The sequence below is a fragment of the Campylobacter concisus genome (assembly GCF_902460675.1).
GTDB classification, from domain to species: domain Bacteria; phylum Campylobacterota; class Campylobacteria; order Campylobacterales; family Campylobacteraceae; genus Campylobacter_A; species Campylobacter_A concisus_AJ.
On sequence record NZ_CABPUQ010000001.1, the window covers coordinates 625,429 to 666,871 of the forward strand.

The following is a 41,443-nucleotide window of genomic DNA, read 5'->3' on the forward strand; positions in this document are numbered from 1 at the left end:
ACATATCAGGCTTGAAGTCATATCCAGCACTACTAACCCACATATAAGGGATAGTATGCTCAGTTGTCATCACTTCTGGAGAAAAGTCAAGGAAATTTCCATTGACTTCTACATTTATATCGCTTAGATCATCCCACAGCCTATGTGCATCGTCTGCATCTTGTGTTGTCCTGAAGACATGAGTTATCTTTTCATTGCTTCTATCGGTTAGCCCATCTATCTCGTCACTTGTCATCCTACCCATTAGGTATTCAAAATGATCCATTTTTTTATCTTTTGAAAAGTAGCCCTTTGGCATCTTTGCTAGATCTTCATTTGAGTAAAATTCTTTACCCTTACTAATAACTCCAGCTGAAATTTGATCAAAAATTTTATAGTATTGCTTTATGGTATTTGCTAGATCGATATTTGCAAAACTATCCTCTCCAAAGAGTTGGTTATCTTTTTTTGTTTCCATTGAAAAATTTATACTATTTGGGTGCTTTTGATTGTGTAGCACTATCGCATCAAGCGTGCTTTTGTGGATTTTAAATTCTTGTGGCAAGCCTGCAGCCTTGTTAAAGTCAGCTCCCATAAATCCTTTAGCATCTACACTATATCCATAGCCCTCTTGTGAAGTAAATTTAGCCTGATAAAGAGAGTCGATAGCACTAGATGAAACAAAATCATTTTTAGGAATAGTGGCTTGGCTGATTGAATTTATATTTGTAGTGTTAGGTAAGAAGCTTGCAAAGCCTTCGCTTTTTGTATGTTTTTGGTAGTGTTGTTTTGTTAAGATGGAGTTATAAGAGATTTTCATAGCTTACTCCTTGAATTTAGCTTCAAAGAGTAAGCAAAAGTTGTGCCGAAAATTTAAGCGAGATAAATTTATGTTTGCTCGCTTTGAAATAAAATTTTACCTATGGGCAAAAATAAAAGCAAATTTATAGAAAGCATCTTGTAAAATAAATCAATCCTGAAAAAATGTACCGCTTTTTATAAAAACTGTACCATACTTTTAGGAAATTTTAAAGAAAGGGAAACTGCAAAAAGGGCAGTTAAAGTATCGATAAGTAGGACATCTATGGTGTCACGGGGGAGACTTGAACTCCCGACCTCCGGCTTATGAGACCAGCGCTCTAACCAGCTGAGCTACCGTGACAACTTAAAATAAGTTTTGGATTATACAACCTAAGAACTTATTTTTAGCTAAAATTTATCTCACTCAAATTTTATAGATAAAAAAGCAAATTTGACTGCAAAAGCAGCCAAATTTATTAAGCTTTTTTAGTGAAAAATCCAACGTAAATAGCGTATATGAAACCGATAGCCACGGCATACGGGGCAAAAGGTGTGATGCCAGCTCCTGAGCTTGCTAAGATAAAGTTATGACTTATCGCAGCTCCAGCTCCCATGCCTAAAACAAATACGGCTGAGCTTAAATTTCCAGCTCCCATCTGCACTAGGTGTTTTCCAGGGCAGCCGTAGCTTAGGCTAAAGCAAAGACCAGCGAGCGTCATACCTAAGAAGTTCCAAAGCATATCATTGTGAGCGATAGGTTGCCCTTCAAAGCCAAATTTGTATTGATTTAGCACTAAATTTGTGATGCTTGCAAAAAGAACGATAGAGACTATGCCATAAAACATCGAAAAGTCACGCTCAAAAATTTTGCTGATAGCTCCCACTGAGCAAAATTTACTTCTTTGCATAAATGCGCCGATGATGATGGCACAAATAAGAGAGATAAATAAATTTGCATGCTGTGAGCCTGGGCCTTTTTCTGAGCTAAATAATGCGCCATTTTCGCCAAGTTTTAGACCAAAGATAAGTGCTAGTAAAAGCAAAATAGCGATGATCAGTGGCAAAAACCCAATAGCCTTTGCAGTGGTTTCATTTTCAGGCAAAACGTAGCCATTTTTCTTAAAAGCTCGTCCCACAAAGACGCCAGCAAACAAGCCAACAAGCCCTGCAATAGCGGTCATATCTCCGCCTCCAAGACGCAAAAACGCTCTCCAAGGGCAGCCTAAAAATATGAGGCAGCCTATCATCGCAAACACGCCTAAGAAAAACCTAGGAAATGCCGCGCTACCAGATACTGGAGTGAAATTTTTGCTCCAAAGCATGCTAGCTAGAAAGCCTCCGATGATAAGCCCTAAAATTTCAGGCCTTAGATACTGCACGACTTTGGCCTGGTGAAAGCCAAGCGCACCCATGCTATCTCGTAAAAAGCAAGCCGCACAAACGCCCATATTTGCTGGGTTGCCAAAATGAACGAGCACCGGACCAAGTATGCCAAGGCTCGCACCTGCGATGATGTAAAGTAGTGTTTTGTTCATGTAAATTCCTGTGTAAGGGTAAAACCAGACTGGTTTCTTAAACGACATTTTAATAATCATTAAATAAAACAAAGATTAATTTTTTGTAAAACAGAAGTGGCTAAAATATGCAAAAATTTCATAAAAAGGACAAAAAATGAAAGATTTTATGAGCTATGCAGATAGCCTGAAAATTCTAAAAGATACGATAAGTGCGTGGGAAAAGGTCGAAAAAGTGGCTATCACGGATGCGCTTGATAGAAATATCGCCTACGATGTGAAAGCTACTGAGAACTACCCAGCAAAGCCAGTTTCAGCGATGGATGGCTACGCTTTTGCCTTTAAAGAGGGCTTAAACGAGCTTGAGCTCATCACCGATCTGCCAGCAGGTAGTGACAAAGGGCTGCATGTAGAGGGCAGCAAATGCGTCAAAACCTTCACCGGCTCGCTAATGAGCGAAGGTACCGACACTCTTGTACCAGTTGAAAATGTCGAAGTAAGTGGCTCAAAAATAATCATCAAAAAGAGCGTGCCAAAGGGCTTTGCTGTGCGAGCAGTGGGTGAGAGCTACAAAAAAGGCGAAATTTTAATAAAAAAAGGCACACGTCTAACATACTCTGAGATCGCGCTTCTTGCCGAGCTTGGCGTATTTCACGTAAGCGTCTTCATCCGCCCAAGGGTGGCGATACTTGCAACTGGTAGCGAGATAAAAGACCTTGGCGAGCCTCTTGATAGTCCAGCGCAAATTCACAGCTCAAATCACGTAGGCATCGCTATGCAGATACGCAAAATGGGCGCGGAGCCGATCCTTTGTGAGATCGTAAGAGATAAGGCTGAGCTTGTCGAAAAAGCGATCATAAATGCGCTAAAATCAGCCGATATCTTGGTGACGACTGGCGGTATCAGCATGGGAGACTATGACTTTGTAAAGGGCGCTTTAAATGAAAATTTCAAACTCATCATCGAAGGCGCTGCGATAAAACCAGGCCGCCACATCAGAGTGGCAAAATCAGGCGATAAATATATCTTTGCGCTGCCGGGATTCCCTTACTCGGCGATGGTTATGTGCGTGCTTTATGTAAGAGTGCTTATAAACACTTGGTTTAGCCAAGAAGAGCCAAAGATCACGGCGATAATGGACGAAGACTACAAAAAACGCTCGCCATTTTTGGAATTTACAGCGGTAAATTTAGAAAACAGAGATGGCATGATCTTTGTAAATTTAAACGGCAAAAAGCTTGGTAGCTCAGCGATCGTAAATAACCTAACAAACGAAGCTGCACTGCTTATCATCCCAAAAGAGACAGAATTTATCGCAAAAGGTGAAGTGGTAGAAGTTTTAAAGATGCCTTGCTAAGGGTAAATTTATAGCCCTTGAAGCACTACGACGTCGGTTATCTCGGCGTCTTTTTCTATCTTAGCGTCTAGCCCTTTAGCTATTTTTATAGTGATATCTTTTGTTTGATTTGGCGTTAGAAAGATCAAATTTCTAACGTCGTTTTCGTATTCGGTAAGTCTTTCGTAGTAGCCGTTTATGCCGTGCTTGCTCTTATACTCTGGCTTTATGAAATTTAGCCTGAAAACATCTGCGCCATACTTTAGCGAGTACTCTTTAAATTCATATTTTCTTTGGCTGGTAGTCTTAAAATTTTCATTAAATAGCTTTAAAAGCGCCTTGTCGCTAACATCTTTTGCGTCGCTCTCTTTTAGCACGATCTCGTCAGCTCCGTTTGGCTCTTTGTACTCGGTGCCGTTTATGGAGTATATGGCGACGTGCATGTTATCTCTTTGCGATGCAGCACTCTTCATGAAAAACCTTAGCCTTGGATCTTGCTTGATCTGTGCCTCTTTTGGAGCTACTTCGTTGCCGTTTGCATCAAGATATTTTACTCCCTCAAATGTAAGCAAATTTGGCTTTTTGGCTATGGATAGCGCGCAGTTTCTATCGCTTAAACAGTGATGGACTAGATCTTGCATAAGGGCGTAGTCTTCATTTACTCTTTTGGCACTTAGGGCGCTCTTTGGCACGTGGGCTACGCAGGTGCATGGCGAATTTGCCGAGCAGCCAACTATCGGCGAGCCAAGGAAGTCTCGACCTAGTATGAGCGGTACGTCCTGAGATTTGATACTCCTGCCAGCTTTGCTTTTTAGCACCACTCTACCACCATGCGGGCAAGTGATGATGTCGTCTTCTATGACTGGGTGAGCGGTGAAATTTGTAGCTACTGCGCCAGAAGGCATGCTTTGATGATTTACCGCTTCTCTATCTTGTGCTTGCTTCTCTTTTTTCTCATCATTATTAGCTCTTTTTAGCTTTACATCCAAGCTACCCCTATCTATATCATAGCCAAGCACTCTTATACTTGTATTTTTGTTTGTGATATCAAGCGAGCCTTTAGAGCTTTCATCATCTCTTGGGCTAAAGTAGTAAAATGGCTTTTGATCTTCTTTGTTCTCAAAGAGATCGTGCTCTTTTTCATCTTTGAAATTTGTAAAGCCAAATTTATAGTCTTTAGCTTCATTTGCACCTTTTAGAAGTGTGGCGTTTAAGAAGAGATCGACCTTGTAGTTTTCTGGGTTTTCCATGCCAAATTTATCTCTTATCTTCTCATATAGTCTCTCAATATCCACTATGTCTTTATCTTTTGTAAATATGGCTAAACTCTCTTTATCTTTATCCACATATACGCTAGAGCTAGCTGATAAAAAGCCAAATTTTATCTCGCCTCTATCTTTTACGTCGTATAAATTTATAGAGCCACTGCCTGTGCTATTATCAAATAAAAGAGAGTAGGTTTGCTCTGATTTTTTCATAAAGTATGTCTTCTCATCTTGTGATGAAAGCGACCTTGTGAAATTTGACGTATAGGTGTAGAGCTTGCTAGCATCAGCCTTGGTGGTAGTGACATCACTAGAGCTCTCATCTACCACCTTGTACGTCCTACACTTGTGCATAGCTCTTTTATCTTCTATCTTTTCACATCCACCTTCTTTAAATTTCTCTACTTCCTCTTTGCTTATTATATTTGTATATCGCTTCTCATCACTAAGCTTAAATATATCTTCTATTATCAAGGCTTCTTGCTCGTCTTCTAAATTGTGATTAAATATCTTAAAGTCGTGTTTTATATTATTTAATAGTATAAGCAACATCCAGTTTTTGTTTTTGTTATATAAAAGAGGTGGAAGTGTAGCTTTGTTATCTATATAGGATGTCTCATTTTTATATGCTAAAGATAAATTTGTATCAAGATCAAATATAAGCTTATAGTTTTGCTCCATAAAGTCATTTAGATATAAAAGCGTGCCTTTTAGGCTAACATTTTTTGTCTTTTCGTCATTATTTTTTTCTTCTAAAAGATATGAGAAAAAGTATAGTGTAGCAGCTGTATAGGTAAGAAAGTGCGAGCTCATACTTACATTTGTTTTTAGTATCGCATCTACGTTGCCTATATTTATTAGCACTTCATTGCCATTTATATCAACCCCAAGGTCTTGTATAGCGTTTTCATAGAGTTTATTGTTAAAGGCTAAGCTATCATTGTCTGTTTTCATGTGGTATATGTTGTTAAAATTTAAAGGTGCTGGTAGGTAGGTGTGGTCTTGGTTTGCTAGGATTAAATTTGCATATAATCTCTTTTTACAAGAGAGCATACTTTGCATATTAGGAGTTAGTTTTCTTTTAGTGAATATATTTTTATTGCTTAGTATCCTATCTATTTGATCTATCTTGTGTGCAAGATCAATTCTAGTAGCATAATCACTAAGCAATCCAGGTGAGTTAAATGTATAAATTTCATCTATATACTCAGCAAAAGTAAAAGCACATACCTGAGTTAGATATCCACCAAGGCTATGACCGCAGATGTTTATCTTTTCGCCTTCTTTTAAGATAGGTATAACATTATCTAAAAAGAAATTTATTAAAGAATTTACTTGTGCTGGTATGTTACTAGTGGTTAGATCTATATCAGCTTTTAAATCTCCTAGAGTGATCTCAGTCCCCCTAAAGGTTAGTATCTTTTTGTTGTTATCCTTTGTATCTTCAAAGAGTGTAGTGCTAAAACCTTGCTTGTCATTTTTTTGATGTTTTAGAAGTTTAAATCTTGATGTGAAATTTTTGGTACGTTTGGAGATTTGGTGGTAGCCTTTTTCGTTTATGAAAAGTCTTTGTGGCTCTCCTTTTGGAGTAGTTATAAAATTTCTTATTTCATTTGATATTTTAACTTTCTTTATAGTGCCGTCATCATTTTTTTCAGGTTTTTCTATTGTTAAATCTTGCATAAATCTAGCTTCTACGCAAAGAGCATAAGCGGTTGGACTTCCAGCTAATTTTATTGTATTTCCATTTTCATCTTTAATGTCAAATTCTAAAGTATGACCATAGTTTACATTATCTGCATAATCCCATCTAGGCTTTGGCGTCTTTAAAATTTTCTCATTGTAAAATTTATCCGAAAAACTCCAAATTTCATTCTCATCTATATACTCAAAAAAAGCATAACTTACATCAGCAATATCAGCATAGTCTTTTATCTTATTTACCATATCTTTGTTTGTTAAATTTTTAAGAGTATTCATTTATTTGTCCTTGTCTTTATTGCTGATTTTTTGAAATTTACTATCTATAAAATAAAAATAATTATCGCCACTTATATTTATGCTAGTTTCTTTGTATAAACGTATTCCACTTGCTTCATCTCCATATAAGCCAAAAATTTTATATCCTTTGTAATAATTTACACCTGTTTTTATAGGGATAATATTTTTATTATCATCAAGATAAAAATAGCTCATACTAATGAAAGGTTGCCATTTATAAAATATGTCATTTCCTATAAAGTCTATTATTTTATTTAAGTAAATTTCTGGCACTTCTGCCTTTTTCTTAAATTCATCTCCGTAATCTCTTGTGGTTACATAATATTTTTTCCCATTAGATAGCACTCTAGGCAATTTTTCATTAACTGGTGTCATATCAACTGTATAACGATTTTCGGCTATTTTTTTACCATTTAATCCTTTTGTCATTATTCGTCTTTCTTCTTCCCTCTTATCTATCTCTTTCTCTAGCTTCTCATCAAATACATAAACACCACCATATTTTTTAGCAATGCTCTCTTGCTCGCTAGTTAGATCAGAAATTCTTATAAAGCCATTAAAATAAGCAAGTGGTAGAAGTATAAACAAGCAGATAAAAACTATAAATTTTACTTTTTTCATCATAAATCCTTTTAAACTTAAAACTATACAAGATAGAAAATTTCTTTTAATTTTATTGTGATTATATTTATAATATTATTAATTTATTATGCTTAGTTGAGGTTTATTAATTACAAAATTTATCCGAAAAACTCCAAATTTCATTCTCGTCTATGTATTCAAAAAACGCATAAGCAACCTCAGCTATATCAGCATAGTCCTTTATCTTATTTACCATATCTTTGTTGGTTAAATTTTTAATAGTATTCATCTATTTATCCTTATCTGAAGTGCTGACTTTTTCAAATTTATTGTTTATAAATTCAAATCTATTTCCGCCTTTAGCTAGCCCTATACCATCTTTTATAAATTTAATTCCACTTGCTTCATCGCCATATAATGTAAAGGTTTTAATTCGATATAAGTAACTTGCAGATGTTCTTATAGGCACGACTTTATCGCCATCTATATAAAAATATGACATAGATAAATTTGGTGTATATTTTTCTAAATTTTCTTTTCCTATGTAATTTATAATTTTCTCAACATAATCATTAGGAATTTTTACTTCTTTGCCAGTTTCGTTTTCATAATCAATCCATCTGAGGTAGTATCTTTTGCCATTAGATAAAACTCTAGGCAATTTTTCATTAACTGGTGTCATATCAACTGCATAACGATTTTCAGCTAATTTTTTACCACTTAAGCCTTTTGTCATTATTCGTCTCTCTTCTTCCCTCTTATCTATCTCTTTCTCTAGCTTCTCATCAAATACATAAACACCACCATATTTCTTAGCAATGCTCTCTTGTTCGCTAGTTAGATCAGAAATTCTTATAAAGCCATTAAAATAAGCAAGTGGAAGTAGTATAAATAAGCAGATAAAAACTATAAATTTGACTTTTTTCATCATAAATCCTTTTAAATTTAAACTATACAAGATATAAAATTTCTTTTAATTTTATTGTGATTATATTTATAATATTATTAATTTATTATGCTTGGTTGAAGTTTATTAATTATGAAATTTATCCGAAATACCCCAAATTTCATTCTCGTCTATATACTCAAAAAACGCATAAGCAACATCAGCTATATCAGCATAAACCCTTATTTTATCTACCATTTCTTTATTTGTTAAATTTTTTAGAGTATTCATTTATTTTTCCTATTTATTTATCTTTTTAAATTTATTGTCTATCAAATAAAAATAGTTATCTCCAGCTACGTTTATATATCTGTTTTTGGTAAATTTTATCCCACTTGCTTCATCACCTGAAAGTGTATATGTTGTTTCGACAACGTAGTAGTCTAAACTTAGATCAATTACTCTTACTTCATCATTATCATCTATATAAAAATAGCCCAAGTCATAAGATGGTTTAAATTTTTCATAATCTTCACTGCCTATAAATTCTTTTATTTTATCTTTGTAAATTTGTGGAGTTTTTATTTTTTTTCTTGTCTCATTTTCATAATCGATCCATCTGAGGTAGTATCTCTTTCCGTTAGACAACCTATCATAAACATGATACGTTTTATCTACTATTTCATCTATAAATTTACCCATAGCTCTTTCATTTATATTTATGCAAGCATGCTCCATTTTCATTATGTCTTTACCAGCAGCTACAAATTCATCATATTTTTGCTTGCAAAATTTATCGTTAAAGATATCTTGCATAACCATATCTATATAATTGCTCTTGTTGTTGTTAAATTCTTGAAAATATTTGCTTTGATTGTTATCTAGCTCTTGTTTTATCTCTTGATATAGGCTTGATCTTTTTGCTCTTATACCTTTGTTTAGCTCTTCAAGCTTATCTATCTCCTTCTCCAGCTTCTCATCAAATACATAAACACCACCATACTTTTTAGCTATGCTCTCTTGTTCGCTAGTTAGAAGATCAGAAATTCTTATAAAGCCATTAAAATAAGCAAGTGGTAGCAGTATAAACAAGCAGATAAAAACTATAAATTTGACTTTTTTCATTATAAATCCTTTTAAATTTTCACTATTGTCTTATCTTTTGCTTTAAAGTCTTATTGTGATTAGTTTTTGTGGTGGTTTTAAATTTTAAAAAGCAGGGAGAGCTCCCTGCTGTGGTTATTTCTCTTCGTTTGTTTTGATATAAGCGTAGTCAGAAATTTTAGTCCACTCTCTTGCTTTTTTAAGGAAAGCTCTTTGAGACTCGACGATCTCTTTAAATAGTGGATCTTTTGCGCTCTCTTCATCAAGTAGCTCATTTGTAGCCTTTTTAAGAGCTGCGATGACCTCTGGTGGGAAAGATTTTACTTGGATGTCTGGGTACTCAGCTTTCATCTTGTCCCAGTACTCTACGTTTGCGTAAAATACCTTAGTATTCACATCTCTTGCCACTTCAGCAGCAGCCGCTTCAAAGATCGCTTTTAGATCATCTGGAAGTTTTTCATACGCATTTTTGTTGAAGAAAAACTGAGTTTCGCCATCTGGCTCTTGCCAGCCTGTGTAGTAGTATTTTGCCACTTTGTGAAAGCCAAGCGCCATGTCGTAAGCTGGGCTAACCCACTCGACTGCATCGATAGTGCCCATCTCAAGCGCCATATAAAGCTCGCCTGTTGGGATAGTGTTGATGTTTGCGCCAAGTTTAGCGTAAATTTCACCGCCAAAGCCTGGAATTCTGATCTTTAAGCCTTTGATATCATCAACTGACTTGATCTCTTTTTTAAACCAGCCGCCCATTTGCATGCCAGTGTTACCAGCTCTAAAAATTTTGATGTTATATGGGTCAAAAACTTTCGCCTCTAGCTCTTTGCCGCCGCCAAATTCATACCAAGCTGTTTGCTCGTCGGTATTCATCATAAATGGTGTCGCTGTAAAGAACATTGTCTTAGGGTCTTTACCCTTGTAGTAGTAGCTAGCTGTGTAGCCGATGTCGTATTGACCGCTCTTTGCAAAGTCAAGCATCGCAAAAGGTGACTTGTGCTTTGACGGGTAGTCGATCCTGATCTCGATGCGGCCGTTACTCATCTTTTCGACCTTATCTTTTAGCTCTTTTGGCACTTCACCAAGCACTGGCATAGTGCTCTCCCATGAGCTTGCAAGCTTGAGCTTATAGACTTTGTCATCTCCCATGGCAGCGCAAGCAAGAGCTGCTAGGCCAAGAGATGCTAATAAAAATTTATTCATACTCTCTCCTTTAAAAATTTTGCATATTATACAAAAAATTTACATTATTAAAATGTGTTATAATCGCAAAAATCAAATTACAGGGCATAAAAATGATAAAAAAGACGAAAATTGTAGCGACTTTAGGGCCAGCAAGTGACAACGAAGAGACGATGGAAGCGATGGTTAAAGCAGGGGTTAATGTCTTTCGTTTAAATTTTAGCCACGGAACACACGAATACCACAAATCAAACATCGACAAGATAAGAAACATCGAAAAAAGACTAAACAAACGCATAGGCATCTTGCAAGATATCTGCGGTCCAAAGATCAGAGTTGGCAAGCTTAGCGAGCCATTTTACTTAAAAGCTGGCGACGAGCTTAGCATCTACGCAGAGGATATCGTGGGCGAGAAGATCGAAAAGGGCGTTTATAGAGTGAGCCTAAATCAGCCTCAAATTTTACCTATGCTAAAGGCTGGCGAGTACGTCTATCTCTACGATGGCTCGATCAGAGCAAGAGTTGTAGGCGAGGGCAAAGATGTGGTAAAAACCATCATCGAAAATGACGGAATTTTAAACTCAAACAAAGGGGTAAATTTCCCAAATACTACCCTTGGTATCGAGATCATCACGCCAAAAGATAAAGAAGATATGGAATTTGGCGCAAAGCAGGGCGTAAATTTCGTCGCCATTAGCTTCGTGCAAGACGCAAATGACGTGATAAAAGCGAGAAATATCTTAAAAGAATTTGGCTCCAAAGCGGCTATCTTATCTAAGATAGAGAAATTTGACGCGGTTGAAAACATAGACGACATCATCGCAAAGAGCGATGGTATCATGGTAGCTCGTGGCGATCTTGGCATAGAAGTGCCATTTTACAATGTGCCAACCATACAAAAGCTCATTATCAAAAAGGCAAATGCAGCCAGCAAGCCAGTCATCACAGCAACGCAGATGATGCTAAGCATGGCAGAGCATGAAACTGCTACAAGAGCGGAGATTAGTGACGTGGCAAACGCCGTGCTAGACGGCACTGACGCGGTTATGCTAAGCGAGGAGAGCGCGATCGGCAAAAACCCAGTCGCAGTCGTAGAGGCGATGAGCAAAACGATCATACAAACGCAAAGCATCTATCCATACAATAAATTTGACGAATTCGACTTTTTGGACGAGACTGACATGGTCGCAAATAGCGCAGCTTCGCTAGCCGTGCGTATCAAGGCAAATGCGATACTCTCTATCACAGGCTCTGGCAAATCAGCCATAAAGCTAGCTAGAAACCGCACAAACATCGACATCATCGCTATCGCACACGACGAGCAGACAGCTCATATGCTTACCCTCGCTTGGGGCGTGACGCCAGCGCTCGTGCTTGAAAAGACAAAGCTAAATGTCCTACTTGCAAATGTCATCAAAAAGGCTTACGACGCTGGATACGTCGAGCATGACAAGACCTATCTCGTTACAGCTGGCCACCCAACAGGCGTAGAGGGCAGCACAAACCTCATACGTATCATCAGACGCGACCAGCTTGATTATTACCTAGATCTTGCAACGGAGTAAATTTGTAAAATTTGGTGCTCGGATAGCTTCTGGGCACTGAAATTTGCTTTTAAATTTGCAAATTTGATCAAGACTATTGCTGCAAATTTTAAAACTTTCATTCACTCGCAAGAATTGACTACTAAAATTTGACTTCGCTTACAGCTTATCACAAATTTTAGAGCCGAAATTACTAGTTCATGAAATTTTAAATTTTGTGTGAAATTTACTTGTAAAAATATAGGATATATAAAATTTATTTTGAAAGAATTTGTGACGCCAAATTTAACGTCACAAATTTAAATTTATTTTTTCTTTTTGCCTTTTGGCTCGTCGCCTTTAAACCAGCTTTTTATCTTGTCAAAGACGCTCTCATCGGTGCTTGACTTGCCTGAAACTATGCCAAAGCTAGCTTGAAGCTTGTTTAAAAGCTCTTTTTGCTCGTCGCTTAGTTTATCAGGCGTTTGGATAGAAATTTGAGCTACAAGTCTGCCTTTTTTGCGTGAATTTACACCCTTGATGCCCTCATTTTCAAAGATAAATTGCTGCTTATCTTTCGCGCCAACTGGTAGTTTTAGCTCTGTTTCACCGCGAAGAGTTGGGATTTTTATACTCTCGCCAAGAATAGCTTGGGTGAAAAAGACTGGAATTTCTATATAAACATCGTCATTGTGGCGAATGAAGTGCTTGTCCTCTTTTACATTTATGCTCACGTAAAGATCGCCTTGAACGCCGTTTGCACCGATGTTGCCTTTGCCAGCGACCCTCATCCTCATGCCACTATCAACGCCCTCTGGGATCGTGATCTTGACGCTTTGTTGCTGGATTTTATAGGCTTTTGCGTTGCAGTCAGGACATGGCTCGCTTATCACTTCGCCAGATCCGTGGCAGTATGGGCACTCTTGAACGATATTCATAAAGCCATTTCCACGTGTGATCCTGCCGCTTCCGCCGCAGTGTTGGCAAGTTTTGTTTTTGCCATCTTTACTGCCTGTTGCGTTGCATGTTGGGCAAGGCACTTTTTGATCAAATTTGATCTCTTTTTCGCAGCCAAAAACAGCTTCGTTAAACTCTAAATTTATAGGAATTTCAAGGTCGGCTGAGTATTTTTCAGTTCTTCTTTTTCTCTGTCTAGAACCACCGCCAAAACCGCCTCCAAAAAACGAGTCAAAAATGTCTGAGAGGTCAAAATCAGCGCTAAAGCCACCGCCACTGCCAAATCTACCCTCAAGCCCTTCTTTGCCGTATCTGTCGTATATTGAGCGCTTTTGCTCATCGCTTAAGACCTGATAGGCTTCGTTTATCTGTTTAAATTTCTGCTCAGCCTCTTTGTCGCCAGCATTTCTGTCTGGGTGGTATTTTAAAGCGAGCTTTCTAAAGGCTTTTTTTATCTCGTCGCCACTTGCATTTCTTGAAATTTCAAGGATCTCGTAATAATCAAACTCCACATTTTTCCTTGTTTATTAAGCTTATTTTAAATGTGAGATTTTATCCAAAAAAGTTTAAATTTAAAAAAAAATTTACATTTTTGCCGTATAATCTCTACTATTTTTCAATGAAAAGGATGATTTATGATTAACGTTTTAATGATAGAAGACGATCCAGAATTTGCACAAATTTTATCTGAATATCTTGATAGTTTTAATATAAAAGTGACTAACTTTGAAGATCCATATCTAGGGCTAAGTGCAGGGATAAAAAACTATGACCTGCTTATACTTGACCTTACATTACCTGGCATTGATGGTCTTGAAGTTTGTAAAGAAATTCGCCAAAAATACGACATCCCTATCATCATAAGCTCAGCTCGCAGTGACATCAGCGACAAGGTCGTTGGACTTCAGCTTGGAGCAGATGATTATTTGCCAAAACCATACGATCCAAAAGAGATGTATGCTCGTATCACAAGTCTTATTAGAAGATATAAAAAGACAAACGAAGTTCAAGAAGAGGTCGTTGATAGCGCATTTAGGATAGACGACAAGCGCCATGAAATTTACTTTAATAATGAAGCCCTTGCGCTTACACCAGCTGAGTATGAAATTTTAACCTATCTCATCAAACAGCATAGCTTTTCAGTATCTCGCGAGCAGCTAGTTTATAACTGCAAGAGCCTAAAAGACAAGGACTCAAAGAGCTTAGATGTCATCATCGGACGCCTTAGAACAAAGATCGGCGACAGCTCAAAAGCGCCAAAACATATTTTTTCAGTTAGAGGCATAGGATATAAGCTTATCGGATGAAATACTCCATAACCACCAAGATAACTATCATCTTTGCCATCGCTTTCTCGCTGATGTGCTTGCTCTTTGTGACATTTGCAAACATTCAGCAAGAAAGTGCGCTTGAGAAGCTAAAAGACAAGCAAATAAGCGCTATGAACTACCTTGTGGCGCTTTACGAGCGTGGCAATCCTCCAAGAGATTTGGAGCACTACTTTAAAAATTTCAACCTAGAATATGTCGGCAACAAAAATTTAGCCACCTCAGTTACTACAAGCGGAAACGCCATTTTTACGCAGCACACGCCTCTTGGCATGATGCAGTCTGTTAATTACAAAGGCGATTTGTATCTACTTATCAAAAATCCATCTTTTCAGTTGCTACTTGAGAGCAACGATGCAAGACACGTAAATGACCCACTTTGGGTGGCATTTTTGATCATCTCGGCTCTGCTTATCTCTCTTTATGTCTCGGTGCTTAGAAGCCTTTTGCCACTTAGAAGACTTAGCAAAGATATCAGAAAATTTGCCAGCGGAAACATGGAGATGGCGATGACTGCTAGGCTAAATGAAAACGAGCAAGACGAGATCGGGCAAGTCGCGGTCGAGTTTGACAACGCCGTTTGCAAGATCAGAGAGCTCATCCGCTCAAGGCAGCTATTTTTACGTGCGATCATGCATGAGCTAAAGACGCCTATAGGCAAGGGTAGGATCGTCTCTGAAATGGTCGCAAACGACACACAAAAGATGAGGCTCATAAACGTTTTTGAGCGCCTTGAGATGCTGATAAATGAATTTAGTAAGGTCGAGCAGCTTCTTTCAAAAAGCTATGCACTAAACTACCAAGAGTGCCATTTCTCGCTCATTTTGGAGCAGGTGCAAGATATGCTCATGCTTGATAAATTTGAAGAGCGAGTGAGCTGTGACATCAGAGATGACGTTATACTAAGAGTTGATTTTCAGCTTTTTAGTTTGGCGATTAAAAATTTGATAGACAATGCCTTAAAATACGCAGAGGATAAAAAGGCTATTTTGATCTGCGATAGCGAATTTATAGCAGTTAAAAATTTAGGCAAAAAGCTAAATCATCCGATTGACTACTACAAACAAGCCTTCGTGCGTGGCGATAAGGTGAGTGCTGGAAGCGGCATGGGGCTTGGACTTTATATCATCGAGCAAATTTGCCAGATGCAAAAATTTGAGCTTGCTTATGACTACGAGGACGGCTATCACGTCTTTAAAATTTTACTTCGAGCAAAGGCAAAACGCGCATGAAAAGGGGCTTAGAGAAATTTAACGAGCTAACTGAGTCTTTTGCCAAGCTACCAGGTGTCGGTAAAAAATCAGCCGCGAGATTTGCCTACTTTGTCTGTATGCAAGATAGCTTTGCAGGGCTAAGGCTCGCGCAAAATATCGAAGATGCGGTAAGGTTTATCAAGCGCTGTGAGCGTTGCGGTGGGCTAAGCGAAAATGAAATTTGCGACATTTGCAGCGACGAGAGCAGGGATAGCGAGGTCATCTTGCTAGTTGAGAGCCCAAAAGATATCTTGGTTTTTGAGCAAAATGGCATTTATAACGGCCTTTACTTCGTGCTTGACGAGATCGACGAGGACGCCATAGATAGGCTGCGAAATGCTATCAAGCAAAATGGCTCAAAAGAGGTCGTTTTCGCCTTTACTCCGGGGCTAAATTCAGACGCACTCATGCTTTACGTCGAGGATAAGCTTGGCATGAGTGAAATTTCATTTAGCAAGATCGCTCAAGGCGTACCAACTGGCGTAAATTTAGAAAACGTCGATATGCTCTCACTTTTAAAGGCCTACGAGAGCCGCACAAAAGCCTAATTAAAATTTCTTTTAGTTATAATCTCACCTAAATTTATAATATTTAGCCACTCCGCCGCTAAATTTAAAAGGATAGAGATTGATTTTACTTATAGATAACTACGATAGTTTTGTCTTCAACGTCGAGCAGTACGTAAAAGAGCTCACAAATGAAGAGGTTAGATGCGTTAGAAACGACAAGATAACGCTTGAAGAGATCAAAAAGCTAAACCCAAGTAAGATAATCCTAAGCCCAGGACCAAAGCACCCAAAAGATAGTGGAGTTTGCTTAGAAATTTTGCAGGCAGACCTTGGCGTGCCAGTACTTGGAATTTGCCTTGGACACCAAGCCATAGGGCTTAGTTTCGGCGCAAAGATAAAAAGGCTAGATGACCCACTTCACGGCAAGACCTCGTTTATAGACGTGAAAAACAAAGAGCCGCTTTTTGCAGGGCTGCCTGAGCGCTTTGAGGTTATGCGCTACCACTCGCTCTATGTCGATGAGCTCCCAGCAAACTTAAGCGCTGATGCGGTGAGCGATGATAGCGTAGTCATGGCGCTTAGCGTAAAAGATAAGCCGATCTTTGGCATCCAGTTTCACCCTGAGAGCTACTTCACGCAATACGGCAAAAAAATAGTTGAAAATTTTGTAAATTACAAAGCAAAAGATGAGGTAAAAGAGCCTAAAATCCGCTCATTTAAGCCATATCTTATAAAGCTTCAAGAAAACAGCCCACTTGATGATAGCGACTTTGAGCAAATTTGCGAGATAATAGCCAGCAAAGAGTACGAGATCGTGCAGCTTTCAGCCCTTTTGGTGCTCATTAGCGAAAAGAGCCTCTATCCAAAAAGCCTCGCTGCACTTGCAAAAAATATCCTAAAATACTCACAAACTTACCGCGATGATACGCCTATGATCGATCTTTGCGGCACTGGAGGCGATGGCTTTAAGACGATAAATATCTCAACTTCGGTTGCATTTATCCTTGCAAGTCTTGGCATAAAGGTCGCAAAACACGGCAACAAGGCAGTTTCAAGCAAGTCAGGTAGCTCTGATGTGCTTGAAATTTTAGGCGTAAAAAGTGAAAAATCACTGGCAAAACAGCGCGAAAATTTAGCTAGTAAAAATTTAGCCTTTTTCCATGCGCCATTTTTCCACCCTCTAGTTGGCGAGGTGAGAGAAGTGCGCCAAAGACTTGGTATAAGAACCGTCTTTAACGTGCTTGGACCGCTTTTAAATCCAAATTTAAACCTTACAAATCAGCTAGTTGGCGTCTATCATAAGCCTGTTCTAAAACTCTACGCCCAAACGCTTAAGATACTTGGCAGAAAGCACGCTTTGGTCGTTCGCGGTGATGACGGACTAGACGAGATCACGCTTTGCAGTGAAACAAGCGTTGTGGAGCTAAAAAATGGCGAAATTTTTGAATACAGCATCACGCCAGAGCAGTTTGGCTTTAAAAGGGCGCTTCACAGCGACATAGAAGGCGGCACACCTGAAGAAAACGCCAAAACCTTGATCCGCACGCTAAAAGGTGAGGAGCAGGGGGCGAAATTTGACATAGTAGTCTTTAACGCGATGTTTGCGCTCTACGCAGCTGATGGCGCAAAGAGCCCAGACGAGGCCAAAAAAATGGTGCTTGAGGCGATAAATTCAGGCAAGGCGTATAAATTTTATGAAGAGTTTATAAGGGATGTCATTTGAAAAATTCTGAAAACCCTGCTTTTTTAAAGGAACAATTGATTAGTTATCTTGGGAATAAACGTTCAATAATAAATGAAATTTTAAAAGTCATTTGTGAAATAAAAAACGAACTCAAAAGGGATAAAATAAGCTTTGTAGATGTTTTTAGCGGTTCAGGTGTGGTTGCAAGAGCAGCCAAAGCACATTCAAATTTAGTTATTGCAAATGACCTAGAGTCTTACTCTCGTATTATAAATTTATGTTATCTATCGAATTTTTCAGATGAACTTAGGGATCAAATAGATCAAAATTTTAAGAAGATTTTATCTAATTTTAATCCATGCGAAAGCTTTATTAGTGAGCTTTATGCTCCAAAAAATGATGAGAATATTGGTAAAGGAGAAAGAGTTTTTTTTACCCGCAAAAATGCACTTATAATTGGTGGTTTACGCAAATCTATAGAAAAAATAGACCTAAAATTTCAACATTTTTTTATAGCACCACTTCTTAGTGAGGCAAGTATTCATTCAAATACCGGAGGCGTTTTTAAAGGTTTTTATAAGGATAAAAATGGAATTGGTAAATTTGGTGGAAACGGAGAAAATGCTCTGACTAGAATTTTAGGTGAAATTTCACTAAAAAAACCTATTTTTTCAAAATTTAAAAGTGATTTTGAGGTATATCAGGAAGATGCTTTAAAATTAGCTAGTCATCTGTCTGTAACAGATATAGCATATTTTGATCCGCCATATAATCAACATCCTTATGGATCAAACTATTTTATGTTAAATTTAATAGCAAATTTTAAAGCACCAAAAATTGAAACTATTAGTGAAGTATCTGGTATACCAAATGATTGGAATCGTTCAAATTTTAATAAAAAATCAAAGGCTGCAGAGGAATTTTTTACATTACTAACAAACTTTCCATCTAAATATTTGATTATTTCTTTTAATTCGGAAGGATTTATTAGTGAAAATGAATTTTTGTTAAATTTGTCTAAAATAGGTAAAGTTATAAAACATGAAATTAAGTATCCAACCTATCGTGCTAGTAGAAATTTAAGTAAACGCTCCTTATATGTAACAGAATATCTTTATATTGTAAAAAAGGTTTAATATGGCAAATAGTAATGACCTAAGAAAAAACAAAAATCAGCACAAACCAAAAAATACTAAGTCTAAACTTGATGATAAAAATATAGCCCAGTCTATGAAAAAAACGATTAGCTATATAGAAGAAAGATTTAGCGATATAACTAATTTCAATGGGTTCTATATAGAATTTAGCTCAAAACTATCTCTTGATGAAATGATGGCTAATATAAAAAATGGAGGTATCAGAAAGCAATTCGATACATCTTGGAAAAGTAATGCAATTAAGCCAGATGGTGGTTTTTTAATATTAAAAAAACGAGATGATGATAATTATCAGAAACTTATTTTGGCAGCTGAGGTTAAACGACAAGGAACAAATGATAAGAGAGAAGAAGAAGGTCTTAAAAGACAAGCAAGAGGCAATGCTATAGAACGTTTAGGAAAAAATTTGATTGGCATAAGGGCTATGATGAATCACGAAGACATAACTCCTTTTGTTTGTTTCGGAAGTGGTGATGATTTTAACGAGAAAGATATTAGTACTAAAAATATGTTTTCAAAATTAAGCACTATGAATGAATTTTATTACCTTAATAAAACATATATTTTTAAATTAGATGGTAACAGCGAACATAATAAATTTTCTCCAGTTAGCATGTATTTTAGAAAACATGAATGGAGTATAGATGAAATGTTCGAAATAATGAAAGAAATCGCCGAAACAAGTTTGCGATATTATATTTTTTAGGTCAAAAATGAAATCTCTAGTTAAAATTTGTGGTATCAAAACGCTAGATGAGGCGAGTGCGGTTTGCGCTTTGGATGTTGATTTTATCGGGCTGATATTTGCCAAAAGTAAAAGAAGGGTTGAGCTAAATTTAGCTAGGCAGATAGCGAAATTTGCTCACAGCAAGGGCAAAAAAGTGGTTGGTGTTTTTGCTTTGCAAAGTGATTGCGAGATAATGGAAATTTGCCAGTTTGCTGGTCTTGACGTGGCTCAGGTGCATGGAGCGATCAGTGAAAATTTAGGTGCAAATTTAAAAGATATGGGGCTTGAGATCTGGCAGGTTTTTAGCGTGAAAGATAGCTTGCCAGAGGTTGATTTTAAGCATTTTGACATTGCGCTTTTTGACTGCAAGGGCGAAAATGCTGGCGGAAACGGCACTAGCTTTGAATGGGAAATTTTAAAAGAGGTTAAATTTAAATTTGGCATGGCTGGGGGCATAGGCGAGCACAACATAAGAGAGGCGCTCAAATTTAGGCCATATCTAGTCGATATCAACTCAAAAGTCGAGGACGAAAACGGCATAAAAGATGCGCAAAAGATAGAGAGAATTTTAAAGATCATAGGTGAGGTAGAAGATGAATAGTAAGGCGTATTTTGGAAAATTTGGCGGGCAGTTCGTGCCTGAGACGGTGATGTTTGCCCTTGATGAGCTAGAAAATGCTTATGAGAGCATCGCAAAGACAAAAGAGTTTAAAGACGAGCTTAATGATCTTTTGAAAAACTATGTTGGCAGGCCTAGCCCGCTCTTTTTTGCAAAGCGCCTGAGCGAGTATTACGGACATGAAATTTACCTAAAAAGAGAGGATCTAAACCACACGGGCGCGCATAAGATAAATAACGCCCTAGCTCAAGCTCTGCTTGCTAAAAAGATGGGTAAAAAGAAAATTTTAGCTGAGACTGGAGCTGGCCAGCACGGCGTGGCAACAGCTACTGCAGCGGCACTTTTGGGCTTAGAGTGTGATGTCTATATGGGAGCTACAGACGTGGCTAGACAGCAGCTAAATGCCTTTCGTATGCAGCTTCTTGGCGCAAAAGTGGTGAGCGTAGAAGATGGCTTAAAAACGCTAAAAGAGGCGACTACAGCGGCAATACAAGCGTGGGTAAATGAGATAGAAAGCGCATTTTATGTCATCGGCTCAGCCGTTGGCCCGCACCCATATCCAAAGATCGTGCGTGACTTTCAAAGCGTGATTGGCACAGAGGCAAAAGCCCAGCTTGCAGACTACGGCAAAAAGGCCGACTACGTCATCGCCTGCGTTGGTGGTGGCAGTAATGCTATTGGCATTTTTAGTGCGTTTTTGGACGATAAGAGCGTAAATTTAGTAGGTATAGAAGCTGGCGGCCTTGGCATAGATACCCCTTATCACGCAGCTACGCTTAGCAAAGGCAAAACCGGCATCATCCACGGCATGAAAACGACCGTCTTGCAAGATGAGTACGGCATGATCTCGCCAGTTCATAGCATCTCAGCAGGTCTTGACTACCCAGGCATCGGCCCAGAGCACGCCCACCTAAACGACATCAAAAGGGTAAGATACGAAGCCGTGACCGACGATGAGTGCATAAATGCCTTGTATTTTCTAAGTAAGATGGAGGGCATCATCCCAGCCATCGAGAGCGCGCATGCGGTGGCGTATCTAGAGAAGCTTTGCCCAAAACTTGATAAAAAAAGCGTCATCGTCGTAAATATCTCAGGCAGGGGCGATAAGGACATAAACACAGTTATCGGCTACGAAAAAGGAAAAATTTATGGATAAGGTAAGAAACGCATTTAACGGCAAAAAGGCAAACATCGGCTACATCGTGGCTGGTTATCCAAGCTTAGAAAAAACTAAGGAATTTTTAGAAACTTTAGATGAGAGCACGCTTGATCTGCTTGAGATCGGCATCCCGTACTCTGACCCGCTGGCTGATGGCAAACTCATCGCGCAAGCTAGCTTTGAGACAGCTCAAAGTGGCGTAAATACCGACGTTGTCTTTGACATGCTTGAGGGCTGCAAGGCAAAAGTGACAAAGCCACTTGTTTTTCTAGTTTATTACAACATCATCTTTGCTTATGGCGTTGATAAATTTCTAAAAAGATCACGTGAAGCTGGAGTTAGCGGCTTTATCGTGCCAGATCTGCCTTGTGAGGAGTGCGAGGAGTTTGCTCTAAAATGCAAGGAGTTAAATTTATGCCTTGTGCCACTTATTAGCGTCACCTCTGGGGGTAGGGCGGATGAGATATTAAAATTTGGCTCAGGATTTATCTACGTGCTAGGTGCTATCGGCGTTAGCGGCTCAAAAAGAGCTGATGAAGATAGGATAAAAAATTTAGTCCTAGAGCTTAAGAAAAAGAGCGATCTACCAGTGGCTGTGGGCTTTGGCATCAAAAATAAAGATGATGTTAGCGAAGTGAAAAAATATGCTGACGCTGCGATCATAGGCACACAAATAGTCAAGCTTTGCGCCAAATTTAGCGCGAAAGAGCTAGTTAAAGAGGTCGATAAACTCTTTTGAAATGCTTAATAAATTTATAGCTAATTTAGTAAAGCCAAAGTATAATTAACGCGCATTTCAAGTCTTAAGGAAGAGATATGAGAAAAGTTATAGATGAAGCCACAAGCTATCTTTGCAAGGATACTTTGGGGCTCGATTTAGAGTTTGGCAAGAGCCTTGGTAAAGGATTTTACGGGGCTAGCATACCAGTTTATAAGGGTAAAAGCGAGTATCAGTTTTATCTATTTTTTAAAAAAGATACTTTGAAAATTTTTATGAATGCCTTTTTTGGTCACGAAGATGTCGATGGTGGCGATCTGGACGATCTTTGTAAAGAGATAGCCAATCAGATCATTGGCAAGGCTAAAAACCTGCTAAATGAAAAAGAGCCAAATGCTTATAAACTTGGAACGCCTGAGTTTTTGGGCGAGGTTGAGAATTTTGGCATAAAGCTAAAAGAGAAATTTATATATAAGATAAAAAATAGAACATTTCAAATAGGCTACAAGATACAATGAACGACGAAGGTGCGATAGAGACACTAGAACAGCTAGGGCTTTTTAAGAGCTATGACGAGCTTATGGATATAAGTGTTGATTTTATAGCTGAGCTAGGAACTACCACAGTTAGCATAAATGAGCTTTTGAAATTTGAAGCTGGCTCGGTCATAGACCTCGAAAAACCAGCTGGCGAGAGCGTGGAGCTATATATAAATAATAGAATTTTTGGAAAAGGCGAAGTAATGGTTTATGAGAAAAATTTAGCCATCAGGATAAATGAAATTTTGGACTCAAAGTCAGTTATTCAGTACTTCAAAAAAGAACTTTTATGAAATTTATACTATTTTTTGTGCTTTTTGCTACGCAGATCTTTGCCTCAAACTTGCTAACATACAACATCTATGAGCGCACCGACAGGGTCGACATCATGCTTAGCTTTGATGCGCCGTATGAGGGCAACATCTTTCAAAAGCGTGAAAAAGATACGACCTCTTTGATACTAAATTCTCTAAGCTACGATCAAAGCACAAGCAAGGATATAAACTCAAAGATCATTCAAGAGCTAGATATTGAGCCAAAGCAAAACTCTCTGGTCTTAAATTTACGCTCAAATGACGCCATCATCGTCAATGCTTCAAAGACAACAGATAGCTTCGGGCTTCGCATCCGCGTAACACTAAAAAACACAAAAACGCAAGTGCAAAATATGCCACAAGCTAGCGCAAAGATAGAAACTGCTAGCACGCCAAAGACAGAAAATGAACCTATGGTTAATATTGATTCGAGATACTTCATCGTCCTAAGTGTGCTCATCGCGCTTCTTATATTTTTATATGTTTTTAAAAGATATATCACTTCAAAAAGTAGTGATTTTAGCGGGTTCAAAACGCCACAAAATCAACCACAAAACGACACAAAGTCGATGAACTGGCTGCTTAAAAACCAAAATAGCGGCGTCAATATCATCTATGAAAAATATCTTGACCGCACAAACAAGCTAATGCTTCTAAGCTACGAAAATAGACGCTATTTAGTGATAGTTGGCAACTCAAACGTCATGCTTGATAGCTTTGGCGAGGAGAAGATCCAAAATGAGCAGGACTTTGCGGTATTTTTTGAAGAAAATAAGAAAAAACTTGGCTCATTTTTGCAAGAGCGCCAAAATAGCCTAAATAACTACAAAGATAAAATGAGCGGGGAATTTTAACTTCGCTTTGTTGTGATACTAAAATTTTTTAAACTCTTCTTGTAAATTTTAAAAACAGTTTCATGCTTTGACAAGCAGTTAATCGCTTGCGAAAAAAGTTCAAGCCCCTCCTTTTTTTGTCTCACTCTTGATAAATTTATATAGTGAGCAAAATTTTAAAATTCCATTCACTCCCAAGAATTGACTACTAAAATTTGACTTCGCTTATCGCTTAGCTCAAATTTTAGAGCCGAAATTACTTGTTCATGAAATTTTAAAATTTATCGTATTTTTTTAACCGCATGCAGTGCTTCAGCACTGACGCATGCACTTTGAACGTGCGAGGGGATTGGGGGATTTAAAAAGGGGGATAAGGGGACGGCTTCGTAATTCAAGTCCCCTTGTCTCCCTTTTGAATAAAAAGAAATTTACAAATTTAATAAAGCTTTTTGCAAATTTTAAAATTTCACTCACCCCTATGAATTGACTACTAAAATTTGACTTCGCTTACCGCTTAGCTCAAATTTTAGAGCCGAAATTACTTGTTCATGAAATTTTAAAATTTGTTTCACACTAAGAACATGGCACTTTGGCACTATTGCATACTTTGAACGTGTGCTGAAGGATAAAAAGAGTGGGGGGGGGACTTCGTATCTGACTTGCATTGCGAGCCTACAAAGTAAAATAGAAGCCTTTACCCCCCCCCTTTTTTTTTTATTTTTAGAAAATAAATTTATAAATTTGATCGCTAGCTTTTTGATTTACACAAACGAAATGGCAAAAATTTCAGGTTTTGCGATCTTTTTTATCTCTTCTTTTGCCATAGCAAATTCTTTTGCACCCTCTATTTTTAGTGTGTGGCCGCTAAACTCAAAGCTTAAATTTAGCTTCTCACAGGTTATATCAAGTGCCTTGGCTAGCGCAAGGATGAAACTTAGCCACCTTACACACTCAGCCTTTGGTAGTAAATTTTTATACTTTTCAAACTCATAAATATTTTTCTTGCCATTTGTGCCAACTACCGTGGCTATTAGTGCCTTCTGCTCGTGTGAGAAGCCGTAGTTTAGGGCATTTAGTATGATATAAGCCGAGTTTTTGTGATCGCCGTAAAAGCCTATCTCTTGACCGACGTTGTAAAGCTTTGCAGCAATTAGCAGCGTCTCAAGATAGCTCTCATTTAGCCCATGAAGCTTTTTAAGCGCCACAAAAATATCCTTTGCGTATCTTGCCACGGCTTTGTTGCAAGAGAGGATGAAGCGATCTTGTAGGCTTTTGACGCTTGGGTTAAAATTTTCTGGGAATTTAATGCTTGGACGCAAAAAGTCTTTTAAAAAGACGCCCTCTCTTACGCCAACGCCACTTGTGATGACGTTTTTGGCATTTAGCGCCTTGGCAAGGGCTAAAAATATATGTGCGCCCTCTCTAATGGTGTCGTATCTATCTTTTTTTATAGGGAATTTATTTAGTTCAAGCACGCTAACGTTTGCGATGCTCTCGATGTAGGCTTGCTCGTCGCTAAGCTTGTAGCAAAAGCCATGCAGCGATGAGAGCGGATATAAATTTTTGCTCATTATGGCCGATGAGATCGCTCTTAAAGAGCCGCCGATGGCTATTAAATTTGGACACTTAAATCGCTCATCTATCTGCGCCGTGATCTGCGATAGAAATTTTGGTAGTTTGTTTAAATTTTTCTTATCAAAAAATAGCTCTTTTAGCCTCACTGTGCCTATATCAAGTGAGAGGACATCGACTATCTTGCCGTTGCTTATCCTAGCAAGCTCGGTCGAGCCTCCGCCGATGTCGATAGTGACGCACTCGGCTAGATTATGAAGCAAATTTTTAGCCGCTATCGCTCCAAAAGTAGCCTCTTCTTTGCCGTCAATTACTTTTAAATTTATGCCAAGTTTTTTTCTTAAAAGAGAGATCAAAACGCCTGAGTTTGGAGCATCTCTAAGCGCTGAAGTGCCGACACATAGGACTTTGGAGCATTTGTAGCTTTTTATGATGTTGTCAAATTCGCCAAAAGCTTTGATCGCTTTTTGCATTGAAGTTTCTGAAATTTCGTTGTTTGAGCCGTATCCACCTTCACCTAGTCGCACTTTGGTTTTGTATTCAGCTAGTATAAAAAATGCTAAGCGTGACGTGCGCTCAAATATCGCCATACGCATAGAATTTGAGCCAAGATCGATCACTGCGGTTCTCTTTGCCATTTTTTATCCTTTTAAATTTAAAACGAGGCTTGCAACTGCTCCGTTTGTGTTCTCTCTATTTTTGATAGATATCTCAGCTCCAAGTGCCTGTGCTGCGCCTTTTGCTAGAAATAGTCCAAGTCCAGCACCACCTTTGTTGCCGTATCTTTTAAATGGAGCAAACAAGTCCTTGCTCTCGTCTATGCCCACGCCTTCGTCGGCAACCTCGATGATAAATTTGCTCTTTTCAACCCTTGAGCTAATCGTAATCGTGCTATTTTTTGGAGAAAATTTGATAGCATTTTGGACGAAATTTTGCACGATGTGAGTTAGTAGGCTAGTTTGGATATTTAGGTTAAAAATTTCAGGTTTTAGATCGAGTGCGAGATTTTTTTCTTTACCTTTTGCGAGCACCTCGTAGTTTTTGCCTAGTTTTTTCAAAAATGCGATCACGTCGGTATTTACTGGCTCTTCAAACTGCGCACCCTCTTGACGACCGATCTCAAGGACTGAGCCTATCATAGCGTTCATGCCGTTGATCGCTTCGTTGTTTGATTTTAGCGCTTCTATATATTTTTCGCTCTCGCGTGGTTTTAAAAGCGTAACTTCGTTTTTGGTTTTCATGACGGCAAGTGGAGTTTTTAGCTCGTGTGCAACACCTACAAAAAGCTCTTTTTGGTATAAGACAAAAGTTTGTATGCGAGCAATTAGCCTATTTATGCTATTACCAAGTGGCAAAAACTCATCTGGCAAGCTTTTGATATCAATCTCTTTTAGAAATTTCTCATCTAAATTTGTAAGCTTGTGACTTAAAATTTTTATAGGTATTAAAAGCATTCTTGATAAAAATAGTGCATAAAATAGCACCAAAAGTATCGCTGTGACATTTACGATTATAATATCTATAAAAATTTCTTCGACTATCTGGCTTTGAAGCGTCGTCTCTTTTTCTAGGACTAAGTAGCTGCTGTCATCTAGCCTTGTTGTTAGAGTGGTTATGCTCTTATCTTTTATTTTTTGCATCACAAGGTAGGGCTTTTCGCCTTTAAGCTCGCCCGCTTTTACGGTGGCTAAAGTTTTGTTTGGGATTTCTATAGTAAAAGTTTTTAGATTGTTAGGATTGAAATTTTGTGGATTGTTTTTGTAATCTGCTGCTTGCTGATTTAGTTCATTAACTACGCTTTGAAAAACGGTGACTCTTATGTAGTGATAGAGCATCACCGAAACAACGGCAATTAGCATCATCGCACCAGATGCTAATTGCAGTATAAATCTATTTCTTAAGCTTTTTTGGGAAAGCAAAATCTATATCCGCGTCTTCTAACAGTTTCTATTGTCGAAATATTTAGCGGTTTGTCCATTTTTTGGCGGATTTGGTTGATGGCAACCTCGATAACGTTTGGAGTTACGAGCTCTGGCTCTTCCCAGATAGCGTCAAGTAGTTGCTCTTTAGATACGATCTGATCCGAGTGTCTTGCAAGGTGAGTAAGCACCTCAAATGGCTTACCTTTTAGCTCGATGTCGCGGCCAAGATATGTGATCTTCTCTTCGTCAGGGTTGATGATAAGCTCGTCTATCTTGATGATATTTGTGCCACCAAAGCGTAGTCTAGCCTCTAGTCTAGCTACTAAAATGTCAAAATCAAATGGTTTTTTGATGTAGTCATCAGCGCCAGCTCTAAGCGCTTTTATCTCGCTCTCTTTGTCGTCTTTTGCAGAAAGAACTACAACTGAAGTGCGTGGAGATTTATGTTTTATGATGTTTATAAGATCAACGCCGTCACCATCTTGAAGCATCCAGTCAGTTAAAACTAAGTCGTAGTTTCTGATGCCGATGTAATACTCAGCGTCTTTGAAATTTTCAGAGATATCTGTCTGATAGCCAAACTCTTGCAACCCCTCAGCAATCGTCTTATTTAGCGTTACTTCGTCTTCTACTATTAAAATACGCATTTCTTTTCCTTAAACTAAAATTTATGGTCGATTGTATCATAAATTAAGAAATATTTCAAGATACTTTAATAAATTTTTAAAAAACAGTGCTGATTTTTGCACCGACAATTGCATTTGGTAAAATCTCGGTTTTTAAAATCTCCATATCTAAGCTAGTAAGCGAGCCAAACCTCTCTTTTAGCGCTTTGCAGGTTGCTTCTAGCGACTCTTCTACGCTTTGAAATTTCATCTCGTTGTAAAATTCTTTTATAAAATCCGCCACCAAAACATAATCAATCAAGCTAGTTGAGCGAAATTCTAAGCTTACTTTTACCTCTTGCTTTGCAACTCGCTCAAAGTCAAACATCCCGATAACGGTTTGAAATTTATAATCCTTAATGATCGTTGTTATTTCACTTTTCATACGACTTTTTGCTCCTTGCCTGAAAGCAGGCGAACGATATTTGGTATGTGTTTATAAACTACCAAAAATGCGATGATAAGGATCGGCGCGTGAGTGTAAATTTCATCAAGCTCTGGGTGGATGATAAAGCTTGATGCGATGAGAGCTATCAGCGCGCATAGCGAGGCTAGAGAGCTTATCTTTAAAAATTTACCGACCAAAAACCAAACGACAAGAGCGATTATTATCTCAACTGGCAAGAAAAATGCGAGCACGCCAGCCCCAGTTGCCACGCCTTTGCCACCTTGAAAGCCTAAAAATATAGAAAAACAATGCCCCGCAACGCTTAAAACTGCCATCGTCCAAAGCACGCTTTGGCTAGCTCCAAGCAAAGAGGCTATGATGAGTGGCAAAACGCCCTTTAACACGTCACAAACTACGGTTAAAATGGCTAGTTTTTTGGCGAGTTTTGGGTTAGTTTGCTTTAAAACCCTTAAAACATTCGTCGCGCCTATGCTTTTGCTGCCCTCTTTTTTTATATCAACATGTCCGAAAATTTTTGCTAGTATGAGCCCAGATGGGATGCTGCCAAGCAGGTAGCTAATGGCATAAAGTATTAAATTTTGCATATTTTACCTTTTAAATTTAAAGAGAAATGATATTAAAAAAATTCTAATTTTTTTATAAATCATCTCCACAAAAGCACGACTTTTTCGTCGTAGATATCGCTTTTCTTTGGCGAAATTTGCGTTTCATTTATCGTGATGTTTTTAATATCATTTGCCTCTTTTAGTGCATCGCACTCTTGTGCAAATTTCTCTTCAAGCTCGCTTATGGCCAAATTTATATCATTTACGCTTTGCTCGCTAAGCTTGACGTCGCTTCGCTCTTTTAAGACCTTGTTTGCGCTTCTAGCACTTGATGCGATCTTGCCGGCATTTTGGCGAGATAAGAGTTTGTTGCCAAATATCGCTCCAAATATACTTGCCCCTATGCTTATAGCTGCGTCAAGGCCGCTTGCTGTCATATCTTTTTGCTCTTTATCAAGCTTTGCAAGGGCTTTGTTTAGCTTATCTTGCAAGCTCTTTTGCTCTTTTTCAAATTTAGCCGTGAGCTTTGCGGTTTGCTCCTCTAAAATTTCATTGCACTTATCTTGAAGCCTTATGAAAAACTCCTCTTTTGACTCGTTTTCTTTTGAGTAAATTCCCATCGCCTCAAAGGTGTTAAATTTGAAATTTCTATATAAAAACTCTTTAAAATCTTTTTCTAAAGCGTCAAAATTTTTAGCGCTAGTTATGAAATTTGGCACAGCAGCAAAGCTTGCACCGCTTGGCTCATTTTCGCTTGCATCAACGCGCATGCCTTCGCTAGCCTCACTCCAGTTTGGCTCTTTGTCGTTTTCGCTAAGCTCATAAAGGTAGCTCACTTCGCAAATGCTATCAATGCTCTTTTTGGCATCATAAATTCTAACCTTTGCGCTTGCTAGTAAATTTGGTGTGAGGCTTTTTGAGCTGGTATAGAGCTGCATGATCGCACTTGAGATGATAGGTTTTGCGCTAAATTTCATCTCGCTTTTATCTACACTTTGGCTTCTTAAATTTTCTTTTTTATCTTTCATCAAATTTGAAATTTGCTCGCGGCTTAGCGGGCCTTTTAGATAGCTAAGTGCCCAGCGCGTGGAGATGACGTTTAGGCCGTCCTCGTTTATATTTTTGAGTAAGAAATTTCTTTTGGCTAAATTTGATATGAGATTTTCAAGTGAGGCTTTATCTAAGCTTGAGCCTGCGATGCCGCTTAGGCCGTCGATCACGCGGGCCTTATCTTGCGCTGTCTGGAGGCGACCGATGAACCAAGTGCCGATGTTGCTAAGGCCCTTGTAGTCAAGATCGACCGGGTTTTGCGTGCTTAAAACACAGCCAAGACCAAATGCACGGGCCTGTTTTAAGAGCGTGAGCATAGGCGTTTTTGACGGAGGATTTGCGTTTGGCGGAAAAAAGCCAAAAATTTCATCCATATATAGGATCGCTCTAAGTGAGCTAGTGCCCTCTGTGCCACGCATCCACGCGATGATCTCGTTTAGTAAAAGGGTGACAAAAAACATCCTCTCAGCGTCATTTAGGTGTGAGATCGTAAAGATGTTGCACTTTGCTTTGCCGTTTTCGTCAAAAAGCATCTTTGAAATTTCAAGTCTAACGCCCTGCGTCCAGCCCTTAAAGCTTGGACTTGCGATGAGTGCGTTTATCTTCATGGCAAGCTTTAGGCGCTCACTGCTTGGATAGAAGGTATCCACGTCAAAAACGCCTATCTTTTTAAACGGCGGATTTGCTATGAAATTTATGAGCTCTTCGATGCTGACGTCTTTTTGCTCTTTAAATTTGCTCTCAAATATAGTGGATATTAGCAGCTGTTCTTTTGAGCTCATATCCTCAGAACTCATGCCAATAAGCGATAACACCGAGGCTGCTAGCGAATTTATATAGTTGCTAAAAATTTCCTCGTCACTAATATTAGGACAAGCAAAGTCGCTAAGTAGCGCCACGCCTATGCCAGATGAGCTTTTTGGTGTGTAGATGTTAAAGCTAGCGCTATCTTTTAAAATTTTTACTCGCTCAAGGTCTTGAAAGCTCGACTCTATGCCGTTTTTCCACTGCTCAGCCTGAGCGGCGGCAAATTCCTCTACGCTTTGACCTTTATTTGCAGCCTCTGCTTCATCGACGTATGGCAAAAAATCCTCCGCTCTCATCTGCGGAAAGGTGAGGGCTAAATTTGTGATATCGCCCTTTGGATCGATGATGATAGAGGGGATGTTATCTATGCAGGCCTCTTCTAAAAGCGTGATACCAAGGCCTGTTTTACCGCTACCAGTCATGCCAATAATAGCTGCATGGGTGGTTAGGTCCTTGTTTTTATAAAAAAATGGCTCTTTATCTTTTAGTCCGATGTAAAAAAGTTTTAAATTCTCTTGTATGGTTTTCACTAATTGCCTTATTCGTATAAATTTATGCGTGAGCGAAGCTCGTCAAGCGTCTCTTTGACGCGCTTTTGCGTGAAGTCTTTTATCGTTTTGTCATCATCAACTAGCTGCATGCAGTATCTGATGTAGCCCTTGTATGCTAGCTCGGTGACAAGTTTTAGCTTTAAGGAGACGTTTTTTACTTCATCTGGTGAGAGCAAGATGTCAAAATTTGCCTCTAACTCCTCGCCATCTTTAAAATTTGTAGCTTGTGAGCTCAATATACTTATGCCGCCCTCTGAGATGTCGTAAAGGCTGCCAACAAGCTCGCCTTGCTCTCCTTTTAGAGAAATTTTGGTAAAGCGGTTTGGTAAGACGCGCTGGAATTTTCTCTTGTTTGCATGCATGGTCGCTGTGCGTGAGAAATTTGAAAGAGTGACGCTTTTATCGGCAATATTGTAGTCGATGATGTCGGCGCGAAGTTGCTTTGAGAAGAAGCTATTTGGTAGGATGAAGCCCTTGCCATCTTGCTTCATGGCTAAAATTTGCATCATATCTACGCGAAAAACGACGCTATCTTCTTTAACCTCTAAAATTTCGGCTTCGTATTTTATATTTAGTCCGTCGTATAAATTTAAAAACTCAGGGCGGACCTTGGCGTTTTTCATGCGTGTAAATGTGTTGATCGGATCTTCGTAGAAAAATGAGCCAGTATCGATCATCTCTTTTACTGTGGTCTCTTGATGATTTTCGGCGTTATATAAAATTTCTTTCAACCTTGAGACGGCATTTACAAAATAGCCAACATATACTGCGTCGTCGCAGGCGTGACTAAAATTTAGTGTCAAATTTAAGAGCAAGAAATTTATCAGCTCGTCTTTTGCGTTTAGTTTTGGTATTAGGCTGTTTAAGTCGTCGCGAATTTGTGTGGCATTTGGTTTTTGGATGAGTAGCGCGTCAAAGATACTCTCAAGGCAAATTTTCATCTGCTCGTGCGGCACCACAAGGGTTAATTGTCTGCAAAATTTGATGCCCTCATCTATAAATTTAGCTCTTAAACCAAGTATGCAATCCTCGCAATTTTCGACAAGTTCTTGCCTGCCCTTAAACTCCATGGGGTCTCCAAAAAAGGTTATTTATTAAAACATTGCTATCATATATAAAGTTATATTAAAAAAATATTTAAATTTGTGTAGAGAGAGAATTTCTAGGCAAAGCTGCCTAGAAATTTGAATAATTATAGTTTGCTTTCGTTGTGTGAAAGGTAGTCAGCAACACCTTCAGTGCTTGGTTTCATACCAGAATCACCTTTGTGCCAGCCAGCTGGGCAAACTTCGCCGTGCTCATTTGTAAATAACATAGTATCTACCATTCTGATCATCTCGTCGATGTTTCTGCCAAGTGGTAGGTCGTTTATAACTGCGTGGCGAACTGTGCCATCTTTGTCAAGTAGGAATGATCCGCGAAGTGCTACGCCAGCGTCTTCTAGAAGTACGTCAAAGCCACGAGCGATTGATTTTGTCATGTCAGCTACGATTGGGAAGCGAACTTTGCCGATACCACCTTTATTTACTGGAGTCTCTTTCCATGCAAAGTGTGAGAACTGGTTGTCGCAAGAAACTGCGATAACTTCGATACCGCGTGACTTGAACTCGTCGTATCTTTTATCAAACGCGATGATCTCGCTTGGGCAAACAAATGTAAAGTCCATTGGGTAGAAGAACACAACAGCGCCCTTTTCGCCGATGTTTTTGTAAAGGTTGAAATCATTTACAATTTGATTGTTTCCTAAAACTGCTGCAGCTGTAAAGTCAGGTGCTTTTTTTGTTACTAACATTTTTTCTCCTTAATAATAAATTTTATTGATTGCGAAATTATATCCATAAAAATTTAAATTCTAATTAAATAGATCTGAAAATTTAAAACATTGTAATTTTAATATGCATTTGAAAATGAATGGAAATTTTTTTAAAATTTATAGAGGGTGTTGTAGAAATTTTATTAAATTTAGAGTTTTGGGTGCAAAAGCGGTTAATTACAGATCGCTAAAATTTTTTCCGCCAAATTTTAGTATCGCTGAACCCCAAGTAAAGCCACCACCAAATGCATCAAGAAGTAAAACTGAACCATTTTTAATGCGTCCATCCTCGTAAGCATCATTTATCGCCATCGGGATCGAAGCAGAGCTTGTGTTGCCGTATTTTGCAACCGTCAAAACGCACTGCTCGTCGGTGAAATTTAACCTATTTTTTACAGCGTCTATTATCCTGATATTTGCTTGATGAGGTATAAAAAAGTCGATATCTTCGCTTTGCATTTTGTTTGCGTGTAAAATTTCTATCACGCTTTTGCTAAGCGTTTGAACCGCTATCTTAAAGACCTCATTTCCACTCATGTGGATGAAATTTAGCCTATTTTTTAGCGTCTCATCGCTAGCTGGAAATGCACTACCACATCCCGGAGTTATCAAAAGCTCAGCCTGTCTGCCATCACTTGCGGTGTGAATGTCGATGATCTCGTTTTCTTCGCTAGCACTTATCACAGCAGCGCCAGCTCCGTCGCCAAAAAGTATGCATGTGCTTCTATCTGTGTAGTCGATTATCGAGCTTAGTTTTTCAGCTCCTATGATCAAGACATTTTTCTTAACGCCACTTACGATAAGAGAATTTGCAAGCTCTAAAAGATAGATAAATCCCGTGCAAGCTGCACTTATATCAAAAGCTGTAATGCCAAAATTTAATCCTAAATTTGAAGCTATCTTGCATGCAGTTGAAGGCATGCAAAGATGATCTGGAGATATTGTAGCGCAGATTACCGCATCGATTTGTGATTTTTCAAGCCCTGAGCGTTTTATAGCTAGCTCAGCAGCTTTTGTGCCAAGATCGCTTGTTATCTCAGTCGTTGCGATATGTCTTTGCTCTATACCGGTTCGCTTCACTATCCACTCATCGCTCGTATCAACCATTTTTTCAAAATCAAAATTTGTTAAAATTTTTTCTGGGACATATGACGCAATGGAGATCAATGAAGCTTTTGGCATATTTTACCTTGCAAAGTGTGAAAGTTCTTCTTCTATAACTTTATTTATATTCGAGTTAGCAAATTTAATTGCTTGAAAGATTGCATTTTTTATAGCTTTTGAGTTGCTTTTGCCGTGGCTTATGATGACGCAGCCATTTACGCCAAGAAGCGGAGCACCGCCATACTCATCGTAGCTAACCTGTTTTTTTAGGGTTTTAAAGACTTTTCTCATGAGCACTGATCCAGCCATAGCAAGAGGTGATTTTTTAACTTGTTTTTTGATGATCTTGCCTATGGCGTCAGCGACACCTTCACTCGTTTTTAATAGGATATTTCCCATAAAACCGTCGCAAACCATGACATCAATGCTGCCATCAAAAATTTGATTGCCCTCTGCATTACCAACGAAGCTATCAAGCCTAGAAACTAGTTTAAAGGCCTCTTTGCTGACTTCATTGCCTTTGCTCTCTTCTTCGCCGTTTGACAAAAGACCCACTTTTGGCTCTTTTCTGCCTAAAATTTCTTTTGCATAGGCTTCGCCCATTATGGCAAATTGAAACAAGTGTTCGCTTCTGCAATCAACATTTGCACCAACGTCCAAAACCAAAGTAGCTGTCTCTTTTGAATTAGGCATAAGCGTAGCGATTGCTGGACGAGATACATTTTTTAATCTACCAACTCTTAACGTAGCTAAACTCATAGTAGCACCGCTGTGACCAGCAGAAACGACAGCATCGACTTCTTTTTCTTTTAAAAGCTCAACAGCTTTGTAGATCGTGCTATCTTTTCTTTTTAGTGCGTCTGTGGCTCCGTCTGACATCGAGATGACTTCCGTAGCTTCTATAAATTCTATATTTTTTAAATAGGGTTGTGGGATGAGTGGTTTTATGGCATTGCTATCGCCAACTAATACAGCTTTAAATTCTGCCTCTTTCAGTGCTTCGATAACGCCAGATATTATAGGCTCTGCACCAAAATCACCACCCATAGCATCAATAGCAATGCGAATCATATTTTAGTATTCACCTGTTGTTTTGTTTATGCGGTGAGGCATTTTCCAAGAACCATCTTTGTCTTTTACAGGCACTGGAAGTGTAACTTTGTAATGTGTTCTACGTTTTGCTGCACGAGAATGACTCACTCTACGCTTTGGTACTGCCATTTTACTCTCCTTTATAAATTTTTACATTTTTCACAATAAAAATAATCGCTCTTAAAAGCTTCTATTTCACTTTCAAAAACTTCTTTTAAATCAATATTGCCATCAAAAAATTCAACCGTATCGCTAAGCTCGTTTTCTCTGTCTTTATAGACACCATCGCTTAAATTTAGCTCTACGTCTTGATCGATAGGCAACATAAATTCATCACCGCATCGATCGCAAATATATTTTATCTCGCCCTTTATGGTGCCTTGACATTTTACCAAAAAAGGGTCTTTTCTTTTTAAAATTCCACTAAAAACTAGATCATTGTTTCTTACTAGCTCAAAGTTTATCTCTTTGTTTGCTATTTTAGAAAACGGAATAATCAAATTTTAGTCCAAAATTAGCAAATTTCTCTTGAAGCAAAGAAGAAATTTATCTCATTTACAGCGTTTTCTAGGCTGTCGCTTCCGTGAACTGCATTTGCGTCAATGCTATCAGCAAAATCAGCTCTGATAGTGCCAGGAGCTGCTTCTTTTGGGTTAGTTGCACCCATTAGCTCGCGGTTTTTAGCAACTGCATTTTCGCCCTCTAAAACCATAACTACAACTGGTCCGCTTACCATAAATTCAACTAGATCGTTGAAGAAAGGTCTATCTTTATGAACTGCATAAAATGCTTTTGCATCGCATTTGCTAAGTTTGATTTTCTTTGCAGCTGCGATTCTTAAGCCGTTGCTTTCAAATCTATCTATAATCTTTCCAACAACATTTTTCTTAACAGCGTCAGGCTTAATAATAGAAAGTGTTCTTTGCATAAATTTTCCTTAAAATTTAGGTTATTTAAATGAAGTTGGCAATTATATCAAATAAAGCTTAAAAATAAAATAGGCTCAAATTTGAGCCTAAATTTTGTAAATTTATTGGATAACTGGAGTGCTGCCAGTGCGAGCGTCAGCACCGATTTGATCACGTGAAGGTTGTCCTGCTACTACAGCATCCCAAACGATGCAGCCATCAGTTGGACAGGCAGATGCACAGGCTGGCTCATCGTTGTAGCCTACGCACTCAACGCATTTGTTTGAATAAACATAGTATGTATCTGCTCCAGTTGGGTTGTCGCTATCATCTACAATAGCTGAAACTGGGCACTCATCGATGCATGAACCACAGCTTATGCATATATCGGTTATTTTTACAGACATTTTTTCTCCTTAAATAAAATTTTGGCGTAGAATATCAAAAAAAACTGAAAATGATATAAATATACTCTTAAATTTTCATAGCACACTCAATTTCTCTAAACTACTTTATAAAGTTTTTATAACTTTTAGACTAAATTTACAGATTAAAATTTTAAAAAGGTCGTATAAATTTAATGAATGATACTATAAAAATAACTGGTGCAAGAGAGCACAATCTTAAAAATTTAAACCTTGAAATTCCTAAAAATAAATTAGTAGTTTTTACCGGTCTTAGCGGTAGTGGTAAAAGCACGCTAGCCTTTGACACGCTCTATGCCGAAGGGCAGCGCAGATACATGGAGAGCCTTAGTAGCTACGCTAGGCAGTTTTTAGACCGCGTGGGTAAGCCTGATGTTGATAAGATCGAGGGCCTAACGCCTGCTATCGCGATCGATCAAAAGACAACTTCAAAAAACCCTCGCTCAACGGTTGGCACGATCACTGAAATTTATGATTATCTAAGGCTTTTATACGCAAGGGTTGGCGTGCAGCACTGCCATAAATGCGGCAAACCTATCTCAAAAATGAGTGCAAGTGATATCATAAATGAAATTTCAAAGCTCCCACTTGGCGCAAAAGTGATCATCTATGCACCGCTAGTGCGTGAGAAAAAGGGCACATGGGCGGATCTGATCGAAAATTTACGTCAAAAAGGCTTTGTAAGGGCGCAGATAGATGGCGTGGTGGTGAGGCTTGATGAGGAGATCGAGCTTGCAAAAACGAAAAAACATACGATAAAGGTCATCGTTGATAGGATCGCCATCGATGAGCAAAATCACGAGCGCCTTGCAAGTGACGTCGAAAAGGCGCTAAATGAGAGCTTTGGCGAGGTCGAGATAGAGATCGCAAACGCTGACGAGCTTGGCTTAAAAGAGAGTTTTATACATTATAGCGAGCATATGGCTTGTTTTGACTGCAAAATTTCATTTACGCCGCTTGAGCCGCTAAGCTTTAGCTTTAACTCGCCAAAGGGCGCTTGCGAGCACTGCGACGGACTTGGTATAAGATATAGCCTAGATATGAGCAAGATCATCGACGAGGAAAAGTTGATAGAAAACGGTGCTATCAAGCTACTTTACGGCTACAATATGAGCTATTACTATAAATTTTTGCTTGCCTTTTGTGAGCAAAACGGCATCGATATCAAAAAGCCATATTATGAGCTTAGCGAAGATGAAAAAAGGCTCGTTTTATATGGCAACGTCAAGGATGTTGAGTTCTTTTGGAAGCGAAATAAACTGCTTAGAAAATTTGACGGAGTAGTTAAAATTTCACACGGGCTCTTGAAGGATTATAAGGACTTTGACGAGTATATGAGCGAGAAAATTTGTGACGCTTGTAATGGCCACAGACTAAAGCCTCAAAGCTTAGCGGTCAAGGTCGCTGGCCTTGGACTTGGTGAAATTTTAGATATGAGCATAGAAAACTGCACCGCTTTTTTCTCAAATGAGAAAAATTTTGCCTATCTTAGCGACTACGACAAGGCGATCGCGAAGCCTATCTTAAAAGAGATCAACGAAAGGCTTTTCTTTTTGTATGACGTGGGACTTGGCTACTTGTCGCTTGGGCGTGATGCTAGGACGATCAGCGGTGGCGAGGCGCAGCGTATAAGGATCGCAAGCCAGATAGGAAGTGGGCTAAGTGGCGTCATGTACGTGCTTGATGAGCCAAGTATCGGCCTTCACGAGCGAGATACGTTAAAACTCATAAAAACACTTAGAAATTTGCAAGCCAAAGGCAACTCCGTGATCGTCGTCGAGCATGATAAAAAGACGATAGAGGAGGCTGACTATATCGTAGATATCGGCCCTGGAGCTGGTAAATTTGGTGGTAGCGTGGTCTTTGCAGGCACGGCAAAAGAGCTTTTAAGCTCAGACACTCAGACTGCACAATACATAAATGGTAAGAAAAGGATCGACTATCAAAAAAATAGAAAAGCTGAGAAGTGGCTTGAAATTTCAAATGTAAATATCAACAACATCTCAAATTTAACCGCTAAATTTCCACTTAGAAATTTAGTTGGCATCACTGGTGTCTCAGGATCTGGCAAGAGCTCGCTAGTGCTTCAGACCTTGCTCCCAGAGGCGCAGGAGCAGCTAAATAGAGCTAAAAAAGTGAAAAAGATAGCTGGGGTAAATTTAAACGGACTTGAGAATTTGGACAAGGTGATCTATCTTGATCAAAGCCCGATAGGCCGCACACCACGCTCAAATCCAGCGACATACACTGGTGTGATGGATGAGATAAGAAATTTGTTTGCGCAGACTAAAGAGGCCAAGCTTAGAGGCTATAAAATAGGGCGCTTTAGCTTTAACGTCAAGGGTGGGCGCTGCGAGAAGTGCCAAGGTGAGGGAGAGATTACGATCGAGATGCACTTTTTGCCTGATATCAACGTGGTTTGTGACGTTTGTAATGGCGCTAGATATAACGCTCAGACCTTGGAAATTTTATACAAAGGCAAAAATATCGCCGAGGTGCTGAATATGAGCATAGATGAGGCGGTTGAGTTCTTTAAGGCTGTGCCAAAGATCGCTTCAAAGCTCACCACACTGCAAGACGTGGGGCTTGGCTACATCACGCTTGGACAAAACGCAGTCACACTTAGTGGTGGCGAGGCGCAGCGCGTGAAGCTAGCAAAAGAGCTTAGTAGAAGCGACACTGGAAATACGCTTTACATCCTTGATGAACCAACGACGGGACTTCATTTTGCTGACGTCGATCGGTTGGTAAAAGTGCTAAATCACCTAGTCGATCTTGGAAATTCAGTCTTTGTGATCGAGCATAATATGGATGTCATCAAAAACTGCGACTATATCGTAGATATGGGGCCAGAAGGCGGCGCAAAAGGCGGTAAAGTAATAGCGTGCGGCAGTGTCAAAGATGTAGCTAAAAACTACAAAAAAACTGGCAGCTACACAGGGGAATTTCTAGCGCAAGAGCTTGAAGAGATGAAGAAAAAATAAGACCAGCTTTTATGCTAATATTATGAAAAAATTAAGGGATAAATTTTGAAAATATTGCTTTATAACGTGACAACTGCACTAAAAATTGGCGGTGTTGAGACATTTTACTACTCAGTAGCAAAGGAGCTTATCAAAGAACACGAGGTGACCATTTGTACTGGCAGAGGTAAATTTATACCAGCATTTTTAAAAGACAGTAGCATTGATCTAAAGATGTTTGGTTTTTGCCCTAGAGAAAAGGTCGTAAAAATAGGCAATAGATTTAGAAAATTTATTGAAAGAGTTAGTTTTTATTTTAATGCCAGAAAATTTTTAGAGTCTGAGAAATTCGATATTTTAGTTGTACATAAGCCATTTGATTTTTTTGTTGCATGGGCTTTAAAGAGGCGTGATAAGAATTTAAAAGCAGTATTTGTAAGCGGTGGCGAGGATTTTTACTTTTTTGATAAATTTTTTATCAAATTTATAGATAAGATCATTAGCGTTAGCGACGCAAATGCAGAGATTTTAAGAGAAAGATATGGCAGAGAGGTTAAAGTCGTTTATAATGGCGTAGATAAAGAGAAGTTTTATCCAGATGCATCACTAAAAGAGAAGACAAGAGAGAAATTTGGTGTAAAAAGTGATGAAATTTTAATAGGAAGCGTAGGTAGAGTAGTTGGATGGAAAGGCTTTGGCATGATGGTAAAAAATATAGACAAGATCAAAAACGCCAAATTTATGCTAGTTGGTGATGGAGAAAATTTACAAAGCCTAAAAGAGCTAGCTGCTAAGCTTAACTTGGAGCAAAAGGTTATTTTTGTTGGTGCTATCGGACATGATGAGCTAAATGAGTACTATAACGCTTGCGATGTCTACTTGCAACCAAGCATAGGCCATGAAGCTTTTGGTATAACCGTCATTGAGGCATTAGCCGCTAACAAGCCTTGCGTAGTTAGCTTAAACGGTGGCATGAAAGAGATCATAAAAGATGGAGTAAATGGGTATAAATTTAAAATTTCTGATGAAAGTGACATGATAGAAAAGATAAATTTAACGCTAGAAAATATAGAAAATTTAAGACCAAGAGAGAGTATAAAAGGCATGTATGAGTGGTCAAAATTTGCACAGGAGCTAGTTGAGGTATGAAAAAGGTAGCATATATTAGTAACTTTTACGCTATACCCCCACTAAAGGGTGCCGCTGTTCAGACCTGGACAAATGAAGTAGCAAAGAGACTTTGGTTCTGTGAGCCACACACTATTTGCATAGATGATGAATTTTTACCATTAAAAGAATATAGAGATGGTGTTTATCACCACAGAATTCGTCTTTCAAAAATTTATAAAAGAATTTTTCAAAAGATATTAGGCTGGGACGTCTATTCTTATAATGACAGAGTTTTTAATGAGGTAAAAAAATAAATCCTGATATTGTGCATTTTCAAAACTATCATAATGGTATAGAGAGCTTAGCAAGAAAGATAAAAACTTGGAATAAAGATATAAAAGTGATCCTTCACCTGCATAATTTTTATGATTTTAAAAATAAAAATTTTGATAAGCTTGATGCTGCCTATAAAAGCTACTATCCATTTGTAGTAAATGGCAAAAATTTCTTAGATGCAGCCTATGAGGTCGCTACAAGATATGG

General features: G+C 38.6%; 41 protein-coding genes and 1 tRNA gene. 18 read left to right on the forward strand and 24 right to left on the reverse strand.

Annotated features, from left to right (window positions below):
* The 3 genes from F3G88_RS03035 to yedE all read right to left on the reverse strand — a co-directional run.
* Positions 1-799: Cj0814 family flagellar-dependent secreted protein (locus tag F3G88_RS03035; protein ID WP_149715932.1), on the reverse strand; the 799-nt coding region annotated here is incomplete at its 3' end.
* 265 nt (positions 800-1,064) lie between these two features.
* Positions 1,065-1,141, reverse strand: a tRNA-Met gene (locus tag F3G88_RS03040).
* A 115-nt stretch (positions 1,142-1,256) separates the two neighbouring features.
* Positions 1,257-2,315, reverse strand: coding sequence for a YedE family putative selenium transporter (gene yedE / locus F3G88_RS03045; RefSeq protein ID WP_149715325.1), 1,059 nt, complete (start codon positions 2,313-2,315; stop codon positions 1,257-1,259).
* Positions 2,316-2,451: 136 nt separating this feature from the next.
* Between yedE and F3G88_RS03050 the strand changes: the two genes are divergently transcribed.
* On the forward strand, positions 2,452-3,651 hold the full coding sequence (locus F3G88_RS03050; RefSeq protein ID WP_148822500.1) for a molybdopterin molybdotransferase MoeA: 1,200 nt from the start codon (positions 2,452-2,454) through the stop codon (positions 3,649-3,651).
* Positions 3,652-3,659: 8 nt separating this feature from the next.
* Here F3G88_RS03050 and F3G88_RS03055 read toward each other — a convergent pair whose 3' ends face one another.
* The 6 genes from F3G88_RS03055 to F3G88_RS03080 form a co-directional block, all read right to left on the reverse strand.
* Entirely contained in the window at positions 3,660-6,875 is a 3,216-nt protein-coding gene (locus F3G88_RS03055) for an Mbeg1-like protein (protein ID WP_149715326.1), read from the reverse strand.
* A complete protein-coding gene (locus F3G88_RS03060; protein ID WP_149715327.1) occupies positions 6,876-7,517 on the reverse strand; it encodes a tRNA 2-selenouridine synthase in 642 nt (213 codons plus the stop codon).
* Between the two features lie 106 nt (positions 7,518-7,623).
* Entirely contained in the window at positions 7,624-7,767 is a 144-nt protein-coding gene (locus F3G88_RS10205) for a hypothetical protein (protein WP_188117455.1), read from the reverse strand.
* Positions 7,768-8,406, reverse strand: coding sequence for a tRNA 2-selenouridine synthase (locus tag F3G88_RS03065; RefSeq protein WP_103611623.1), 639 nt, complete (start codon positions 8,404-8,406; stop codon positions 7,768-7,770).
* A gap of 258 nt (positions 8,407-8,664) precedes the next feature.
* The gene (locus F3G88_RS03075) at positions 8,665-9,489 is read right to left on the reverse strand and encodes a hypothetical protein (protein ID WP_149715328.1); all 825 of its coding nucleotides are present in this window, start codon (positions 9,487-9,489) and stop codon (positions 8,665-8,667) included.
* Positions 9,490-9,603: 114 nt separating this feature from the next.
* Entirely contained in the window at positions 9,604-10,665 is a 1,062-nt protein-coding gene (locus tag F3G88_RS03080; protein ID WP_103640044.1) for a TRAP transporter substrate-binding protein, read from the reverse strand.
* A 92-nt stretch (positions 10,666-10,757) separates the two neighbouring features.
* Between F3G88_RS03080 and pyk the strand changes: the two genes are divergently transcribed.
* On the forward strand, positions 10,758-12,209 hold the full coding sequence (gene pyk / locus F3G88_RS03085; RefSeq protein ID WP_149715329.1) for a pyruvate kinase: 1,452 nt from the start codon (positions 10,758-10,760) through the stop codon (positions 12,207-12,209).
* Between the two features lie 284 nt (positions 12,210-12,493).
* Here the strand turns inward: pyk and dnaJ are convergent, their stop codons facing one another.
* Entirely contained in the window at positions 12,494-13,636 is a 1,143-nt protein-coding gene (dnaJ, locus tag F3G88_RS03090; RefSeq protein WP_149715330.1) for a molecular chaperone DnaJ, read from the reverse strand.
* A 123-nt stretch (positions 13,637-13,759) separates the two neighbouring features.
* Here dnaJ and F3G88_RS03095 point away from each other — a divergent pair, with 123 nt between their 5' ends.
* The 12 genes from F3G88_RS03095 (at position 13,760) to F3G88_RS03150 (ending at position 23,985) form a co-directional block, all read left to right on the forward strand.
* Positions 13,760-14,431 (forward strand): response regulator transcription factor, encoded by a 672-nt coding sequence (locus tag F3G88_RS03095; RefSeq protein WP_009294394.1) that lies wholly within the window; start codon positions 13,760-13,762, stop codon positions 14,429-14,431.
* On the forward strand, positions 14,428-15,684 hold the full coding sequence (locus F3G88_RS03100; RefSeq protein WP_021086841.1) for an ArsS family sensor histidine kinase: 1,257 nt from the start codon (positions 14,428-14,430) through the stop codon (positions 15,682-15,684). The genes F3G88_RS03095 and F3G88_RS03100 overlap by 4 nt, the downstream gene beginning before the upstream one ends.
* Complete coding sequence (recR, locus tag F3G88_RS03105; RefSeq protein WP_149715331.1) at positions 15,681-16,253, forward strand: recombination mediator RecR; 573 nt, start codon at positions 15,681-15,683, stop codon at positions 16,251-16,253. The genes F3G88_RS03100 and recR overlap by 4 nt, the downstream gene beginning before the upstream one ends.
* Before the next feature lie 79 nt (positions 16,254-16,332).
* Positions 16,333-17,937 carry an anthranilate phosphoribosyltransferase gene (trpD, locus tag F3G88_RS03110; RefSeq protein WP_149715332.1) on the forward strand — a complete coding sequence of 535 codons (1,605 nt, stop codon included), beginning with the start codon at positions 16,333-16,335 and terminating at the stop codon, positions 17,935-17,937.
* Positions 17,934-19,034: a DNA adenine methylase gene (locus F3G88_RS03115; protein ID WP_149715333.1), complete on the forward strand. Its 1,101-nt coding sequence runs from the start codon at positions 17,934-17,936 to the stop codon at positions 19,032-19,034. Before trpD ends, F3G88_RS03115 begins: the two co-directional genes overlap by 4 nt.
* Before the next feature lies 1 nt (position 19,035).
* A complete protein-coding gene (locus F3G88_RS03120) occupies positions 19,036-19,761 on the forward strand; it encodes an EcoRI family type II restriction endonuclease (protein ID WP_148788426.1) in 726 nt (241 codons plus the stop codon).
* Between the two features lie 7 nt (positions 19,762-19,768).
* A complete protein-coding gene (locus F3G88_RS03125; RefSeq protein WP_149715334.1) occupies positions 19,769-20,383 on the forward strand; it encodes a phosphoribosylanthranilate isomerase in 615 nt (204 codons plus the stop codon).
* Positions 20,376-21,557, forward strand: a complete 1,182-nt coding sequence (gene trpB, locus F3G88_RS03130; RefSeq protein ID WP_149715335.1) for a tryptophan synthase subunit beta — start codon at positions 20,376-20,378, stop codon at positions 21,555-21,557. Before F3G88_RS03125 ends, trpB begins: the two co-directional genes overlap by 8 nt.
* On the forward strand, positions 21,550-22,299 hold the full coding sequence (gene trpA, locus F3G88_RS03135) for a tryptophan synthase subunit alpha (protein WP_149715336.1): 750 nt from the start codon (positions 21,550-21,552) through the stop codon (positions 22,297-22,299). Before trpB ends, trpA begins: the two co-directional genes overlap by 8 nt.
* A gap of 77 nt (positions 22,300-22,376) precedes the next feature.
* Entirely contained in the window at positions 22,377-22,796 is a 420-nt protein-coding gene (locus F3G88_RS03140) for a chemotaxis protein CheX (protein ID WP_002942548.1), read from the forward strand.
* On the forward strand, positions 22,793-23,110 hold the full coding sequence (gene fliN / locus F3G88_RS03145) for a flagellar motor switch protein FliN (protein ID WP_002942551.1): 318 nt from the start codon (positions 22,793-22,795) through the stop codon (positions 23,108-23,110). The genes F3G88_RS03140 and fliN overlap by 4 nt, the downstream gene beginning before the upstream one ends.
* On the forward strand, positions 23,107-23,985 hold the full coding sequence (locus F3G88_RS03150) for an excinuclease ABC subunit A (protein ID WP_149715337.1): 879 nt from the start codon (positions 23,107-23,109) through the stop codon (positions 23,983-23,985). Before fliN ends, F3G88_RS03150 begins: the two co-directional genes overlap by 4 nt.
* 740 nt (positions 23,986-24,725) lie before the next feature.
* On the opposite strand, the gene F3G88_RS03155 is transcribed toward F3G88_RS03150, so the two are convergent.
* From F3G88_RS03155 to F3G88_RS03220, 14 genes are all read right to left on the reverse strand, one after another.
* Positions 24,726-26,174 (reverse strand): Ppx/GppA phosphatase family protein, encoded by a 1,449-nt coding sequence (locus F3G88_RS03155; RefSeq protein ID WP_149715338.1) that lies wholly within the window; start codon positions 26,172-26,174, stop codon positions 24,726-24,728.
* 3 nt (positions 26,175-26,177) lie between these two features.
* Complete coding sequence (locus F3G88_RS03160) at positions 26,178-27,395, reverse strand: sensor histidine kinase (protein ID WP_187422192.1); 1,218 nt, start codon at positions 27,393-27,395, stop codon at positions 26,178-26,180.
* A 38-nt stretch (positions 27,396-27,433) separates the two neighbouring features.
* Positions 27,434-28,105: a homeostatic response regulator transcription factor HsrA gene (hsrA, locus tag F3G88_RS03165; RefSeq protein ID WP_149715339.1), complete on the reverse strand. Its 672-nt coding sequence runs from the start codon at positions 28,103-28,105 to the stop codon at positions 27,434-27,436.
* A gap of 76 nt (positions 28,106-28,181) precedes the next feature.
* Positions 28,182-28,508 carry a dihydroneopterin aldolase gene (locus F3G88_RS03170; RefSeq protein ID WP_149715340.1) on the reverse strand — a complete coding sequence of 109 codons (327 nt, stop codon included), beginning with the start codon at positions 28,506-28,508 and terminating at the stop codon, positions 28,182-28,184.
* The gene (gene plsY, locus F3G88_RS03175) at positions 28,505-29,116 is read right to left on the reverse strand and encodes a glycerol-3-phosphate 1-O-acyltransferase PlsY (RefSeq protein WP_149706594.1); all 612 of its coding nucleotides are present in this window, start codon (positions 29,114-29,116) and stop codon (positions 28,505-28,507) included. The genes F3G88_RS03170 and plsY overlap by 4 nt, the downstream gene beginning before the upstream one ends.
* Before the next feature lie 59 nt (positions 29,117-29,175).
* Entirely contained in the window at positions 29,176-31,464 is a 2,289-nt protein-coding gene (locus F3G88_RS03180; RefSeq protein ID WP_103573313.1) for an ATP-binding protein, read from the reverse strand.
* An 8-nt stretch (positions 31,465-31,472) separates the two neighbouring features.
* Entirely contained in the window at positions 31,473-32,555 is a 1,083-nt protein-coding gene (locus tag F3G88_RS03185) for a PilZ domain-containing protein (RefSeq protein WP_103567624.1), read from the reverse strand.
* A 122-nt stretch (positions 32,556-32,677) separates the two neighbouring features.
* Entirely contained in the window at positions 32,678-33,277 is a 600-nt protein-coding gene (locus F3G88_RS03190; protein ID WP_021086863.1) for a peroxiredoxin, read from the reverse strand.
* 198 nt (positions 33,278-33,475) lie between these two features.
* Complete coding sequence (locus tag F3G88_RS03195; protein WP_149715341.1) at positions 33,476-34,480, reverse strand: beta-ketoacyl-ACP synthase III; 1,005 nt, start codon at positions 34,478-34,480, stop codon at positions 33,476-33,478.
* A 3-nt stretch (positions 34,481-34,483) separates the two neighbouring features.
* The gene (plsX, locus tag F3G88_RS03200) at positions 34,484-35,473 is read right to left on the reverse strand and encodes a phosphate acyltransferase PlsX (RefSeq protein WP_012001307.1); all 990 of its coding nucleotides are present in this window, start codon (positions 35,471-35,473) and stop codon (positions 34,484-34,486) included.
* Positions 35,474-35,476: 3 nt separating this feature from the next.
* Positions 35,477-35,623, reverse strand: a complete 147-nt coding sequence (rpmF, locus tag F3G88_RS03205; RefSeq protein ID WP_002942540.1) for a 50S ribosomal protein L32 — start codon at positions 35,621-35,623, stop codon at positions 35,477-35,479.
* An 11-nt stretch (positions 35,624-35,634) separates the two neighbouring features.
* On the reverse strand, positions 35,635-35,994 hold the full coding sequence (locus tag F3G88_RS03210) for a DUF177 domain-containing protein (protein ID WP_021085995.1): 360 nt from the start codon (positions 35,992-35,994) through the stop codon (positions 35,635-35,637).
* 14 nt (positions 35,995-36,008) lie between these two features.
* Positions 36,009-36,422: a nucleoside-diphosphate kinase gene (gene ndk, locus F3G88_RS03215; RefSeq protein ID WP_087584078.1), complete on the reverse strand. Its 414-nt coding sequence runs from the start codon at positions 36,420-36,422 to the stop codon at positions 36,009-36,011.
* Between the two features lie 102 nt (positions 36,423-36,524).
* On the reverse strand, positions 36,525-36,809 hold the full coding sequence (locus F3G88_RS03220) for an NADH-quinone oxidoreductase subunit I (RefSeq protein ID WP_002942606.1): 285 nt from the start codon (positions 36,807-36,809) through the stop codon (positions 36,525-36,527).
* A gap of 173 nt (positions 36,810-36,982) precedes the next feature.
* Between F3G88_RS03220 and uvrA the strand changes: the two genes are divergently transcribed.
* The 4 genes from uvrA to F3G88_RS10210 form a co-directional block, all read left to right on the forward strand.
* Positions 36,983-39,811, forward strand: coding sequence for an excinuclease ABC subunit UvrA (uvrA, locus tag F3G88_RS03225; RefSeq protein WP_149715342.1), 2,829 nt, complete (start codon positions 36,983-36,985; stop codon positions 39,809-39,811).
* A 45-nt stretch (positions 39,812-39,856) separates the two neighbouring features.
* The gene (locus tag F3G88_RS03230) at positions 39,857-40,939 is read left to right on the forward strand and encodes a glycosyltransferase family 4 protein (protein WP_149715343.1); all 1,083 of its coding nucleotides are present in this window, start codon (positions 39,857-39,859) and stop codon (positions 40,937-40,939) included.
* Complete coding sequence (locus F3G88_RS03235; RefSeq protein ID WP_149715344.1) at positions 40,936-41,214, forward strand: hypothetical protein; 279 nt, start codon at positions 40,936-40,938, stop codon at positions 41,212-41,214. Before F3G88_RS03230 ends, F3G88_RS03235 begins: the two co-directional genes overlap by 4 nt.
* An 11-nt stretch (positions 41,215-41,225) precedes the next feature.
* Positions 41,226-41,443 (forward strand): hypothetical protein (locus F3G88_RS10210; protein WP_188117456.1); only part of this gene is annotated, 218 nt, incomplete at its 3' end.

Excerpts from the sequence above, each read along its gene's own strand:
- yedE (WP_149715325.1), bottom strand. The coding sequence starts at position 2,315 with ATGAACAAAACACTACTTTACATCATCGCAGGTGCGAGCCTTGGCATA.
- F3G88_RS03050 (WP_148822500.1), top strand. The coding sequence starts at position 2,452 with ATGAAAGATTTTATGAGCTATGCAGATAGCCTGAAAATTCTAAAAGAT.
- F3G88_RS03055 (WP_149715326.1), bottom strand. The coding sequence starts at position 6,875 with ATGAATACTCTTAAAAATTTAACAAACAAAGATATGGTAAATAAGATA.
- F3G88_RS03060 (WP_149715327.1), bottom strand. The coding sequence starts at position 7,517 with ATGAAAAAAGTAAAATTTATAGTTTTTATCTGCTTGTTTATACTTCTA.
- F3G88_RS10205 (WP_188117455.1), bottom strand. The coding sequence starts at position 7,767 with ATGAATACTATTAAAAATTTAACCAACAAAGATATGGTAAATAAGATA.
- F3G88_RS03065 (WP_103611623.1), bottom strand. The coding sequence starts at position 8,406 with ATGAAAAAAGTCAAATTTATAGTTTTTATCTGCTTATTTATACTACTT.
- F3G88_RS03075 (WP_149715328.1), bottom strand. The coding sequence starts at position 9,489 with ATGAAAAAAGTCAAATTTATAGTTTTTATCTGCTTGTTTATACTGCTA.
- F3G88_RS03080 (WP_103640044.1), bottom strand. The coding sequence starts at position 10,665 with ATGAATAAATTTTTATTAGCATCTCTTGGCCTAGCAGCTCTTGCTTGC.
- pyk (WP_149715329.1), top strand. The coding sequence starts at position 10,758 with ATGATAAAAAAGACGAAAATTGTAGCGACTTTAGGGCCAGCAAGTGAC.
- F3G88_RS03095 (WP_009294394.1), top strand. The coding sequence starts at position 13,760 with ATGATTAACGTTTTAATGATAGAAGACGATCCAGAATTTGCACAAATT.
- F3G88_RS03100 (WP_021086841.1), top strand. The coding sequence starts at position 14,428 with ATGAAATACTCCATAACCACCAAGATAACTATCATCTTTGCCATCGCT.
- recR (WP_149715331.1), top strand. The coding sequence starts at position 15,681 with ATGAAAAGGGGCTTAGAGAAATTTAACGAGCTAACTGAGTCTTTTGCC.
- F3G88_RS03120 (WP_148788426.1), top strand. The coding sequence starts at position 19,036 with ATGGCAAATAGTAATGACCTAAGAAAAAACAAAAATCAGCACAAACCA.
- F3G88_RS03125 (WP_149715334.1), top strand. The coding sequence starts at position 19,769 with ATGAAATCTCTAGTTAAAATTTGTGGTATCAAAACGCTAGATGAGGCG.
- trpB (WP_149715335.1), top strand. The coding sequence starts at position 20,376 with ATGAATAGTAAGGCGTATTTTGGAAAATTTGGCGGGCAGTTCGTGCCT.
- trpA (WP_149715336.1), top strand. The coding sequence starts at position 21,550 with ATGGATAAGGTAAGAAACGCATTTAACGGCAAAAAGGCAAACATCGGC.
- F3G88_RS03140 (WP_002942548.1), top strand. The coding sequence starts at position 22,377 with ATGAGAAAAGTTATAGATGAAGCCACAAGCTATCTTTGCAAGGATACT.
- fliN (WP_002942551.1), top strand. The coding sequence starts at position 22,793 with ATGAACGACGAAGGTGCGATAGAGACACTAGAACAGCTAGGGCTTTTT.
- F3G88_RS03150 (WP_149715337.1), top strand. The coding sequence starts at position 23,107 with ATGAAATTTATACTATTTTTTGTGCTTTTTGCTACGCAGATCTTTGCC.
- F3G88_RS03155 (WP_149715338.1), bottom strand. The coding sequence starts at position 26,174 with ATGGCAAAGAGAACCGCAGTGATCGATCTTGGCTCAAATTCTATGCGT.
- F3G88_RS03160 (WP_187422192.1), bottom strand. The coding sequence starts at position 27,395 with ATGCTAATTGCCGTTGTTTCGGTGATGCTCTATCACTACATAAGAGTC.
- hsrA (WP_149715339.1), bottom strand. The coding sequence starts at position 28,105 with ATGCGTATTTTAATAGTAGAAGACGAAGTAACGCTAAATAAGACGATT.
- F3G88_RS03170 (WP_149715340.1), bottom strand. The coding sequence starts at position 28,508 with ATGAAAAGTGAAATAACAACGATCATTAAGGATTATAAATTTCAAACC.
- plsY (WP_149706594.1), bottom strand. The coding sequence starts at position 29,116 with ATGCAAAATTTAATACTTTATGCCATTAGCTACCTGCTTGGCAGCATC.
- F3G88_RS03185 (WP_103567624.1), bottom strand. The coding sequence starts at position 32,555 with ATGGAGTTTAAGGGCAGGCAAGAACTTGTCGAAAATTGCGAGGATTGC.
- F3G88_RS03190 (WP_021086863.1), bottom strand. The coding sequence starts at position 33,277 with ATGTTAGTAACAAAAAAAGCACCTGACTTTACAGCTGCAGCAGTTTTA.
- F3G88_RS03195 (WP_149715341.1), bottom strand. The coding sequence starts at position 34,480 with ATGCCAAAAGCTTCATTGATCTCCATTGCGTCATATGTCCCAGAAAAA.
- plsX (WP_012001307.1), bottom strand. The coding sequence starts at position 35,473 with ATGATTCGCATTGCTATTGATGCTATGGGTGGTGATTTTGGTGCAGAG.
- rpmF (WP_002942540.1), bottom strand. The coding sequence starts at position 35,623 with ATGGCAGTACCAAAGCGTAGAGTGAGTCATTCTCGTGCAGCAAAACGT.
- ndk (WP_087584078.1), bottom strand. The coding sequence starts at position 36,422 with ATGCAAAGAACACTTTCTATTATTAAGCCTGACGCTGTTAAGAAAAAT.
- F3G88_RS03220 (WP_002942606.1), bottom strand. The coding sequence starts at position 36,809 with ATGTCTGTAAAAATAACCGATATATGCATAAGCTGTGGTTCATGCATC.
- uvrA (WP_149715342.1), top strand. The coding sequence starts at position 36,983 with ATGAATGATACTATAAAAATAACTGGTGCAAGAGAGCACAATCTTAAA.
- F3G88_RS03235 (WP_149715344.1), top strand. The coding sequence starts at position 40,936 with ATGAAAAAGGTAGCATATATTAGTAACTTTTACGCTATACCCCCACTA.